Origin of the sequence: Telluria sp. B2 (genome assembly GCF_051789535.1) — a bacterium.
Taxonomy (GTDB): Bacteria; Pseudomonadota; Gammaproteobacteria; order Burkholderiales; family Burkholderiaceae_D; genus Telluria.
On record NZ_CP196525.1, the window covers coordinates 2547227 to 2604897 of the forward strand.

49 protein-coding genes and 1 pseudogene (2 of these 50 running past the window's edge) are annotated in these 57671 nt (G+C 62.3%); 29 read left to right on the plus strand and 21 right to left on the minus strand.

Translation table 11 applies throughout. The features are described from left to right. The 3 genes from dsbD to ACSUZJ_RS11405 form a co-directional block, all read left to right on the plus strand. Positions 1 to 208, plus strand: the end of a protein-coding gene (dsbD, locus tag ACSUZJ_RS11395; RefSeq protein ID WP_499416153.1) for a protein-disulfide reductase DsbD. Its footprint begins 1616 nt before the window's first position; the window shows 208 of its 1824 coding nt (coding positions 1617-1824); its start codon lies beyond the left edge, outside the window; it ends in the stop codon at positions 206 to 208. Beyond that, positions 205 to 1062, plus strand: a complete 858-nt coding sequence (gene dsbG / locus ACSUZJ_RS11400; protein WP_499416155.1) for a thiol:disulfide interchange protein DsbG — start codon at positions 205 to 207, stop codon at positions 1060 to 1062. The genes dsbD and dsbG overlap by 4 nt, the downstream gene beginning before the upstream one ends. Positions 1063 to 1361: 299 nt before the next feature. Continuing rightward, on the plus strand, positions 1362 to 2975 hold the full coding sequence (locus ACSUZJ_RS11405) for a methyl-accepting chemotaxis protein (RefSeq protein ID WP_499416157.1): 1614 nt from the start codon (positions 1362 to 1364) through the stop codon (positions 2973 to 2975). 30 nt (positions 2976 to 3005) lie between these two features. Here the strand turns inward: ACSUZJ_RS11405 and ACSUZJ_RS11410 are convergent, their stop codons facing one another. Further along, a complete protein-coding gene (locus tag ACSUZJ_RS11410) occupies positions 3006 to 3815 on the minus strand; it encodes a TlpA family protein disulfide reductase (RefSeq protein ID WP_499416159.1) in 810 nt (269 codons plus the stop codon). Between the two features lie 221 nt (positions 3816 to 4036). Here ACSUZJ_RS11410 and ACSUZJ_RS11415 point away from each other — a divergent pair, with 221 nt between their 5' ends. Then, positions 4037 to 4786, plus strand: coding sequence for an MBL fold metallo-hydrolase (locus tag ACSUZJ_RS11415; protein WP_499416161.1), 750 nt, complete (start codon positions 4037 to 4039; stop codon positions 4784 to 4786). Positions 4787 to 5071: 285 nt separating this feature from the next. Here the strand turns inward: ACSUZJ_RS11415 and ACSUZJ_RS11420 are convergent, their stop codons facing one another. The 8 genes from ACSUZJ_RS11420 to gmtZ (ACSUZJ_RS11455) all read right to left on the minus strand — a co-directional run bounded on the left by ACSUZJ_RS11420 (position 5072) and on the right by gmtZ (ACSUZJ_RS11455) (position 19285). Continuing rightward, complete coding sequence (locus ACSUZJ_RS11420) at positions 5072 to 5596, minus strand: Mov34/MPN/PAD-1 family protein (protein ID WP_499416163.1); 525 nt, start codon at positions 5594 to 5596, stop codon at positions 5072 to 5074. Next, positions 5577 to 7361, minus strand: a complete 1785-nt coding sequence (locus ACSUZJ_RS11425) for a ThiF family adenylyltransferase (protein ID WP_499416165.1) — start codon at positions 7359 to 7361, stop codon at positions 5577 to 5579. Before ACSUZJ_RS11425 ends, ACSUZJ_RS11420 begins: the two co-directional genes overlap by 20 nt. A gap of 6 nt (positions 7362 to 7367) precedes the next feature. Continuing rightward, positions 7368 to 8573 (minus strand): nucleotidyltransferase domain-containing protein, encoded by a 1206-nt coding sequence (locus tag ACSUZJ_RS11430; protein WP_499416167.1) that lies wholly within the window; start codon positions 8571 to 8573, stop codon positions 7368 to 7370. An 8-nt stretch (positions 8574 to 8581) separates the two neighbouring features. Beyond that, positions 8582 to 10213, minus strand: coding sequence for an HNH endonuclease (locus tag ACSUZJ_RS11435; RefSeq protein ID WP_499416169.1), 1632 nt, complete (start codon positions 10211 to 10213; stop codon positions 8582 to 8584). Positions 10214 to 10680: 467 nt separating this feature from the next. Beyond that, complete coding sequence (gene gmtX / locus ACSUZJ_RS11440) at positions 10681 to 11403, minus strand: gamma-mobile-trio protein GmtX (protein WP_499416171.1); 723 nt, start codon at positions 11401 to 11403, stop codon at positions 10681 to 10683. Positions 11404 to 11458: 55 nt separating this feature from the next. Then, positions 11459 to 14647, minus strand: a complete 3189-nt coding sequence (gene gmtZ, locus ACSUZJ_RS11445) for a gamma-mobile-trio integrase GmtZ (protein ID WP_499416173.1) — start codon at positions 14645 to 14647, stop codon at positions 11459 to 11461. A 1-nt stretch (position 14648) separates the two neighbouring features. Then, positions 14649 to 16103, minus strand: coding sequence for a gamma-mobile-trio recombinase GmtY (gmtY, locus tag ACSUZJ_RS11450; protein WP_499416175.1), 1455 nt, complete (start codon positions 16101 to 16103; stop codon positions 14649 to 14651). A gap of 26 nt (positions 16104 to 16129) precedes the next feature. Further along, positions 16130 to 19285 (minus strand): gamma-mobile-trio integrase GmtZ, encoded by a 3156-nt coding sequence (gmtZ, locus tag ACSUZJ_RS11455; protein ID WP_499416177.1) that lies wholly within the window; start codon positions 19283 to 19285, stop codon positions 16130 to 16132. Positions 19286 to 19582: 297 nt separating this feature from the next. Between gmtZ (ACSUZJ_RS11455) and ACSUZJ_RS11460 the strand changes: the two are divergent. From ACSUZJ_RS11460 to ACSUZJ_RS11470, 3 genes and pseudogenes are all read left to right on the plus strand, one after another. Further along, positions 19583 to 19975, plus strand: a pseudogene (locus ACSUZJ_RS11460) (SPFH domain-containing protein); the annotation flags it as partial. Continuing rightward, entirely contained in the window at positions 19972 to 20781 is an 810-nt protein-coding gene (locus tag ACSUZJ_RS11465) for an SDR family oxidoreductase (RefSeq protein ID WP_499416179.1), read from the plus strand. The pseudogene ACSUZJ_RS11460 and the gene ACSUZJ_RS11465, both read left to right, overlap by 4 nt. 150 nt (positions 20782 to 20931) lie before the next feature. Continuing rightward, on the plus strand, positions 20932 to 21372 hold the full coding sequence (locus tag ACSUZJ_RS11470; RefSeq protein ID WP_499416181.1) for a hypothetical protein: 441 nt from the start codon (positions 20932 to 20934) through the stop codon (positions 21370 to 21372). A gap of 188 nt (positions 21373 to 21560) precedes the next feature. Here the strand turns inward: ACSUZJ_RS11470 and ACSUZJ_RS11475 are convergent, their stop codons facing one another. After that, complete coding sequence (locus tag ACSUZJ_RS11475) at positions 21561 to 23771, minus strand: TonB-dependent receptor (protein WP_499416183.1); 2211 nt, start codon at positions 23769 to 23771, stop codon at positions 21561 to 21563. Positions 23772 to 23884: 113 nt separating this feature from the next. Here ACSUZJ_RS11475 and ACSUZJ_RS11480 point away from each other — a divergent pair, with 113 nt between their 5' ends. After that, a complete protein-coding gene (locus ACSUZJ_RS11480; RefSeq protein WP_499416185.1) occupies positions 23885 to 25075 on the plus strand; it encodes a PepSY-associated TM helix domain-containing protein in 1191 nt (396 codons plus the stop codon). Beyond that, on the plus strand, positions 25072 to 25251 hold the full coding sequence (locus tag ACSUZJ_RS11485; protein WP_499416187.1) for a hypothetical protein: 180 nt from the start codon (positions 25072 to 25074) through the stop codon (positions 25249 to 25251). Before ACSUZJ_RS11480 ends, ACSUZJ_RS11485 begins: the two co-directional genes overlap by 4 nt. 39 nt (positions 25252 to 25290) lie before the next feature. On the opposite strand, the gene ACSUZJ_RS11490 is transcribed toward ACSUZJ_RS11485, so the two are convergent. Beyond that, positions 25291 to 26019, minus strand: coding sequence for a pilin (locus ACSUZJ_RS11490; protein ID WP_499416189.1), 729 nt, complete (start codon positions 26017 to 26019; stop codon positions 25291 to 25293). Between the two features lie 179 nt (positions 26020 to 26198). Here ACSUZJ_RS11490 and ACSUZJ_RS11495 point away from each other — a divergent pair, with 179 nt between their 5' ends. From ACSUZJ_RS11495 to lepB, 4 genes are all read left to right on the plus strand, one after another. Continuing rightward, positions 26199 to 27074, plus strand: a complete 876-nt coding sequence (locus ACSUZJ_RS11495) for a quinoprotein dehydrogenase-associated SoxYZ-like carrier (protein WP_499416191.1) — start codon at positions 26199 to 26201, stop codon at positions 27072 to 27074. Positions 27075 to 27089: 15 nt separating this feature from the next. After that, entirely contained in the window at positions 27090 to 28040 is a 951-nt protein-coding gene (locus ACSUZJ_RS11500) for a quinoprotein relay system zinc metallohydrolase 2 (protein WP_499416193.1), read from the plus strand. A 16-nt stretch (positions 28041 to 28056) separates the two neighbouring features. Continuing rightward, positions 28057 to 29322 carry an FCSD flavin-binding domain-containing protein gene (locus ACSUZJ_RS11505; protein ID WP_499416195.1) on the plus strand — a complete coding sequence of 422 codons (1266 nt, stop codon included), beginning with the start codon at positions 28057 to 28059 and terminating at the stop codon, positions 29320 to 29322. An 86-nt stretch (positions 29323 to 29408) separates the two neighbouring features. Beyond that, entirely contained in the window at positions 29409 to 30080 is a 672-nt protein-coding gene (gene lepB, locus ACSUZJ_RS11510) for a signal peptidase I (protein WP_499416197.1), read from the plus strand. 20 nt (positions 30081 to 30100) lie between these two features. Here lepB and ACSUZJ_RS11515 read toward each other — a convergent pair whose 3' ends face one another. Beyond that, positions 30101 to 31345, minus strand: a complete 1245-nt coding sequence (locus ACSUZJ_RS11515) for a glycoside hydrolase family 1 protein (protein ID WP_499416199.1) — start codon at positions 31343 to 31345, stop codon at positions 30101 to 30103. A gap of 187 nt (positions 31346 to 31532) precedes the next feature. Here ACSUZJ_RS11515 and ACSUZJ_RS11520 point away from each other — a divergent pair, with 187 nt between their 5' ends. After that, positions 31533 to 32699: a multidrug effflux MFS transporter gene (locus tag ACSUZJ_RS11520; protein WP_499416201.1), complete on the plus strand. Its 1167-nt coding sequence runs from the start codon at positions 31533 to 31535 to the stop codon at positions 32697 to 32699. Positions 32700 to 32902: 203 nt separating this feature from the next. Here ACSUZJ_RS11520 and smpB read toward each other — a convergent pair whose 3' ends face one another. Beyond that, positions 32903 to 33352 carry an SsrA-binding protein SmpB gene (gene smpB, locus ACSUZJ_RS11525; RefSeq protein ID WP_499416203.1) on the minus strand — a complete coding sequence of 150 codons (450 nt, stop codon included), beginning with the start codon at positions 33350 to 33352 and terminating at the stop codon, positions 32903 to 32905. Positions 33353 to 33459: 107 nt separating this feature from the next. Between smpB and ACSUZJ_RS11530 the strand changes: the two genes are divergently transcribed. From ACSUZJ_RS11530 to ACSUZJ_RS11540, 3 genes are all read left to right on the plus strand, one after another. Then, entirely contained in the window at positions 33460 to 33891 is a 432-nt protein-coding gene (locus ACSUZJ_RS11530) for a type II toxin-antitoxin system RatA family toxin (RefSeq protein WP_499416205.1), read from the plus strand. Then, the gene (locus tag ACSUZJ_RS11535) at positions 33884 to 34225 is read left to right on the plus strand and encodes an RnfH family protein (protein WP_499416207.1); all 342 of its coding nucleotides are present in this window, start codon (positions 33884 to 33886) and stop codon (positions 34223 to 34225) included. The genes ACSUZJ_RS11530 and ACSUZJ_RS11535 overlap by 8 nt, the downstream gene beginning before the upstream one ends. 265 nt (positions 34226 to 34490) lie before the next feature. Continuing rightward, on the plus strand, positions 34491 to 35657 hold the full coding sequence (locus tag ACSUZJ_RS11540) for a GGDEF domain-containing protein (protein WP_499416209.1): 1167 nt from the start codon (positions 34491 to 34493) through the stop codon (positions 35655 to 35657). 56 nt (positions 35658 to 35713) lie between these two features. Here the strand turns inward: ACSUZJ_RS11540 and ACSUZJ_RS11545 are convergent, their stop codons facing one another. Then, positions 35714 to 36271, minus strand: coding sequence for a DUF4124 domain-containing protein (locus ACSUZJ_RS11545; protein ID WP_499416211.1), 558 nt, complete (start codon positions 36269 to 36271; stop codon positions 35714 to 35716). 150 nt (positions 36272 to 36421) lie between these two features. Here ACSUZJ_RS11545 and guaB point away from each other — a divergent pair, with 150 nt between their 5' ends. The 4 genes from guaB (at position 36422) to ACSUZJ_RS11565 (ending at position 41600) form a co-directional block, all read left to right on the plus strand. Beyond that, positions 36422 to 37882, plus strand: coding sequence for an IMP dehydrogenase (gene guaB, locus ACSUZJ_RS11550; protein WP_499416213.1), 1461 nt, complete (start codon positions 36422 to 36424; stop codon positions 37880 to 37882). A gap of 158 nt (positions 37883 to 38040) precedes the next feature. After that, entirely contained in the window at positions 38041 to 39651 is a 1611-nt protein-coding gene (gene guaA / locus ACSUZJ_RS11555; RefSeq protein ID WP_499416215.1) for a glutamine-hydrolyzing GMP synthase, read from the plus strand. 241 nt (positions 39652 to 39892) lie between these two features. Continuing rightward, the gene (locus tag ACSUZJ_RS11560; RefSeq protein ID WP_499416217.1) at positions 39893 to 40093 is read left to right on the plus strand and encodes a hypothetical protein; all 201 of its coding nucleotides are present in this window, start codon (positions 39893 to 39895) and stop codon (positions 40091 to 40093) included. A 148-nt stretch (positions 40094 to 40241) separates the two neighbouring features. Next, a complete protein-coding gene (locus tag ACSUZJ_RS11565; protein ID WP_499416219.1) occupies positions 40242 to 41600 on the plus strand; it encodes an MFS transporter in 1359 nt (452 codons plus the stop codon). 188 nt (positions 41601 to 41788) lie between these two features. On the opposite strand, the gene ftsZ is transcribed toward ACSUZJ_RS11565, so the two are convergent. Next, positions 41789 to 42916: a cell division protein FtsZ gene (gene ftsZ / locus ACSUZJ_RS11570; protein ID WP_499416221.1), complete on the minus strand. Its 1128-nt coding sequence runs from the start codon at positions 42914 to 42916 to the stop codon at positions 41789 to 41791. A 297-nt stretch (positions 42917 to 43213) separates the two neighbouring features. On the opposite strand from ftsZ, the gene ACSUZJ_RS11575 reads away from it, so the two are divergent. Further along, complete coding sequence (locus ACSUZJ_RS11575) at positions 43214 to 45430, plus strand: molybdopterin-dependent oxidoreductase (RefSeq protein ID WP_499416223.1); 2217 nt, start codon at positions 43214 to 43216, stop codon at positions 45428 to 45430. A 285-nt stretch (positions 45431 to 45715) separates the two neighbouring features. Here the strand turns inward: ACSUZJ_RS11575 and ACSUZJ_RS11580 are convergent, their stop codons facing one another. From ACSUZJ_RS11580 to ACSUZJ_RS11595, 4 genes are all read right to left on the minus strand, one after another. Beyond that, positions 45716 to 46597 carry a bile acid:sodium symporter family protein gene (locus ACSUZJ_RS11580; protein ID WP_499416225.1) on the minus strand — a complete coding sequence of 294 codons (882 nt, stop codon included), beginning with the start codon at positions 46595 to 46597 and terminating at the stop codon, positions 45716 to 45718. Between the two features lie 148 nt (positions 46598 to 46745). Next, a complete protein-coding gene (locus tag ACSUZJ_RS11585) occupies positions 46746 to 47504 on the minus strand; it encodes a class II aldolase/adducin family protein (protein WP_499416227.1) in 759 nt (252 codons plus the stop codon). 26 nt (positions 47505 to 47530) lie between these two features. Continuing rightward, positions 47531 to 48121 carry an HD domain-containing protein gene (locus ACSUZJ_RS11590; protein ID WP_499416229.1) on the minus strand — a complete coding sequence of 197 codons (591 nt, stop codon included), beginning with the start codon at positions 48119 to 48121 and terminating at the stop codon, positions 47531 to 47533. Positions 48122 to 48273: 152 nt separating this feature from the next. Next, positions 48274 to 49254, minus strand: coding sequence for a helix-turn-helix domain-containing protein (locus tag ACSUZJ_RS11595; RefSeq protein WP_499416231.1), 981 nt, complete (start codon positions 49252 to 49254; stop codon positions 48274 to 48276). Positions 49255 to 49452: 198 nt separating this feature from the next. Between ACSUZJ_RS11595 and ACSUZJ_RS11600 the strand changes: the two genes are divergently transcribed. Continuing rightward, positions 49453 to 49986, plus strand: a complete 534-nt coding sequence (locus ACSUZJ_RS11600; RefSeq protein ID WP_499416233.1) for a 2,4'-dihydroxyacetophenone dioxygenase family protein — start codon at positions 49453 to 49455, stop codon at positions 49984 to 49986. Between the two features lie 50 nt (positions 49987 to 50036). Here ACSUZJ_RS11600 and ACSUZJ_RS11605 read toward each other — a convergent pair whose 3' ends face one another. Continuing rightward, a complete protein-coding gene (locus ACSUZJ_RS11605) occupies positions 50037 to 50411 on the minus strand; it encodes a group III truncated hemoglobin (RefSeq protein ID WP_499416235.1) in 375 nt (124 codons plus the stop codon). A 272-nt stretch (positions 50412 to 50683) separates the two neighbouring features. Here ACSUZJ_RS11605 and lhpI point away from each other — a divergent pair, with 272 nt between their 5' ends. The 6 genes from lhpI (at position 50684) to ACSUZJ_RS11635 (ending at position 57493) form a co-directional block, all read left to right on the plus strand. Next, positions 50684 to 51604 carry a bifunctional Delta(1)-pyrroline-2-carboxylate/Delta(1)-piperideine-2-carboxylate reductase gene (lhpI, locus tag ACSUZJ_RS11610; RefSeq protein WP_499416516.1) on the plus strand — a complete coding sequence of 307 codons (921 nt, stop codon included), beginning with the start codon at positions 50684 to 50686 and terminating at the stop codon, positions 51602 to 51604. 89 nt (positions 51605 to 51693) lie between these two features. Beyond that, positions 51694 to 53049 (plus strand): MFS transporter, encoded by a 1356-nt coding sequence (locus tag ACSUZJ_RS11615; RefSeq protein WP_499416236.1) that lies wholly within the window; start codon positions 51694 to 51696, stop codon positions 53047 to 53049. A 63-nt stretch (positions 53050 to 53112) separates the two neighbouring features. After that, positions 53113 to 53778 (plus strand): 3-oxoacid CoA-transferase subunit A, encoded by a 666-nt coding sequence (locus tag ACSUZJ_RS11620; protein ID WP_499416238.1) that lies wholly within the window; start codon positions 53113 to 53115, stop codon positions 53776 to 53778. Further along, entirely contained in the window at positions 53775 to 54419 is a 645-nt protein-coding gene (locus ACSUZJ_RS11625; RefSeq protein WP_499416240.1) for a CoA transferase subunit B, read from the plus strand. Before ACSUZJ_RS11620 ends, ACSUZJ_RS11625 begins: the two co-directional genes overlap by 4 nt. Positions 54420 to 54544: 125 nt before the next feature. Further along, positions 54545 to 55180: a flavin reductase family protein gene (locus ACSUZJ_RS11630; protein WP_499416242.1), complete on the plus strand. Its 636-nt coding sequence runs from the start codon at positions 54545 to 54547 to the stop codon at positions 55178 to 55180. Between the two features lie 114 nt (positions 55181 to 55294). Further along, a complete protein-coding gene (locus tag ACSUZJ_RS11635) occupies positions 55295 to 57493 on the plus strand; it encodes an OsmC domain/YcaO domain-containing protein (RefSeq protein ID WP_499416244.1) in 2199 nt (732 codons plus the stop codon). Between the two features lie 109 nt (positions 57494 to 57602). Here the strand turns inward: ACSUZJ_RS11635 and ACSUZJ_RS11640 are convergent, their stop codons facing one another. Then, on the minus strand, positions 57603 to 57671 hold the 3' portion of the coding sequence (locus tag ACSUZJ_RS11640; RefSeq protein ID WP_499416246.1) for an MBL fold metallo-hydrolase. 633 nt of this gene lie beyond the right edge of the window; 69 of the gene's 702 nt are visible here — the last part of the coding sequence; the start codon falls outside the window, past its right edge; it ends in the stop codon at positions 57603 to 57605.

Consider the following 57671-nt stretch of genomic DNA (forward strand, 5'->3'; position numbering starts at 1 on the left):
CCTCCTCCAGGCCGACGTGACCGCCAACAATGCGGCCGACCAGGCCCTGCTCAAGCGATTCGGCCTGTTCGGGCCACCAGGAATCATCTTCTTCAGCCCTGACGGCCGCGAACTCGGCGGCACCCGGGTGATCGGCTACGAAGATGCCGATGCCTTCCTCGCTTCGCTGCGCAAGGCCGAGACCGCGCAAACGGGCGCCCAACCTTGAATAACACCTTCCCCATTGGAGACAACATGCAGGCTTACAAACTCGCGCTTCCAGCCATGGTCATCGCCGCGCTCGCAGCAGCACTCATCAACACGGGGGCGCTTGCCGCCCAGCAGACCCCGCCGGCGCTCGCGCGCGCCGTCGACGCCGGCGTCAAGGTGGTGAAGCAGTTCCCGGCGGCCTCCGGGCTCACGGGCTGGGTGCTGTCCCAGGGAGCACGCCATTCCCTGGTGTATACCACGGCGGACGGGAAGACCTTGGTAGCGGGAGCGCTGATCGACGAGCGCGGACAGAACCTGTCGGCCCAGTACGAAGATATGTACATCCCCCAGCCGGATTTCGCAGCCGCTTACGCGCAGCTGGAGAAATCGGCTTTCATCGCCGAAGGCAGCATCAAGAATCCAAAGAGCGTCATCTACGCCTTTGTCGACCCGAATTGCCCATATTGCCACTTCATGTGGCGCGCAGTGCAGCCATACGAAGCGGCAGGGCTGCAGGTGCGCTGGATTCCGGTCGCGACGCTTGGCCCGACCAGCATGCCGAAAGCGATCGAAGTACTGGCAGCGCCCGACAAAACCGCAGCGTTCCGGCGCATGGAGGAAAACCACGGCAAGCCGTGGAAGCCGGACGCTGGCAAGACCGAGCAGTCGCACCCGTCGGTGGCGGCGTCGATCCGCCGTAACGGAGAGCTGATGGATGCCTTCGGCATAGCTGGCACCCCTGGCGTGGTCTGGCGTGACAAGCAGGGCAAGGTCCAGGTGAAGAGCGGGATGCCGCGTCTGTCGGAGCTTCCGTCCATCACGGGCTTGCCCGAACAACGGGTGACCGACCCGGCACTGGCCAAATTCAAGTGATGGGGCAAGGTTTGAAAAGGCATCCGTTCCCAATGAACGCAGGGCTTTAAATGGGTTAGAGGATCCTGCGCCTCGTGCGCTGCACTTGATGCCTCATCGGTCAATTCAGCCTGTTTCTTCTACCGAAGACGCAGGCTGAGCGCGTTCGTCCATTGCTTGCAAAGGGATGTTGCGCAGCCGCATCACTTCCCGATCCGCAGCCCACGTTAGCAATAATTTCCTTCTGGAACTTTCAGTTTCCTCGGATAATTTTCCTAACTGCTGTGCATACAGTCGATCAGAAATCAAATGAGGAACGGATGAAACTTCGGAACAAGATGGCCCTGTGCATGGCCATTGTCTTTGTGTTGTTCGCGATCGCGTTGGCCGTCGCGATCTCGGGAATGCGCGATGCGACAGCGCGATTCGGCAACTTTGTGGACCAGGACCAGGCTTTCCTGGCCGAGGCGAACACGATGTACGCGCAAGGACTGCAGATGGGGCAGGCGCTCCGCAATGTTGTCCTCGCACCGGATAACGAAACCGGCTACAAGAACCTGGCGGCTGCGCGCAAGGACTTCGACAGCGCCCTGAAATCCGCCCGTGCAGTTGCGGGTAAGGATGCCGCTGCAGATACGGCGCTCACCAGGTTGGAAACCCTGCAACAGCAGCGCGCAGAAGTGCAGGACCGCATCCTTGGACTCGTGAAAACCGATGCCGCTTCCGGCGTCGTCATCCTGAATGGCGAGGAAACCCCGGTGTGGCGTGAAATGCGTGGCGAACTGCTGAAGATCCTGAAGGAAAAGAACGCGGCGGCAGAACAGGTCAAGACCGAACTGGTGACGCGTACCCAGACCATGTTCGCGGCCAGCCTGGCGCTCGCCGCCTTCGCCATCGTCGCCGGCGGCGCCGTCGCATTCTGGCTCACCCGCAGCATTACCCGCCAGCTTGGCGGCGAGCCGGACTATGCGGCGAGCATCGCGGGTTCGATCGCGGCCGGCGACCTGACCGTGCAAATCGCCCTCGATGACGAGCGCAACCAGACGAGCCTGATGTTCGCGATGCGCCAGATGCAGCACAGCCTGGCGACCCTGGTGCAGAAGGTTCGCGACGGTACCGACACGATCACGACCGCGTCAGGTGAGATCGCGGCGGGCAACCTGGACCTGTCGGCGCGCACCGAAGAGCAGGCCAGTTCGCTCGAGGAGACGGCGGCCTCGATGGAGGAACTCACCAGCACCGTGCAGCAGAATTCGGAGAGCGTCCGACATGCCAACGAACTGGCCACGACGGCGTCGGAAGTCGCGCTGAAGGGCGGTCAGGTTGTCGAGGAGGTAGTCGGCACGATGGGCGCGATCAACGAGGCCGCCAAGCGCATCGCCGACATCATCGGCGTCATCGACGGGATCGCATTCCAGACCAATATCCTGGCGCTGAATGCGGCAGTGGAAGCGGCACGCGCGGGCGAGCAGGGACGCGGTTTCGCGGTCGTCGCATCCGAGGTCCGTAACCTGGCGCAGCGCAGCGCCGCGGCGGCCAAGGAAATCAAGGCGCTGATTGGCGATTCGGTGGGCAAGGTCGATGCGGGTAGCAAGCTCGTCAATGTCGCGGGCGATACCATGACCGAGGTCGTCGCCAGCGTGAAGCGCGTCACCGACATCATGGCCGAGATCACGCTCGCCGGACAGGAACAGAGTGCCGGGATCGCGCAGGTCAACCAGGCCATCGCACAAATGGACCAGGTCACGCAGCAGAATGCGGCGCTCGTCGAAGAAGCCGCCGCGGCGGCCGACTCGATGCAGGCGCAGGCGCAGGAGCTGCTGGCGGTCGTCAGCACCTTCAAGCTCGCCCCGGCGCAGGCCGGACATCCGCTGCGCCTGGACGGTGGGGCTTCGCATACGTCCCGTCTGGCACTGCCAGCGATGGCGGGCTAGTCGGTTGCTGCGGATTGAGCCGGCCACCGGTCAGCGCTTGGCCCTCGTGCCAGGCGCTGCGAGCATCTCCAGGCGGCTGTCGAGGCCCTCACGGTCGAGCTCACCCATGTGACGCAGGAACAGGCGGCCATCCTTGCCGTAGAAGAGCGTCGTCGGCATGGCAAACGATCCGGTACGGCGGCCCAGCTCCCGGGCGCGATCGGTCAGTACGTTGTCGAGATCCAGCTTCTGCTGCGCCAGGAACGCCCTGATCGTCGCCGCGTCCTCGCCTTCGTTGACGAAGACGAAGGTGATGCCGGGGTGGCGCTTCTGGGCATCCTGCAGCGCAGGCATCTCGCGCCGGCACGGCGGGCACCAGGTTGCCCACAGGTTGACCACCATCGGCTTGTCCGTCAGAGTCCGTAGTTGCACCGGTGTGCCGTCGAGCCGGCGCAGCTCGACCAGGGGCACCGGCGTGCTGGGCGGTCCGAAATCGAGCATGGCGATGGCGCCGCCGATCCAGACCACGCCCGCGCTCAGGACCGCGGCGAAGACCGGCCGGCGCGGCGTGTTCGTCCTGGCCGTCAGGTGCGCGCCGAGCATGAATGCCACCAGCACGCCGGCCGTGTCCGAGAACCCGCCGTCGCTGACAGCCAGGATCGAGAGCGGCTCGGCGGCGTACTCCGGTGCGTTCTGGAGCACGAACGTGATCCGGGCGGCGACCAGGCCACCCAGGATCGTCTTCCACACCACCGGCCAGCTGTGCCAGCCGCGCCTGCGCCGGTACCACCAGCTCACTGCAGCGCTGGCCACGATGGCCAGCGCCGGTATTGCCCACCTGCCTACGTCGAATTCGTCCACCACTCCTCCTGAAAGGACAGTCTGGCATGACCGTCGTACAGCGGCCGCGTCATGCGCTTCGGGACCGCTTACCAGGGAATGCTAAAGTGCGTGGATTAATGCAGCATTAGCAATCGAACGCGGCTGTATCGTGGCGGCAGCGCGCGCCGAAAACCTCATCGGTCTTCTATACTGCGGGCACCGAGGGCACGTGCGCCCTTGTCTTCAGAAGGAGAAGCCGCATGATCTTCCGACAGCTTTTTGAGCCCTTGTCTAGCACCTACACCTATCTGATCGGCTGTCCGGAGACCGGGCAAGCAGTATTGATCGATCCTGTGATTGTGACCATCGATCGTGACCTAGAGGAGCTTCGGCGCCTGGGGCTGACACTTGCATACAGCATCGATACCCATGTCCACGCCGACCACATCACGGCGGCGCTGGAGCTGAAGAACAAGGTGGGGAGCCGAATTGCAGCGCCAGCAGCGGAACGCGTTGACTGTGCGGATGTTCAGCTGGAAGAGGGGACCCCTTTCAAGGTAGGCTCCATGGAATTCCAGCCCCTGCACACGCCGGGCCATACGTCGGGGCATTTCGCCTACGTGCTCGGGGACCGCGTCTTCACGGGCGACGCCCTGTTGATCGAAGCTTGCGGACGAACCGACTTCCAGCAGGGCGATTCGGATGCGCTCTACCACAGCGTGCGTGGCAAGCTGTTTGCGCTGCCCGACGAAACGCTCGTCTATCCGGCGCATGATTATCAAAAAAGGTGGGTGTCTTCCGTCATGCAGGAAAAGGAACGCAATCCTCGCCTTGGTGCAGACCGCTCGATCGAGGAGTTCCGGCAGATCATGGCGGGGCTCAACCTGCCATACCCGAAGTTTATCGACTATGCGGTCCCCGGCAATAAGCAATGCGGTGTATGTCCGTCTGATCTGCCGGAGAATCTCAGCAAGTACTGCCAGCAGATGACCGAGAGTCCGCAAGGATAGTCAGTCGATATAGGGTCGGGCGACCGATGTATGGCATTGGAAAACACCGACGAATGACGTGGCAGCCTGGCGACGAGAAGCAGATTCACTCCCGGTGTTCGTGGGGCTTCACGAATGGTGCTCGCACATTCGTTTCAACATCAGTGCCAGGTCGCGGAACGTTCGGAAAAGGAGCGTAGCCCCAGGCGACGGAACCAGTAGTGAACCGTTTGATAGGGCGGAAAATCATTCGGTAGCAAGCGCCATTCGCAGACCGAACGGAAGCGAATGGTCGAGGTGCACAGTTTAGTAGCCGCTCTTGTCACCAATGCTTAGGTGTACACAGGTAGCCTTCGCGATATGTAGCTCTTCCCCGTTGTCCACCCAGACTTTAAACGCATTCGGCAATGGCTGAGTGCCTACGATTACGAAAACAATTCCTGATAACGCCGGCTTAGCTGCGATGGCGTAGTCGCGCGCGAGGCGCCTGTCCTCTCCTGAAGGAGAGGGGTGAGGCTCGGGATGCGTGTGCCAAATGCCAACGCAGTGCAGGCCCTGCTTGAAGAGCTCAGCACGTTCGGCGTATGCCGACTTCGGGTCGAACTGAACTCGACCTCGACTTGCACGTCGCGGTTCTAACAGGGTCGCGTGTTCAACGACGACCGATGAGCTAGTCAGGTCACGAGTGTAGAGCTGGCCAACGGCTTCGCAAGACGCAAATTTCGTCTGGGCGTTTGCGCACATGATAGAGGCCGCTGCTGGAGCAAACTCGAGACTCCAATGTGCGCCTTCAAGTTGGAATTCCATGCGCTCATGCATTTTGGAGCACATCCGTAAGCATGCGCGTCAGCATTATTCCGTCGCGAGGGCCTCCTTGGACAGGGACGATAGCTCTGGTCGAAATTGGAACGCCGAGCGAATCAAAGAACGCTTGAGAACGAATTGAACTCCACACCGTCGATGTGACCAGGCCGTTGTCCAGAATGTCTAGGATGCGCTCTGCGGAGAAGCCGGCAGCCTGCAAGACATCTGCACTTCCATAAGGGTGGAAACCTTCACTACAAGCGGGGAGATTCACACGCATCTGCGCCGCGGAGTAGTCCGCGGCATTGACTCGAGTGCTGGCAGGGTCACTTGCCGGCCAAGGCTCACGCGCAACTGTCGCAACAACATGCGTCGCTGCACAGTGGGGTTCGACCCATGCGTGAACGACGGGAGTATCCCCAAGCAGCGCAGCACGTACATGAGCTAGGAAGATGCGTACAGACGACTCCGCGGTCAGGTCTATGACGAGGTCATATTTGCCCGGCTTGCAGTTCTCTGCACACCAAGTGCGCGCGTCTCCAGGGTAACCGCGCACCTCTACGTCTGGGATCTCTTTTCTGATGCGGGCAGCCATCTCCGACGCTTTACCCTTAAGGATGGATGACATCCCAAGTAGGTGGCGCGACACGTTCTCAGGGCCGAACACTTGCGCGTCAACGATGTCGATGGCGCCGACGCCTGCGCGCGCGAGGACATCGATAATTGGACTTCCAAGAGAGCCTGTGCCTAGCGCAAGGACATGTTTCCCCTGACGCCGGCTGAAAGCCGATGTGGAATAGTCCCGTGTCAGTGACCAGGTCGGGTCAACCCGGACGATTTTGATGGGGGCCGCGTGCGGGAGCGTTACTAGCGACACTATCGACTGCGAAATCTGGTAGCCGTACAGTTCCCTGCCATGACAGAACACGACCAGTAAAGGCTTCGTGCCAATTCCAATCTTGTCGCTCTTCGATGGTTTTACCGCCTCTTCCGAGGTATCGACCCATCCTTTGTCTGAAAGCCATTCCGCAATCGAATGGTGCGACTGTGTGATAGAGCGAACCAGCTTTTCAAGCTCATGGAAGTTCTGCGGCCACGTGAGCGGACTCCATCGGAACTCTTCCGGAAGCCGCACGAACACGGCGCTACCTTTAACAAGAGTTCCCGAGCTGAATCCATGCCGGTTCGCTAGTTCAACGGGATCTGTTTCACCAAGGGTGACAACTTGAGTCTGGATGCGCCGGCTACGGCTCCCCTTTGGAGCAAACGCCGCGATTTCGCCTTCGGTCCATTCGTCGACATCGACCATATTTACCAAGGTCGTGCGCGGCCGAGGGCGTCCTTGAGGAGACTTCTGTCGCTGGTTGCAAAACCGGTTCCAGTACGACAAGCGCTCAGCATGCAGTTCTTTTTCTCGCCACTCGGCGTTTGATGAGCGCTGTAGTAGCTCGGTCTTGAACCGCGTGATTGCCCTAATGACCGCTGCAATCGGTCGGTCGAAGTCTGACGGCTGACATACCTCATCGAGACAAACCCGGCCATCTTCCTCCACATGCGGCAACTGCAAACACAGTTCAGCTGCCACATAAAGTTCGCAAGGTACTGCGGGGAAAAGTGCACCAAGCCGGATGCGGGCGCTTTCGATTGGGTACCCCTCTTCGCGCAGGTCCAGTTCCCACTCAAGAGTCGTCGAAGCACTGCTGCGCTTGAGTTTGGTCGCAAACGAACTTCCGACACCGTCGAGCCACGACTCGACGGTGCGTACTGCATCAGGGAAACGAAACACTGGCACCCGGATTTATCCCAAGGTGTCGGCCGAGCCAGGTTTGATAGGCGCAGTCGGATTCGACAGTGGGCCCGCGCTGGCGAGCAAGCCGTCCATGATGTTAGCCTTCGGCCGACTCGCTTTCCATGCTTCGACACCCACGCCGCCGAAGACTTCGCGAATGTCTGCTTCAGGCGCGGTCTTGACGCCGTTATGAAGCAGCTTATCGAGGTCGGCTTCGAGACGGGTGTGCCAGCGCTTGAATTCAGTAGCTCGAGCACCTGCGTCGGTATTCCAGCGGTCGGCAAAATTTTCGAGCGGGAGCTTCGGGTTAGGTATCTGGTATCGGATACCGTTGTGCCCAATGTAGTTGGGCATCATCTCGACAAGCTTGAGAACTACTTCCAGCGGTGAACGGAAGCTTGCCCGCTGGGTGCGGATGAGCTCTTCGTAGGCTCGCGTTACCAGGGTGACGATGATGATGGAAATGGGTTGAGCCGCCTTGCGCTTTTCGTCCGCGAACCAGTACATATTGTCGCGGTGGAGCTTCATCAACTGGACCGTACGGCGCAGGATGTCGTCGAGGCCGACGGGTTCATCTGGTAGAGGTTCGACGTTTGAGCGTGCGACCAGCCCTTCGCTTTTCAGGAACGGCGTCGCGAAGATGAATCGTTGTTCTGCATGCTTGCAGAACCACTCAGCAAACTCGCCTGGATTTGTAGGTGCCCAATCCGTTTCCGGGTCGCGAACGCGCAAGCTGCCGCCTGCATAGCTGGCACCTCGCACAGCGGGCGTCACATCAAAGTAGAAGGGCTTCCCAGGATAACCCAGACGCCAGCAGCGACGCTTTTCTTCACGCTTTCCCGTAACCTCTTCGTTACCGTCCAGCGCCTCACCAAAACGCTGAAACATCGTCTCTGGCGGAAGCGCATCGTATCCAGGGCCAGCCAGCTCGACGAAGATATCGATGTCGAATTTTACGGGGTGACGCGGGCTGATGGTGGTTTGCGTACGCATGGACCCTTGCGGCGAGACGATAACGTCATGACGCGGCAAGCGCAGCTTTTCAGCAATCGAGTCACCAAGAATTTCGTATTCATCCTCAGCCTCGGCTCTATCTGTTGCGTTGAGCTCGAGGCGTCGCAATAGTGAGCTGATGAGCTGCTCCCACTGCTGCTCTTCCTGGCGTACGATGAGCGAATCAACGATGCGTTTCGACAAAGTTAGCGATGTTGTCATGTTAGGTCTCAGGTCTGAAGGGACACCGTCAAGTCGTGGCCGACTGTCCGGATTTGTTGTGACGAGATTTCGATAGTTGGAGCGAAGGCGCCGTTATCAGGCAAAGACTCGTAGCAAACAAACGTTGCATGGTGGCGAGCTTGCATCTTCTGGCCAATCAGCAGTACCGCGCCAGCTGGTGCGCCAACGTAGAGATGTACTTTCTTAACGTTCCATACGTCTTGGAGGTGCTTTAAGGCTTCGTCTACCGCAGCACCGAACAATGTCAGGTCCGAGGGGTGGCGAATTGTCGAGTGGCCGAAATTCTCGACCGAGATTTCAATAGTAGGCAAGGTCAAGTTGCCATTGTCCGCCGAGACCGGCGCGAGCCTGGCGGTAGCGACAGGGAAGGTAAGCGATACGATGAGGTTGGCTGCCTCTTCGGTACCGGTGTGGTCCTTCAACGTTTTGACTTTGAATTTTCCTTGGGTTGGCACTACAGCATCAGTTGGCCAGGCCCATCGTGTGCCCCAGGTTTCACCGATCTTGTTTCGATGTGGCTGGAACACGTGTATGCCCGCCATATCGCCGAGGAGGCGGCCGGCAAGAAGCAATATCGACGTGCCATGAAACGGGAATACGGCCAAGCGAGGCCGCGGCCCGCCTCCAGTGCGCACCCCATTGAGATTAGCCTGCAGGTTAAGCAAGTCGAACTTCAAGGTGGCGAATACTGCGCTCCAGTAACTCGGCTCATGCGGCGCATGATGCTGCCCGCCGAACGCAAAATATGACACCGCATTCTTGCTCGAGCGGCGTAGGCCGCTAGCCCAGAGCGCTTCGTCCATATCACGTTCACTGATGTGCGGAACCTGGCCAGTTACGTTACCCAACAGGTACATAACGTCGGCTTCTGGGTAGCGAAGTGTTCCCAGCAGGCGCTTGACCTCATGGATGGAATCAGCGCGCATCTTGCGTAAAACCTCGGTCTTATAGGTGTCCGGGTCAACCTTATCGATGAGCCGATGGCACTCGTCACATAGGAGCAGGAAATTCGATGGCTCATCAACAAGCAGTGGAGACTCTATCGGGTCCCCACGAGGGCCGTCTGCGGAGGCTGCGACGATATGGGCGAAGTAGCTGAACACGCCTTTCCCGCCAGTTGCAGCGTGCTCGCCGAGGTCTCTTCCGCAACCCGGAAACTGGCAACGGTATGCTGCAAGGTACGCGACTTCTCTCTTGACCTCAGGGGATACGTGGCCCAGCCGGCCAGTAACCTGGTCCGCAGTCCTGACCCAGCTTGTGATGAGAGCCTTTTTTACGAGAACAGGCGTCACAGTAGCTAAGTCGACGGAGTGTGGGTCAGCCAGACTCGTCGCGTCCCAGAAGACGCGCTTTGTCCGCAGGCTTGCGCTCACGGCTGCGATGCAATCGTTACCAAACTCGCCGCGGGCAATTGCCTTCCAGAGAGAAGTAGCTGCCAACTTTTCAAACAAAGCAACTTTGAACTTGTTCGCGATGAACAACACCTCGCTACCGCTTGCGAGCGCCTTGCGAAAGCTAGCAGCGAGTTCGTCGTCAGATAGTGCGGGAACAGTAACGCACACCGCAGTCCCGGCGGAGAGTGGTACTACAGTAGCTGGGGAGGGCTGTAAAATTCCCATTGTTGTCCTTGGTTACCAATTGCTAAGTCGTCGGCATCTTGGTGACACTCTTGTAGGACAATATCCTACAGCAATACGGATTTCCATGCAGCTACAACCACAAGGAAATTTTTGCGGAGTGCGAAAGCGACAAGCGGTATCAAGAGTTGCTACACGTTACTCTGCGCCACCTGAGGCAAAGAAGCGGATGAATAACCGAGGGTAAATGTGGTCGAGCCGAAGTGGCAGGAGACGCCTCAGCAGTGGGTGCCGTATCCAACTCTGTCGGATTTCAAGTTCCTTTAGCTTGGCGGGACGAGGGAGGAGGATAAGATTCTGGCTCGGCGATGTGCCATGCAGTGTTCAAAGCCCGGGCTCGACCAAAAGCAGCGAGAGCATACGACCATACTTGGCCTCGGCAGGATAAGTGCTGCCCTTGGTCCTCAACGTGACCACTGGAACGATGTGCTCGTTGGATCAGCACCTCTTCAGTTTTCTTCCTCGTCAAAATAGTCGATAACTTCCTGAAGTTGCGTAGAGAATCCAGGAAGCGTAATTGCCTTATCATCATGGTAAACGGTTCCGTCAGCATCACATCTAATCCCAGATGCGGCTAGCCAATCAGGTTCAAGAAATTGCTTCAAGGGCTGTGTCCACGGTCTTCGCTTTGCGTTTTCTGTAGGGCGCAACGAAGTGACCGCGGATGAAGTAGAAGCCAAAGGGGCGGCCTGTCCCCGAAGTTCAGGAGAGGGAATATTTTTTAACAGTGCGCGCAGTTGCTGATTTTCTACTCGTAGCTTCGCCTCTTCTCGGACAATGATGTGCAGTCTGGATTGTGCGTCCATGTCTGGCAGCAAGTTGATCACTTGATCAAGCGGCGTTTCTGAGGTTGCTCGAAAGTGATGGGTGCGGCCTCCGACCTCGTGAGCGAAGGCTTCCGTTATATCTCGATAATCTTTCCCCGTGGAGTTTCGATATGATTGAGAATTTTGGATGCCGCGGGCCTGCAGCTCTCGACCAATCTTCGCGACACTGAAGTCCATATCTGCGTTCCGGTATAAACTAACCAGTAAATTCCATAGCGCTTCAATTTTGAGTTGTTTGTCCGTTCTCGCGGACTGCTTAAGCCGCTCTTTTAATTCAAAAGCGCGGCCCTGTTCGAAATTATTTGTCGAGCCTGATTTATTTCTTGGATTTTCTGCAAAGTTCATTTTTATGCATTCGGTGTTATAATGGACCTAATCGTCCACGAGCCTGGACCTCGGATTAAATACTGATCTCGTCAGGGGCATGGTGCGAGGGGTTCGAGTCCCGCATTGATTTCTTTGTTGAGGCAAGAGCTAAGGACTTCGCATTGAGCGGCAGAGACGAAAAAACATCTGCAATGATGCCCAGTTCTACTAGTTTTTCTCGCCCTTCTAGAATATTTAGCGCACGTTCGCGTCCGAGGCGCATATACAGCAATTTGCTGAGCTCATTTCCAGTTCTTAGGGCTGTGTCTTCGTCCATGGTTAGAAACGCAGGTGATAATCCATGCGTCGACAACAGTCTGTCGTAATACACATTACGTTTCAAATTCGCCTTTTCCACTGTAGTTCCCTTCGTGGAAGTGAAAAAGATACTTGAGCGACAGACATTATCGAGTACCTCGAATTCTGGACTTTTCTCAAACTGTTGCTTGATAGTGTCAAGGTCTCTGACATATAAAGATAGCTTCTCATTCAACGTTGCTCCGGATTCAAGCATATTGTTATGAATCGTGACGCAGCGCGAAAGAAGGGCGGCTGCGGAACCCATCTCGCTCATTAGTTGATTGAACTCTGAGGTAATACTGTCAAGGCTTTCTGTTGTTTTTACAAGCTCTGCCCAGTCCTCAGGCGCAAGCGGTTCTCCAGATTTCTGGGATTCCCGGCGCCTATGTTCGATTTGAGACTTCTTTTGTTCCATAGCGGTTCGGCGTTTAGCAACATCCACTGCGGCGAGGCTCTTCACGTTCACGGTGGCGGTAAGCCCTGACAGGAACGGCGGTCCGCTAATAAGGAAACGACACTCGGCACAATTTCGCCTCCCACCCGGAACGGGAGTGACCTGTGGCTTCTTGTTTGGAACGGTTACCAACTTCCCTTCATGACAACGGCTGCACCCAGCAGTGCATATGCCAACATCCATGAAAACAAAGCCCTGTGCGTCGCTTAAAAATGCGCCTATGGCGGAAGGATCATTAAATGCGAGAAGGCTTGAGGTTCGTTTTTCCTCCAGCTCTCTCATGCCGTCTGCCCATTCCTTCTGTCGTGCGATCTCAATTCTTGCCTCAACGGCGCTGACAATTTCCCGGAGCTCGGTCATGCCAAACTTGAAATAATACAAGTTCATCCGAACTGTCGAGTGGCCCGCAATATCCATCGTAACCTTTAATGGAACGCCGGCTTTATGCATGGCAGACAGTTGCGTCACGCGCAGCGAGTGCAGGTCATAAAGTACCCGAGTGGGCCTGCCCTTGGAACGCGCAATTACCAAGGGCGGAAGGGCGTTCCCTAATGAGTCTCGATATCCTTCTAAGGATAATCTTTTTTCGACTTCGTCACATAAGTCGTTCCAAAGCGCCGTAACTTTACGGTCGCTAATAGGATGAGACGGATGTCTGGCCGTAGGATCTCGGAACAAGAAGCAGCCTTCAAGCTCCGTGAGCGCATTTTCCCCTTTTTTTTGCTTTAGCTCGGGTACCTCTTTCCACTGAGTCAAGGTTGTTACCGGATTGTGGAGTTCTTGCCAGTTCTGTAGCTGCAGCAAGACGTCGACCACATCATCAGGCGCCCATGGACAGTCATAACCTGTACTCCAGGCATCGCTCGCGCGATTGGCTGACTTGTTAGTGCTGATTCGGAAGTACGGTTGCAGTTTCCCGGTTGATTCGTCGGGGAAAGTTTGCAGTACGCCCCTGCGGATTGGTCTTTTTGGTGAAGTACTCGCTAGCTGATGAGGGTTTTTTACCCTGCGGTATACACGTTCAACCCGACCGTCGAAATGTATATGCTCGACCTCAACGCGTTCACAGTCACCTTCCCCTGAGTCCAAATGCCGAACCTGGAACGTCCGGAATACAGCTTGCAGCTTGACATAGAGGCACATTGCCCGTACGGGTGACCACACTCTTTTGAAGCTAGCCGTGACCGCATCATATTCTTTATACCAGTCTCCAGCTATATTCCCGCCAGGTTCAGGGACGCTGGCTTTATTCTTGGCCCACTTCCAATCGTCGGCTGTCAAGATTTCGAACGCTTTCTGGACAAGCAACAATGGCATTGGATTTCGAGCGGTCTGAAGTTGAGAAGGCTTCTGAGGGGCCGTGACGAACGGATTCCGCAGCCCAACACGGCGCACTTTTTCGCCAGATACGGCATCGTGGTCTGCGAGCGGACCGTCCAGGGCCCATTCAATAAAATCTCGGTGTTTGTTTGGAATCGCACTTGTACCTTTGAACAAGGGCTCAGGTTTAAAATCAACACCAAGAAATTTTAAGGGGTCGCGAGGCAAGTGCGGGTTCGTGATTAGGTAATCCAAAAACATGTTTAGCAGCGACTGCGTGAGCGGGCGCGAGACTTCCTGTTCCGCAAGAAACGCTTCCGCCAGTGACCGCCAACGTTCTAGCTGCCTATCACGGATGAGGCACCACGCAAAGTCATGGCCGCCGCTGCCACGAGATGTATCGCGAGGCCTCACATCAAAATAGTCCCCGGCCGCATACGTAAGCGATTTGCCGCCATTCGCCTTTTGAAATGCGACTAATGGTACTGAAATTTGCTTCAGCTTCCGCAGTATTCCGTCCGTCCTAGTCTGGTGTGCTAGGACGAGGGCCGGATTTAATAGGCGCGGCGTTAGGTCAGCTACAGAGGATAAACCGTAGAAACAAAGTTGCAGCTTAGCGAGCCACTGTTGATTATCAGGTAGTGTTGTAATCGCTTTCGTTCCTGCCCAATATTGCTCAGGTACGAGTTCCTTAATGTGGTCGTCTACGAATTTCGTCGTTGGAAAACGATCGAGGAGCGGGAAGACAAGCACTTCTGACAGCCAACACAGCCGCAAGAACCGAAGAAGTGCGGTTTTGTCAACAAGGGTCCATCCTTTCTTTGCGGTTTTGGAGCCCCATGTTTCTTCTCGAATTTCAAAAATATTGTCGAGCCATATTCCGAATTCAGGCGCACTGCTGATCGTAGTGACAGCCTCAATGCGGTTTTTCATGTTAAGCGAGAATCGGGCGCTCCCATGCTTTTCTTCAATTTGACGTATGACTTGGAGTGCGCGAGATGCGGCCGAGCGTAATTTATCGTTGGAAAAGTTTTCGGGGATATAAAAGCGTTTTAGATCAGTGTTAAGAATAATAACGTGCCCATCTATTCTGCTACTTTCGCGGATAATCCGCTCCTGATCATTGTGCCAGTGGATATTTTTTCTCACGCTAGTTCTGTCCAATGCTCAGGAGATCGGTCTCGGCTTCTACGCATGCCTTACGGACCTCTTGGGATACTTCAAACATGGTCATGTTACCGTAAGCTTCTTGACTTTCAATCGATCGATGGTGGGTTGCGACTTGAATCACCTTTTTACTGAGCCCGGCTTTTCGCAGATCATATACATATGAGTGACGATGTGCATGTGGCGTCGTTCCAAACTCTTTGCCGGGCTTTAAGCCAATCCTTCGGATTGCGGCTGCATGGACTTTTGAAAAGGCTCTGTCAGTCATGGGTTTACCTTTTGGGGTTACGAAAAGGAAAGGGTGGTTATCGGGACGGGGCCGTATTCGAAGATACTCATCCCGCAGTTGGGCGAACGCGCGCGCATACTTTGCGCTTTTCCAAAACACGAGTGTATAGTTTTCTTTTGAATTTTGATAAAGATTTCCCTTCGCACCTACGCGTCGATGTCCTGGCTGAAGGGACAGAGGCAACATGTCATATTTCATCCGGAGAAACGCTGCCCTTGTTGTCATTACCTCGCGTCCAGTCAGAGGGTCGAGATACGAGATCGAGCCCTCATGTGGCTCGTACAAACGGACAACTGCTTCTCCCGGGAGTTGCGGGTCGTCATACATTACGTCAGGTATCCAGAGCGACAATGCATCACTGATGCGCAAGCCGCCGCCGTGAAGTAGCAGTGAAATCATTTGGTCCCTGACGACCGACCATCGAAGTTCGCCACGACGCTTGAAGCCTTCGTTGAGGAGGGGCTTGAAGTATTCGTCTTTAAAACGTATTGGCTCCTGATCAGTTTTCGGAGCAGGCCAAAGTGCTGCTGGTGTACTTGATTGCGCCGATGGACCCTGACTGGCTTGAGCTGTCATCAAGTGGCCAAGAAGGCTTTTGCGTTTAAGAGTATTCCATCGGGCCCAAAACTTAAGCTGTTCCCCGGTCGTCGAGTTTCTTTTTGGAACGATCGATGGTATATCAGATTTATCTGCTATCCAATCCAGGAATGTTGTTAAACGGTCACTAATCGCCTCGACGTCCCGAACACGTCGAGGCGTCCACCATAGATCGAATGGACAAGAGCCTTTCTGTATTGTGCCAAGTGACAATGAAGTAAAAAACGCTAGAAATAGTTCAGTATATTTCGTGGCGCCGCCATAGTAGAATTCCCCACCGCGTGCAGCCACAAAGTCAATGAGTAAGCCAACGGCACGACTGTAAGTGCGCTGACAGCCAATTTTTAGGCCTTGTTCTCGCGAAAACTCTAACCACGGAACGAAGTCGGATCCATGTGTAAGCAGCCTTACCCGCGGCAGTCGGTTCGGATCAAGATCCTCGAACCTGATATGAGCAAGAGGGCTAATCGTAATCTGCTTGTTTATATTGCACCTCTCGATATTTGATACTGATGATCTCTGCCTTTTACAGGAAGCTGCTAGCGCGGCCATCAATCATTGGGCGAGCTACGACGAAATCAGTTATTGCGACGAATATCCAAATCCAGGTGTTTTACCTCAAGTTCTAACGATGCGAGCGTGTCCGTTAAAATTCCGAGATTCTCAAGTGTCTGCCGACCCTCTAACACATCGATCGCCTTGCTTTCTCCCAGGCGTAGATACATCAATCGAGAGAGTTCGTTTCCGGCCTTTAGAGCTGTATGTTCATCAAGCGTGAGGAATGCTGGCTCAAGCCCATGTCTAATCAGCACTTGGTCATAATATCGATTACGTTTGAGGCTGGCTTTATCCGCTGTTTCCCCTCGAATAGATTCAAAGAAAACGGAGCTTTCGCAAACTCGGTCCAACATCTCGAACTCGCTGCATTGCTCGAATTGTTGCTCAAGTGTTCCTTTGTCACGAGTTAGCAAGACAAGCTTGCCGTCAGCAGGAATCTCGCCACTCGCCACTTTATTGTGAATCTCCGCACAGTCGACTGCTAGGCTTGCTGCGGCTGACATCTCAAGCATGATTTGATCAAATTCTGCGGTTAAGCGGTCGAAATCTTCCATTGATCTGACTAACTCGTCAGTGTCAATCAAGCCGAACATTGATGGATTGTCTTTGGCCTCGTGCCGCTTGCCTTTGAGGCGGTTAATTTCCCGCTGAGCGTTCGTTCGACGTCGCGCAATATCGACGCCAGCCAGGCTTTTCACATTGACGGTCGCCACGAGGCCTGTCAAAAATGGTGGTCCACTGAGCAGGTAGCGACATTCTGCACAGTTTCTTCGTCTTCCTGGAACAGGCCCGTACGACGTTTTTTTTCCATCGGTACGGATTTTCCCTTCATGGCAGCCGGCACAGCTCGCAGTGCAAACCCCGACATCCATCAGGACTAGCTCATGGTCTGAACGTTCAAACCGGTGGACAGCTTCCATGTCGCTGTAGGCAAACAGGCTAGTCATCCGCTCGAAGTCGAGATCCTTCGCTGAATTAATCCATTCCTTTTGCCAAGCATTGAGATCGCCTGCTGTATCAAGCGTCGTCAGTAGCCTCCTGGTTTCCGACATGCTGTATTTTGTATAGTAGACTTTCATGGAGATACTGGCATGACCAGCGATCAGCATAACCATGTGTGCAGGGACTCCCACCTTATCTAGCGCTGTGATATTGGTGACCCGTAGGGAATGAAGATCGTACTTCACCTCGGTCGGGTGCCCTGCGTCATTCCGCTGAACCACTAGTTTATAGGGGGTTGTTCCAGTTGGATCGGTAACTGCGTCGGCGGCCAGCCGATTTTCGATTTCGTCGCAGAGAGCTAGCCATAGCTGGTAGACTGCCCCTTTGGAAATGGGATGCTCATTGGCCGGGCTAGTTGGGTCGCGAAAGAGGAAACAGTTTTCCATATCTTTTAGCACGATTTCCCCTTTCGCATGCAGCAAGCTTGGCACCTCCGTCCACGACGTGACACGCGAAATTGGGTTGTTCTCCTCTTGCCACTTACGAAGCCACATTAGCACCTTGACTACGTCATCAGGAGCCCAAGGAGAGTCGTACCCTTTTTTCGAAGCATCCTTTTTGCGATCCTGCCCTTTGTTCGTGCTAACCCGCAGAATCACCGCCACTTGGCCAGTTTGCCTGTCTGCAATGGTTTGAAGTACTCCTTTGGCTCGATCGGTTCTTTCTAGCTTTGCAGCGAGTACGTGCTCATTCCGGATCATGGAATATTGCGACGGTGCATCTTGTGATGCTGAGCCGACGGCAAGTCGGAGGTAATCAGCCTCACCCGAATCAAGATGAATAACTTGGTATAGACGAAGTACAGTACGAAGCTTCATGTACAGGGCGACGGCACGTACAGGCGACCAAATCCTTTTGAAACTTTTGGTTTCAGCGTCATAGTGCCTGAACCAGTCGCCGGAGATCTGTTCCCCCCACAAGCCGGTACCGCTTACTTTCCTGGCCCATTCCCATTCGTTACTGGTAAGAATCTCTAGCGCTTTCTCGACCAAGAAAGGCGGCATCGGGTCTCGTTGAGTGTCGGCACGGCTTCGCTCATGTTTCTTCCGTATAAACGGATTCTTCAGAAACTGAGAGCGCAGAGGACTACCGTCATCGGCGGCAACTCCGGCTAATCCCCATTCGATGACCCAGTCGATGAAATCTACGTGGCTGTTGAGATTTCCACCACGGCCTTCGTAAAGCGGCCTTGGGACTGCTCGCTTGTCGAGGAAAACGTGGGGATCCCGAGGGAGGTGCGGATGCGACACCAGATGGTCAAGGAAGGTATTTAATACTGTTTGAACTCCCGGCAAATTTGATGTTAATGTGCGGTAGTAACGCGCTGCCAGTTCGCGCCATTCATTGAGACCCGGATCCTTTGTGAGCACCCAAGCAAAGTCAGTTCCTGCTTTTCCTCGGGTAGCGTCTCGCATGCGGAGAGGTACGTAGTGAGCAGCAGTGTGGCGAAGCGCCTTCTTATGGTGCGCTACCTGGTACGCGACTAGCGGCTTTGGTATTTTCGCTAAATTTTGGAGCGCGGATTTCTTTCCGGCCTTTTTGGCATAAAGGAAGAACGGATTGACGACCTCTGGCAGCAAATCCGAAACTGATTCGATTCCAAAACATTTAAGACGCAGGTTAGCTAACCATTTTGCGTTCAGCGCAACAGGGGCAATAACATCAATCTCGTCTGAATAGGTTTTTGGAATGAGTTCTTGGCCCCAATTGTCTACGTTCTCGCCGGATCCAATTTTCAGAAAAGGGAACAGGTGTGCCTGAGGGAATAGTAACAAGCCGGCGATCCGACAGCGGCAAATAAAATAAAATATCGCTGCCTTGTCGTGTTTTGAAAGACGCTTCGTTCCGGCCTCAGTTGTTAGAGAAACCGATGCATATATGGGTGCCAGGATCGAATCGAGTGCACGTCCGAACTCGTGAAGGTCGGCAGATTGTGCAGCGAGTTCCAGTTCTGTTTTTGTCGACCGTGATACGCGGAACTTGTTTGTTGCCCGTTCATTGGCAGCAATTCTTTCGCTGCAACGATGGCCTAGTGCGGCCAGTTTTTTTGGATCAAATTCATTGGGTATATAAAAGCGGGTACCATCGACGTTTGCTAAGATTGTACGCCCGGTAAGATAACTGTCTACGCTGAGCGTCTGAGAGGTATTGCAATGCCAAAAACGGCCGTCCATGTTTAGTTGGGTATGATTTGAGCTGAAAAAATTTATAGGCCGGGCACTGGTCCCGTACACAGGTCATAGGTCAAGCTGTACGTCACACGTCCACTGAACGGGGCGTAGTTGGGTTGCTCGGACGACGTGGAAGGGGCAAATGCACCACTGTATTCTTGAACAAAAGTTTGTCTTGAGAGACATTATCGGTGGAAAGTTTCTGAACACCAAGGTCAGTTGCGAGACGCAGGATCGTACTGTTGTGAACACGTCAATGGATAGACAATGAAATTAGTACAAGCAACTCAGGGGGGATTTCAGCGCCAGATCACCGCCGAGCGCGAGAAACGGGCATTGATTGCGGCTTCCGAAGGCCGGCGCCAGGAGCAGATCAACATCGCCAGCGGCGAGCGCGAAGCGGCGATTGCCCGCTCCGAGGGCGAACGCCAGGCCGCGATCAACCGCGCCCAGGGCGAGGCCAGCGCCATCGTCGCCCTGGCCGAGGCCAGCGCGTCGGCCCTGCGCCAGGTCGGCGCCGCCATCCGCGAGCCGGGCGGGGAGGACGCGATGAACCTGCGCGTGGCCGAGCACTACGTCGACGCCTTCGGCAACCTGGCCAAGACCAACAATTCCATCATCGTGCCGGCCAACCTGGGCGAGATGAGCGGCCTGATCGCCAGCGCGATGCAGATCGTGAAGGCGCAAAAATGACGCGCGTGGTGGTGATCACTGGCGCCTCGGACGGCATCGGCGCCGAGATGGCGCGGCAGCTGGCTGCGCGCGAGGGGGCCGGCCTGGCGCTGGTGCTGGCGGCGCGCAATGCGGCGCAACTGGAGCGCGTCGCGACCGAATGCACCGCTTCCGGTGCGCAGGTGCTGGTGGTGCCGACCGACGTGTCGGTGCGCATCCAGTGCCGGCGGCTGGTCATCACGGCGGTGGAGCGCTTCGGACGCATCGATGTGCTGGTGAATAACGCAGGGCGCTCGGCGCATGCCCTGTTCGAGGAAGTCGAAGACCTGGACTGGTACGAGGACCTGATGCGCGTGAACCTGTGGGGTGCAATCTGGTGCACCCAGGCTGCGCTGCCGCACCTGAAGGCGGCGCGCGGCAGCATCGTCGCGGTCTCGTCGCTGGCCGGACTGGTCGGGGTGCCCGGACGCACGGCCTACAGCGCCACCAAGTTCGCCATGACCGGCTTCTTCGAGGCGCTGCAGGCGGAACTGAAAGGCGCCGGCGTCAGCGTGACGACGGCCTATCCCGGCGTGGTCGCGACCCGGATCCGCTATCGCGGCTTCAACGCGCAGGGCGGGGAAGCCGGGGTGAGCGGGCTCAAGGAAGAGGGCGCGATGAGCGTCGAGGAATGCGCGCGCCTGATCATCGCGGGCATGAACGCGCGCAAGCGGGAAGTGGTCATGACGGCCAAGGGCAAGCTTGGCCGCTTCCTCAAGCTGCTGGCGCCCGGCGTGGTCGAAAAGATGGCGCTGGCGGCCCTGGCGGACGAGCGCAAGCCGCACTGAGCGCCTTGAGCGCATTCACTGAACCGATTGCGACTGGCGAAACATGCACATTGACTTGCCGACCGTGGATGTCCATTGCGAACCGGAGCGCACGGGGACGACTGGAAGGCTGCTGGCTGCCGGCGCGATGCGCCTCGTCGAGGCGCCGAGGTGATGGAGGAGGGCGCTTCCCTCGACGATACCGGCCCGGAGGCGGTGGCGGCGTTCGTGCCCGCCTACGCGCCGGTCCTGAGTCCGCGCGGCGCCGCCATCGCCCTGCTGGCGCTGATGTTCCTGTCGGCCCTGATCGGAGCGGCGGCGGACACGCGCGAACGCGAGGAGCCGCTGGTGTGGACGTTCGTGTCCGGTTTCCTGTCGAGCTTCCTGAGCTTCTACTGGTTCCGCCTGGGCCGCGAACAGCGCGGCTGGCCGCGCTCGCGCTGGCTGAGCACGGCCATTGTCTTCCTCACGCCGCTTGCCGTTCCCTGGTACATCGCGCGCAGCCGGCCGCGGGGGCGCAAGCTGCGCGGCGTGCTGCGCTTCTTCGGGTATGTGCTGCTGATGCTGGTGGTGTCGATGGCGGGCGGGTTGCTGGCGCTGCTGGTGTCGTAGGGTGGGGGTCATCAAGGCCAGTGGCCTTGATGACCCCCACCATAACGATGAGCAAACGCGGCCACACGGCTGCGTCAACGCGGCGCATGCTTCAGGTGGGCACGGGGCGCCCACCCTACGGTCCGATCATTCTCGGGCCAGCAAAAAAGGGCGGCAACGCCGCCCTTCGTTCCCGGTCAGCGAGAACTTCAGAAATCGATCGACCCCGACACCACCAGGGTGCGCGGCGCGCCGGCCACCAGGTAGCCATAGTTCGGGTAACCGCCGCTCGATGCCCAGTAATTGCGGTCGGTGACGTTGTCGATACGCGCGCGCAGGGTCACGTCGCGGTCCATCAGGCGCGTGTTCCAGGTGGCGCCGATGTCCAGGCGGGCCCATGACGGCACCTTCTGGGTGTTGGCGACGTCCGCGTACTGGGTCGAGGTGTAGACCGCGCGCGCGTTCAGCGACAGGCCCGGCACGTTCGGCACGTCCCAGTCGGCGCCGAGGTTCACCTGGATTTCCGGCACGCCGATCGCCTCGAAGCCCTCGGTGGCGCCGGTCAAGGTATCGCGTTGCTCGGTGTCGAGCAGGGTGGCCCCGCCCAGCAGGCGCAGGCCCTTGGCCGGCATGCCGAACACCGACAGCTCGACACCGCGGTTGCGCTGTTCGCCGAAGGTGCCGAAGGTGTTGTTCAGGATGTAGGCCTGGGGCTGGCCGGTGGTGAACAGGGCGATGCTGCCGCCCAGCTTGCCGCCGTCGACCTTGACGCCGATTTCCTTCTGGCGCGAGACGTAAGGCGCGAGCGGCACGCCTTCGTTGCTCAGCGGCGGGCCGAAGCCGCCGCTCGAGGCCGAGCCGCCCTGCTGCAGGGCCTCGATATAGTTCGCGTACAGCGACACCCCTTTCGCCGGCTTGTAGACCAGGCCCGCCACCGGCGTGTTCGCGCTCTTCTCATAGCGCGTGCTCTCGGCACCCGTCACGTAGTCGTAGCCGTAGTCCTTCAGGCGCTGGTGGCGCAGGCCCACCGTCAGCAGCACGGTATCGTCGGCAAACGACAGGGTGTCGGCGATCGCCGCGCTCGACAGGATGCTCTTGCGGGTCAAGAGCGGGTCGAACATGTTCCCGCCCGGCCAGAAGCCGGTCGGCGGCGCCGCCACGTTGACCGGGCGGTAGATGTTGGTCGACCAGCCCGCGAAGTCGCCCATCGCATAGGCGTTCTTCGACTCCGAGTGGAAGCCCGAGACGGTGGCCGACAGCCCATGCTTGACCGGTCTGGTGCGCAGTTCGGTGCGCGCGCCGATCTCGCCGGTCTTCACCTCGTCCTCGCGCACGTTGTCGAAGCGGGTCATGGTGGCGCTGCCGTCGAGGGCCGTGACAGTGGCCGAGGCAAGGATATTGGACTCGTCGCCCTTGCGCATGCCCAGCGCGGCCCAGGCCACGCTGTCCGCGCCCAGGTCGACCTCGGCGCGCAGGGTGCCGAAGACGTCGCGCTCCTTCGATTCGGTCCAGGGCTGGGCCCAGTTGGTATCGGCATCCGGCGCGGCCACGATCGGCAGGCCGGCGGCCACGGTCACGCTGGGGCGCGCGTTGTCCAGCTTGTGGTTCTGGTAGCCGACGTCGGCCGAAACGCGGTAGCCGTCGCCGCGCCAGTCGGCGCCGACCGAGAACACGCTCAGCTCGCGCTCCTCGCGGTCGATCGCCGTCTCGCCGTCGCGGCGCACGGCGTTCACGCGGATGCCGCCGCGGTTGTCGGGACCGAAGCGGCGCGCGATGTCGGCCGCCGCATAGCCCTGGCCGCCGGCTTCGACACCGAGCGTGAGCTGGTTCAGCGGCGCGTTCGGCGCGCGCTTGGGCAGCAGGTTGATCATGCCGCCGATGCCGCCGCCGCCCGGCGCCGCGCCGTTCACGAAGCTGTTCGCGCCGCGGAAGACCTCCACGCGTTCCAGCAGTTCGGAGGCGACGAACTGGCGCGGCAGCAGGCCGTACAGGCCGTTGTAGGCCAGGTCGTCCGAGTTCACGGCGAAGCCGCGGATCACGTAGAGCTCCTGGTAGTTGCCGAAGCCGCGGGCGACGCGCACCGAGGGGTCGTTCTGCACCACGTCGGCCACGCTGCGCGCCTGCTGGTCCTGGATCAGCGCGTGGGTGTAGTTGGTGGTGTTGAAGGGCGCGTCCATGATGTCGACGTTGCCCAGCAGGCCAAGGCGGCCGCCGCGGGCGACCTGGCCGCCGGCGTAGTCTTTCGGCAGGCCCTGGCTTGATGCGTCGGCCGAGGCGGTCACGACTACGGTCTGGATGGGCTGGTCGTTCGCAGCCGCTTCAACGGGCGCCTGGGCCTGGGTTTGTGCATGTGCATGGCCGGCAAGGAGGAGGGCGGCGCCGAAGGCGAGGGGAGTGAGGCGGAAAGTCGGCTGTTTCATGTGCGGCGGTCTTGTTGTTAAATGAGAACTGTTCTCATTATTATGCGCGCAAAGCTTGCGGCTGTAAATGAGAACTATTATTATCTACGGCTCTCTGTCCGTCCCGAACCACAATGTCCAATCAATTCCTGCGCCGCTGGAGCTGGATCCACAAGTGGAGCAGCCTGGTCTGCACCGTCTTCATGCTCCTGCTGTGCCTCACCGGCCTGCCCCTGATCTACCACCACGAGATCGGCCACCTGCTGGGCAACGACGTCGAGGCGCCGGCCCTGGCGCCCGAGCTCGCAGCCAATCCGCCGCGCGCGAATCTGGACGACGTGATCGCCGCCGGCAAGGCCCTGTACCCGGGCAAGATCATGATGTACATGTCGCAGGAAATCGACGAGCCGGCGATCTGGAACGTGACCCTGGGCGACCACCCGAACGACGAACACTACAAGCCGATCGCGGTCGACGCGCGTACCGCGAAAGTCATCACCGAGCCGGCCTTCGAGGGCGGCGCCTTCATGTCGACCATGCTGCGCCTGCACGTCGACCTGTTCGCCGGCCTGCCGGGCATGCTCTTCCTCGGCTGCATGGGCCTGCTGCTGATCGTGGCCATCGTCAGCGGCGTGGTGCTGTACGCGCCCTTCATGCGCAAGCTCGAGTTCGGCACGGTGCGCGAGGGCCGCACCAAACGGCTGAAATGGCTGGACCTGCACAACCTGCTCGGCATCGTGACCCTGGTGTGGGCGCTGGTGGTGGGCGCGACCGGCGTGGTCAATACCCTGGCCGACGTCCTGTTGAAGTACTGGCAGGCCACCGAGATCGCCGCCATGCTCGAGCCCTACAGGAACGCGAAACCGCCTGTGCACATGGCGTCGATGGACGCCGCCGTGAAAACGGCGATGGCCGCGGAACCGGGCATGCAGGTCGCCTTCATCGCCTTCCCCGGCACGCCCTTCGCCAGCCCGCACCACTACGGCGTGTTCATGCGCGGCGACCAGGCCTTCTCTTCGCGCCTGTACAAGCCGGTGCTGATCGACGCCGAGACCGGCGTCATCACCGACCACCGCGACCTGCCCTGGTACCTGACTGCGCTGCTGGTCTCGCAGCCGCTGCACTTCGGCGACTATGGCGGCGCCTGGATGAAGTTCCTGTGGGCCATGCTCGACCTGGCGACCATCGTGGTCCTCGGCAGCGGCCTCTACCTGTGGGCGAAGCGCGGCCGCAGCGCGAAAGCGGGCGCCAAGCCCACCCAGGACCTGACCCCCGCCGCCCAGCCCGCCCAACCCGCGCTCGCGCGCACTGGAGAATCCCGATGAACGGACGTTTCATGGCGGTGTGGGGCATGCCCATCCTGCTCGGCATCCTCACCACGATCGGCCTGGTCAGCGCCTTGTTCGGCGACGGCGTCTGGGACGCGGTATCGGCCCTGACGCTGGGCGCGCCGGTGGCGGTGGGCGCCTGGTACAGCCTGCGGCGCAAGAAGCACGGCTGAGGGGCTGCAGGCTCGACGGGGGCCGCCGGCGCCGCTGCCTCAGAGCTCCAGTTCGCCGGTGGGGTTGTCGCCGCACTGCTTCGGCAACAGGCGTGCGGGAACCTCGCCATGCCGGCAGCGCCAGCTCACCTTGCCGTCGGCCCCGGTCGTGGGCCTTAAATAGAAGCCCTTGCCACGCAGGGAAGCGGCGCTCACCATCACCTTCAGTTGCCCGCTGCCAGGATCGATGGCCAGGTGCTCGATGCTGGCCGGGAGCGGCTCGCTGAACCCGGCTTCGCCCAGGCTGCGGGGCAGGGACCCGTTCGATTCGATATGGCGCCCGATAGCCTGCGCGGCCTTGTTGGCATGCGCGAGCGCGGTTTCCAGTTCCTGCCTGAGCTGCCTGTCCTGGTGGATCGGAAGCGCGACCGCCGCCACGAGACCGGCCAGGGCCAGGCCCACGACTGTGCCCGCCACGCTCCATCGCCGCTGCACCCGGTTGAAGTGCGCCACGCTGTCCCAGCGCCTGTTCCGCCACGCCCATCGCCTGCCGTTCATGCCGAGCACGACACGCACGACCAGGCCGACGCCCGGGATCAGGCCGAGCAGGCCCCACCAGGTCCGGTTTCCGATTGCCCAGATCCAGCTGAGAAGGAACGCGCCCCAGGACCAGCCGGCGACGCCTTCGGGCAGCGGATGCCGCTTGCCCTGGCCGGAAGTGTTGGTCCCGGCATCGGGCGACGCCTCGGGTGTGGGTGCTGCGCTTGGCAGGTCGAGATTGTCTGGCATGGCTTACTGTTGCTATTTTGAGAAGTTTTGTAAAAGGGCATGAAATCCTGCTCATGCGGGCGGTTTCCTGCGTTATAGTCATCGTGTCGGCGAATCGCATGTCTGCCCGCGGCTGCAGCGCACCGTGCTCGACGATGCGGTTCCATATGTGCCCCTCTTTGCCTGCCCTGGTGTCAAGCATGAAATCAGCGCTCCACGCATGGATACAGCCCGGCTCGATAAGGACGCGCCCACGGACGGCGCGGGGTGCAGGCTGTTTCTTCAGTCTCGCGATCCTGGCATTGTCGGCCTGCCCGCCATCGGCGCAGGCGCAAGCCCAAGCGCAGGCCCAGGCCGCAGACGCGAACTGGGCAGCATTGCAGCAGACTTACTTTCCCGGCAAACAATTGGAGTCCGCCGCTTTCGTGCGCCTGACCGCACCGGCGCGCGCGCCCAGCGGCGAACAGGTGCCATTCGCCTTCAGCATCGATCATCCGATGACTGACAAGCAGTACATCAAGTCGGTGACCCTGATCGTCGACGAGAACCCGGTGCCGCTGACGGCGGTCTTCCACTTTACCCCCGAAAGCGGCAAGGCGGAGATCGCGACCAGGATCCGCTTTGAAATCGATTCCCCCGTGCATGTCGTGGCCGAAGCGAGCGACGGCAGATTCTACGTGAATTCGACTGTCGTGCGGGCAGCCGGCGGTTGCGGCGGTCCGGCGACAGGCGACAACGCGGCGGCAATGGCGGCGGCCGGGAAAATGAAGATGGCGCTCGACGGGCCATTCAGGCCTGGCAGCGTCAACAAGGCCAGGCTCCTGATCAAGCACCCGATGTACACCGGCCTGCAGCGCGACCTGGCAACGAATGGATTCCGGCCGGCCTTTTTCATCAACAAGATAGAGGTCAGCTACAACGGCAAGCCGGTGATGAAGGCCGACACCTATATCGGCATCAGCGAAGACCCGTCCATCCAGTTCAGCTTCCTCGCCCGCCAACCCGGCGCCCTGCAGGTCTCCATCCGCGACAACGAAGGCGGGAGCTTCCGCCATGCGCTGGACATCGGAGAATAGATGCGTGGAAAATAGATGCGTGGAGGCTGGATGCGGCGCCTGATCCTTGCGGCCTGCTTGCTGGCATGCGCCTGCGCGCACCTGGGCGCGGCGCCGCTGCAGGTAAGCCAGGTCGCGCCGGGCGTCTACGTGCACATCGGGCAGCACAAGGATTTCGGGGAGGGCTACGACGGCGACATCGCCAACATCGGCTTCGTGGTCGGCCTTGATGCTGTCGCGGTCATCGACACCGGCGGCTCGTATGCCGTCGGCAAAGCCTTGCGCGAAGCGGTACGGCAAGTGACCCGGCTGCCGATCCGCTATGTGATCAATACCCATGTGCATCCGGATCACGTGTTCGGCAACGCCGCCTTCGTCGATGCCGATGCGACCGGATCCGGGCCGGCGCCGCGCCTCGTCGGCCACGCCAGGCTGCCCCAGGCAATGCGCGCGCGCAGCGACACCTATTTGCGCAACCTGAACAGGGAACTGGGCGAGCAGGCCGGGAAAAGCAGGCTGGTCGCCCCGGACGAGACCGTGAAACAGCGCCTGATCCTCGACCTGGGTGGGCGCAAGCTGGAATTGACCGCCTGGCCGGACGCGCACACGAACAACGACCTGACCGTCTTCGACGTCAGGAGCGGCACGCTGTGGACCGGCGATCTGCTCTTCATCGAGCGCACGCCTTCCATCGATGGGGACCTCGCGGGCTGGCTGCGCGCCACGGAGGCATTGGCCGGGCAGGCCGCCGTCAACACGATTCCCGGCCACGGTCCTGTCGTCCGCGACAAGAACCGCGCCCTGGCCCGGCAGCGCGACTACCTGAGTGCCTTGCTGCGGGATGTCAGGGCGAGCATCCGCGGCGGCGGCGGCATGCAGGAGGCGATGGACACGGCGGCGGCTTCCGAGCGGGCGCACTGGCAGCTCTTCGATGCCGTCAACCGGCGCAACGTCAGCCTGATCTACCCGGCCCTGGAGTGGGAGTAGGTGATGGGAGTTGGTGATGAGGAGGCGTGATTTCCTTGGGCTGGCGCTGGCCGGGCAGGCAGGTTCCTCCATGGCCGCGGCTCTCGGCAAGGCCGGCCGTGCGCCGTCGGCCAGGATCGGGCGCGTCGTTGTCGTCGGCGCCGGCTTTGGCGGTGCGACCGCGGCCAAGTATGTGCGCATCCTGAGCGGCGGGCGCATCGACGTCACCCTGGTCGACCAGCACCCCGCGCTAGTTTCCTGCCCGGTCAGCAACCGCGTGCTGGCCGGCCAGAAAACGCTGGAGCAGCTTACCTTCGGCTACGACGCGCTCCGGCACGCCCATGGCGTCCGGTTCGTGCAGGGCCGCGTGACGGCGATCGACGCCGACAGGCGCCGCATCGTCGTGGCAGGACACAAGCTGCCGTACGACCGGCTGATCGTCGCTCCCGGCATCGATTTCATGTTCGATGCTTTCCCGCTGCTGGCCCGCGCACAGCAGCAGATTCCCCACGCCTGGAAAGCGGGGCCGCAAACGCGCAACCTGCGCCGGCAGCTCCTGGACATGCCCAACGGCGGCGTCTTCACGATTGCGATTCCGCCGCAGCCTTATCGTTGTCCGCCCGCGCCCTACGAGCGTGCCTGCCAGGTGGCGTTCTACCTGAAGACGCACAAGCCCCGCTCCAAGGTAGTGGTGCTCGACGCCAACCCCGTGATCACCTCGAAACGCATCCTGTTCGAGCGGGCCTGGCGCGAGCTGTATCCGGACATGATCGAGTACGTGCCGGGCAGCGAAGTGCAGCAGGTCGAGGTGGCGACGAAGACCGTCAGGACCGTGTTCGATACGGTCAGGTCCGATGTGCTGAACTTCATTCCGCCGCAGCGGGCAGGGCGGATCGCGCTCGATTGCGGCCTGGCCACCGCCGAAGGGCGCTGGTGCGAAGTCGACTTCCTCAGCTACGCATCGAAGCGCCTGCCCCGCGTGCACGTCATCGGCGATGCGATCGACGCCGGCCTGCCCAAGTCGGCGCACATGGCCAATGCCCAGGCGAAGATTTGCGCCCAGGCCGTGGTGGCCTTGATGCTGGGCGAAGCGCCGGACCCGGCGCCGGCCTTCGACAATACCTGCTACAGCTTCATCGACGACAGGCAGGCGATGCGCATCTCGACGCTGTACCGCTACGATCCGGTGAAGACGAGCATGGAGCCCGTGGCCGCGGGCATCCTGTCGGACCATCCGTCGGCGCAGGAAGGCGAGGATGCCGATGCCTGGGCACGGAGAATCTGGACCGACGCGCTTGCTTAGTGTTGTCGAAGGCTTAAACATCCTTAAAGAAACTCCCGGTATAAAGTCGACATCGACCACCCCGATCCACCTGCCTGGAGACTTGCATGAAGGACCTCATCCGCGCCAACAAGGGTTTCATCCTGTTCCTTTGCCTGTTCGGCGTGTTCCGCACGGCGGTCGCCGACTGGAACCCGATTCCGTCCTCGTCCATGCGGCCGAACCTGCTCGAGGGCGACGTGGTGTTCGTGAACCGCCTGGCCTATGACCTGAAGGTGCCGCTGACGAACAGCATCCTGGCGCACACGGGCGAGCCGCAGCGCGGCGACGTGGTCACCTTCGATTCCCCGCAGGACGGCACCCGCCTGATCAAGCGCCTGGTCGCGGTTCCCGGCGACGTGGTCGAGCTGCGCAACGAACGCCTCGTCATCAACGGCCAGGAGGCCCAGTGGGGACCGGTCGAGACCGTGGTCGAAGCGATCGGCGAGGCCCGGGTGCCGGCGCTGCGCGTGCGCGAGCAGATCGATGGCAAGACGCGCCAGGTCCAGTTCGTCCCGCAGATCCGGACCCCGATGCGCAACTTCGGGCCGGTGACGGTGCCCGCCGGCCAGTACCTGATGCTGGGCGATAACCGCGACAACAGCGCCGACTCGCGCTACATCGGCTTCGTTCCGCGCGACCACCTGATCGGCCGCGCCGAGCGCGTGCTGGTCTCGGCCGACACGCTCGGTAACTGGATGCCGCGCTTCGATCGCTTTGGGATGTCGCTGCGCGACTGAGCAGTCGCCGCGCGCAAGCGTCAGTGCCAGTCCTTGTCCGGCCGCATGTCCAGCCGGTAGGCGGCATCGATCACGTCCTGCAGTTCCACCGGGTCGCTGGTCGGGTCCTCGTCCACCCGGGTGACCCGGTTCAGTTCGTTTTGCCAGCGCCGCAATTCGTCGACATAGCTCTGGTGCGGCACCCGCGCCAGGTCGCCGTCCGCTTCGACCAGGTCGCAGATGCCGTTGTGGAGCCAGTCGCCGGTATGCCAGTCCGGCATGTCGACCGCCGGAAACAGGCAGATGCCCTGCAGGTCCATGCCGCGCCGTACCGCCGCCAGCGATTCGCCCATCACGTCGCGCAGCCAGCTGGCGCGGCCGTGGCCGAGCCCGCTTGTTTCGCCGATGATCATCGGCCGGCGGTAGCGTTCCCAGACCGTCGCGAGCATCTCGCACAGCGGTGCGATGCGCTCGTCGCCGGGCGGCAGCGCCGCATGCGGGCCATGCTCGCGGTATTCCATCTGCCCGAAGGAATAATTGTTCGCGCCGACGATGTCCAGGATCTCGGGCGATCCGCCGAGCTCGGGATGCGCCCGCCCGCCGATGATGTCCCAGGCAAGGAAGGTATCTTCCTCGGTTTCGTGGCGCGCGGCTTCGGCCTGGTCGGGACGGTCGCGCGGCGCCACCACGCGCACCAGCGGATCGATGTGCACCATGCGCGCCTGCGGATCGACTTCGCGGATCGCCTTCACGCCGGCGATCGCCGCCCGGCACAGCGCCACCCGCAGGCGCATCCTGTCCTCCCGGCTGCAACGGTAGGGCGCGGCCCAGCCCCATTCGCCGGCGCAGAACGAAAAGAAGGTGATCTCGTTGATCGGCGTGAAGAAATGCGGGCCGCGGACCTTCGGCAGCACGTACCCGGCGGCGGCGCGGCAGTAGGCGGCGAAGCGCCCCGCGAAGGCCTCCGAGAACGGATCGAGATCCTCGGGATAGCCGTAGTGGCAGAGATCCCAGATCGGGGTGATCCGCGACGCGTTCATGGCCTCGATGAAAGGGAGGATGGGGGCGAAGTCGTATTCTCCGCCCCGGTCCACGAGCGGCCACGGGATGCCCTCGCGCGCAACGGCAATACCCAGCTCGTTCAGGATCCGGTAGTCCTCGGCGGCGTGCCGGTCGTGTGCGGTTTCCGCGATCAGGTTGCGCCGCGCGCGGTCCTTCCACAGGAAGCTGGAGCATTCGAAACCCGACAGGAAGAAGGTCGGGAAGATACCGGGACGCTGCACCATGCGATTCTCCTCTGTCCAAGGGGGGGCTCGGGCTTGCCATGGCAGGATGATGCCGCACTCCCGGCATGGCGCGGCGCGAGCCTGGCGCCGGCCGAGGCGGCCCCCGATGTGTTGACGGAAATATCTGTACAATCGCGGGCCGTGCGCCGCCTGTCGCGGTGCACCACGTTTCCAGAAAGCCCCCCCGATGTACCGACTATTGACCGTCATCCTGGCCTGCCTCGGCATGGTCGGGGCGCTCGCGATCGACACCTACCTGCCGTCCATGCCCGCCATCGGGCGCGAGTTCGGCGTCGGCGCGGTCGCCGTCCAGCAGACGCTGAGCGTCTTCCTGTTCACCTTCGCCTTCATGATGCTGTTCTACGGCACGCTGTCCGATTCCTTCGGACGCCGCCGTGTGATCCTGGCCGCGCTCGTGCTCTACACCATCGCCTCGATCGGCGCGGCCTTTGCCCCGACCTTCGGCATGCTGCTGGCCTGCCGCGCGCTGCAGGGCCTGTCCGCCGGCGCCGGCTCGGTGATCGGCCAGGCCATCGTGCAGGACCGCCTCAAGGGCGCCGAAGCGCAGAAGATGATGTCGAACATCATGATGGTCTTCGGCCTGGCGCCGGCGATCGCGCCCATCCTGGGCGGCTGGCTGCATGTGCACTTCGGCTGGCGCGCGACCTTCGTCTTCCTGGCCGTGTTCGGCGCCTCGCTGATCCTGCTGTGCCTGAAAATGCTGCCCGAGAGCCTGCCTGTCGAGAAGCGCCAGCCCTTCCATCCGGGCACGATCGCGCGCAACTACGGCAAGGTGCTGCGCCATCCGCAATTCCTGCTGCTGTCGCTGTCGGTGGGCCTGGCCTTCGGCGGCCTCTCGCTCTACATCGGCTCGGCGGCCAACTTCGTGATGGAGATCCTCGGCCTGCCGGAGACGGCCTTCGCCTGGATGTTCATTCCCCTGATCGGCGGCATGGTGCTGGGCTCCGCCTGGGGCGGCAAGCGTGCTGCGAAGATCGCGCCGCTCAAGCTGAAATGGATCGGCTTCGGCACCATGGCGCTGGCGGTGGTGCTCAACATCGGCTACAACGCCGTGTTCCCGGCGGCGGTGCCCTGGGCCGTGATCCCGCTGGCGATCTATACCTTCGGCCTGGCGGTGGCGATGCCGGCGATCCAGATGACGGCGCTGTCGCTGTTCCCGGACAACCGCGGCCTGGCCTCGTCGATGCTGGGCTTCATCCAGATGATGTCGTTCGCGCTGGTGTCGGGGCTGGTGGCGCCGCTGCTGTTCGAGAGCGCCTTCCTGCTGGCTTGCGGGGTGGGGGTGGGGCTGGTGCTCAGTTTCCTGGCGTGGCGGGCGAGCAAGCTCGCCTGAGGCGATTTATTGCGGCTGATTTCAGGCCGCTTGAACGCGTGGACGGCAGAGCCGTCCACCCTACGTCCTGCTGCTTGCGTTACGGGGATGACCGCCGCTGACCCGTAGGGTGGACGGGTTCCCCGTCCACGCGTCGATAGGTGAAATGCGATCGGTCGCGACGATCGATCCTGCTGTGACCACGCCGGCCGCGGCACAACACATCAACGCCGATGCTGCTTCATCGCCGCATCCACCTCGCGCTTGGCGTCGCGGTCCTTCTCGGTGGCGCGCTTGTCGTGCTGCTTCTTACCCTTGGCAAGACCGATTTCGCACTTCACGCGGCCGCCCTTGAAATGCAGGTTCAGCGGCACGAGCGTATAGCCCGAGCGCTCGACCTTGCCGACCAGTTTGTCGATCTCGGCGCGGTGCAGCATCAGCTTGCGCGTGCGCAGGGCTTCCGGGTGGCTGAAGGCCGAGGCGGTGGTCAGGGCGCTGATGTGGGCGCCGAACAGGAACAGCTCGTTGCCGCGCACGACGACATAGGCTTCCTTGATCTGGACCCGGCCTTCGCGGATCGCCTTGACTTCCCAGCCTTCCAGCACGATGCCGGCCTCGTAGCGGTCCTCGATGAAGTAATCGAAAAATGCTTTCTTATTGTCAACAATGCTCATGAAATAGCGAAAATTCGCGGGTCGGTTAAACTACTGCTGTCGCGCTTGCAAAATGTAAAACGCGAGCGAAATGCAACTTATCCAACATCATAACAAACGGTTGACCAATGGCAGTAGTGCACAAATCAGTTTTCTTAGGCTATAGCGCCGAGCAGATGTTCGATCTGGTCGCGAAGGTGGAAGATTATCCGAAGTTCCTCCCGTGGTGCGGCGGCGTCAAGCTCATCGAGCGTACCGAGGACAAGCTGGTCGCGAGCCTGGCCATCAACTTCCACGGCGTGAAGCAGAGCTTCACCACCTCCAACCACAACCAGCGTCCGACGCAGATGAAGATGCACCTGGTCGACGGCCCCTTCAAGATGCTGGAGGGCACCTGGAACTTCAAGGCCCTGCGCGCCGACGCCTGCAAGATCGACTTCGACCTGCATTACGAGTTTTCCAGCGTGCTGCTGGCGCAGCTGGTGGGCCCGGTGTTCGGCATGATCGCCAACAGCATGGTCGATTCCTTCTGCAAGCGCGCCGAGGCGGTCTATGGGTGAGATGCGGGCCGAGTTGCAAGCTCAGGTGGGGGGCGAGATGCTCCAGGTCTACGTCTGCTATGCGACGCCGCAGCGCGAGTTCCTGCGCCCGATGCGCGTCGAGCCCGGCACGACCATCGGCCAGGCGATCGAGCAGAGCGGGGTGCTGGTCGAGTTTCCCGAGATCAGCCTGGTGACCCAGCCGGTCGGCATCTACGCGAAGAAGAAAACCCTCGACACCGTGCTGCGCGAGCGCGACCGCATCGAGATCTACCGGCCGCTGATCGCCGATCCCAAGGACTCGCGCCGCAAGCGCGCGGCGAAGAAGGAAGCGGCCGGCTCACGACCCGCCTGAGCCGCCCAGGACTTCCGCGCCCATGCCGGCTGCATAGCATGAGTATCACCCGATCTGGTGATATTTAGTTACAACTGTGCAACCAAGTGGCGACCAATAGGTTGTTTCTTGCTATCATGACGAACTTCCCCTGGGTCGAACACGGGCGTGCCTGACCGCTTTCCCGCGGCAGGGCCAGCATCGGATCGGGGGCCGGACTTCGCGCGGCCTTGCCGCTTTCCTTCCGCCGCTTGCCTGCCAGATGCTGAGTGCCCTGAGTCTCCTGTTGGTTACCACCGCCTTTTCGGTGGTCATGTTGCTGGTCCTGACTTCGCTCGCCGGCGGCAAGGTGGACGGAGTGCGCGAGTGGGAGCAGGCCAACGGGCTGGCGGTCCTTGCGCTGCTGCTGTTCGCTGCGCGCGGCGTGGTGCCGGATTTCCTCTCGATCGAAGCGGCCAACGGCATCTATCTGGTCACCGTGTCCCTGATGTACGCCGGCTTTCGCCGCCATCTCGGCCTGCCGGTGCCCCGCGGGCGCCTCGTGGCCGGCGGCCTGGCCGCGTTTACCGGCGTCGTCGTGTTTCACTCCCTGGTCGAGTCGCTGGCGATGCGCGTCGTGTCGGTGTCGATCTACCATGCGGCCGTCTGTTTCGCGATCTTCGCGACCGTGCCGGTATCGCAGGACGCGCGGCTGCGCTACCCCTTCGCCTTCACGCGCGGCGCTGCGCTGGTGCTCGGCCTCATCCACGCCGCGCGCGGCCTGTTCTATGCGGTAGACGCCTATGCGGCGGTGTCGCTGCTGGAACCGGCCGTGTACAACCTGATCTTCTTCGCCCTCGGCACGCTGGCGCTGCCGGCCCTGACGCTGGGGGCGGTGATGATGGCCAATGCCCGCGTGCTCTCCGAGACCGCCTACGCCGCCGACCACGACCACCTGACCGGCGCGCCCTCGCGCCGCGCCTTCTTTGCCTTCGCCGAACGCGAGCTCGCGCGCGCCCGGCGCCACGGCAGCGGCCTGGGCCTGCTGCTGTTCGACGTCGACCACTTCAAGCGCATCAACGACACCTACGGGCACGGGGTGGGCGACCAGGTGCTGCGCGACCTGGTCAGGCACACCCAGGACGTGGTGCGCAAGATCGATTACTGCGCCCGGATCGGCGGCGAGGAGTTTGCCGTGCTGCTGCCGGATGCCAGCCTCGATACGGCCCAGGCCGTGGCCGAACGCCTGCGCGCGACGCTCGACCGTGCCGTGCAGGTGGCGCCGTCGACGGTCGGCGTCGCCTACACCGTCAGTATCGGCGTGGCGATGCTGGAAGAGGGGGAGGGCTTCGCCAGCCTGATGGCGCGCGCCGACCAGGCCCTGTATGCCGCCAAGACGGGCGGCCGCAACCGGGTGGTGTGCACGCCGACGCTGCCGGCGGCGATACGCGCGTGCAGCGCCAGCGAGGCCTGAAGCGGCCTGAACGGACTGCGGGACCCGAGCCGGCCCGGCGGGTTACCGCCGGCGTCTCAGCGGCACTCGGCAGCCATTGCGCCGGCGCGGGCGCTGCGCTGGGCGCGCTCGGCGTCCGTCAGGTAGCGTTTTTGGCCATCCGGCCCGACTTCGGCCATCCGGATTCCCGAGTCGTACATCTGCCTGGCCTTGCGCACCTCCGCGCAGTGCTCGGCCTTGGCCGCCTCCAGGCGCGCCTGTTCCTGCGCCTTCAGCTCGGCTTCCTGGCTCTCCTTCTGGCGCTTGCGGAAATCCGCTTCGCGCTCGGCCAGCGTCGGCGGCCCTTTCGGTTTCGCGGCAGGCTGGTCCGCGGCCGGCGCCGGGGCAGCGCCCGCTGCCGGCAGCGCCGGTTTCGGGGCAGGGGTGGTGGCCGCCTGCAGCGAGATGGCCGGCAGGCCCGGCGCCTTGATGATGCGCGCCAGTGGCGTGCCTGGCGGTGGCGGCTGGTCCGAATAATGACGCGTCCCGTTCGGCGCGACCCAGACGAATTGCGCCTGGGCCAGGCCGGCAGTGAAGATCAGCGCCAGCGCGAGGGTGCGGCGCAAGGCAGGGGCGAGCAGGGTAGGCGTCTTCAAAGTATTTCCTTACGTAACTATTCTAGATTTCGCCATGATTCGCCGGCAGTGTCAATCGACGACGCTGAGGCCGGGACCATTTTTTCGGCGACGCGCGACGCAAACCACAGGTTTCTGTATAATTCGCTTTTGCGCCTATAGGAAAATGCTATGCGTCTACTCCAAAAAGCACTCACGTTCGATGATGTGCTGCTCGTCCCGGCCTACTCCAATATTCTTCCGGCCGACACTTCCCTCCGCACCAAGCTGACCCGGAATATCTCGCTGAATATCCCGCTGCTGTCCGCCGCGATGGATACCGTCACCGAAGCGCGCCTGGCGATTGCGATGGCCCAGGAAGGCGGCATCGGCATTGTCCACAAGAATTTGCGCCCGGCCGACCAGGCTAGAGAAGTAGCGCGTGTGAAGCGTTTCGAAGCCGGCGTGCTGCGCGACCCGATTACCGTCCCGCCGACGATGAAGATCCGCGACGTCATCGCCCTCCAGCACCAGCACGGCTTCTCGGGCTTCCCTGTCGTCGAGGGCAAGCAGGTGGTCGGCATCATCACCAACCGCGACCTGCGTTTCGAGGAAGACCTCGAGGCCGAGACCCGCACCAAGATGACCCCGCGCGAGAAGCTGGTCTACGTCAACGAGGAAGCGAACACCGAGGAAGCCAAGCGCCTGATGAACAAGCACCGCCTCGAGCGCGTGCTGGTGGTCAACGAAGCCTTCGAACTGCGCGGCCTGATCACCGTGAAGGACATCCTGAAGTCGCACGAGCACCCGTTCGCATCGAAAGACGCGCAGGGCAAGCTGATCGTCGGCGCGGCCGTCGGCGTGGGCGAGAAGGACAAGGAACGCGTGGAATTGCTGGTCAAGGCCGGCGTGGACGTGCTGGTGGTCGACACCGCCCACGGCCATTCGCAAGGCATCCTGGACCGCGTGAAATGGATCAAGGATAACTACCCGCACGTTGACGTCATCGGCGGCAACATCGCCACCGCCGCCGCAGCCAAGGCGCTGGTCGAGGCCGGCGCGGACGCGGTCAAGGTCGGCATCGGCCCGGGCTCGATCTGCACCACCCGTATCGTCGCCGGCGTCGGCGTGCCGCAGATCACCGCGATCTCGAACGTGGCCGAAGCCCTGGCCGGCACCGGCGTGCCCTGCATCGCCGACGGCGGCATCCGCTTCTCGGGCGACATCTCCAAGGCCCTCGCGGCAGGCGCATCGACCGTCATGATGGGTTCGATGTTCGCCGGCACCGAGGAAGCGCCGGGCGAAGTCATCCTCTACCAGGGCCGCAGCTACAAGTCCTACCGCGGCATGGGCTCCCTGGGCGCGATGGCCGAAGGCTCGGCCGACCGCTACTTCCAGGACGTCACCGCCAAGGCCGACAAGTTCGTGCCGGAAGGTATCGAAGGCCGCGTCGCCTACAAGGGCAGCGTGCTGGCGATCATCTACCAACTGGTCGGCGGCGTACGCCAGTCGATGGGCTACTGCGGCTGCGCGACGATCGACGAACTGCGCGAAAAAGCGGAATTCGTCGAGATCACCTCCGCGGGCATGCGCGAGTCGCACGTCCACGACGTCCAGATCACCAAGGAAGCGCCGAACTACCGTTCGGAATAAGCAGGCGGCCGGAAACGGCCGCTTTTGGTATTGGCTGCCGCGTAGCGCGGCACCCGCTTTTGTAGGGTGGGCACCTGTGCCCACGCGGTCTCACGATATGATCGACCGCGACGCCGCAGGTAACCACCCGCCCGGATTACTTCTTTATATCGCACTCAATGCACAGCAAAATCCTCATCCTCGATTTCGGCTCCCAGGTCACCCAACTGATCGCCCGCCGCGTCCGCGACGCCGGCGTCTTCTCCGAAGTCTTCCCCTACGACATCGGCGACGACTTCGTGCGCAACTACGGCGCATCCGGCGTCATCCTGTCCGGCAGCCACAATTCCACCCTGGAAGGCGACTCCCCGCGCGCCCCGCAAGCCGTGTTCGAACTCGGCGTGCCGGTGCTGGGCATCTGCTACGGCATGCAGACCATGGCCGCCCAGCTCGGCGGCAAGGTCGAGAACGGTAAAGTCCGCGAATTCGGCTACGCCGAAGTGCGCGCCCGCGGCCATACGAAACTGCTGAACGGCATCAACGACTTCGTGACAAGCGAAGGCCACGGCATGCTGAAGGTCTGGATGAGCCACGGCGACAAGGTCCTGGAAATGCCGGAAGGCTTCAAGCTGATGGGCTCGACCGACTCCTGCCCGGTCGCCGCCATGGCCGACGAGGAACGCCGCTTCTATGCGCTGCAGTTCCACCCGGAAGTAACCCACACGACCCAGGGCGAAGCCATCATCGGCCGCTTCGTGCACGAGATCTGCGGCTGCAAGAGCGACTGGAACATGCCGGACTACATCGGCGAAGCCGTCGAGAAGATCCGCCAGCAGGTCGGCACCGATGAAGTCATCCTCGGCCTGTCCGGCGGCGTCGACTCGAGCGTGGCCGCAGCCCTGATCCACCGCGCCATCGGCGACCAACTGACCTGCGTGTTCGTCGACCACGGCCTGCTGCGCAAGGACGAGGGCAAGATGGTCATGGACATGTTCTCGAAGAACCTGGGCGTGAAAGTCATCCGCATCGACGCCGAAGCCCAGTTCCTCGGCCACCTGGCCGGCGTGACCGACCCCGAGCAGAAGCGCAAGATCATCGGCCGCGAATTCGTCGAAGTCTTCCAGCGGGAAGCCGGCAAGCTGACCAACGCGAAATGGCTGGCGCAGGGCACGATCTACCCGGACGTGATCGAATCGGCCGGCAAGGGCAAGAAGGGCCAGACCATCAAGAGCCACCACAACGTGGGCGGCCTGCCGGAAACCCTGAACCTGAAACTGCTCGAGCCGCTGCGCGAACTGTTCAAGGACGAAGTGCGCAAGCTCGGCGTCGCCCTCGGCCTGCCGCACAACATGGTCTACCGCCACCCGTTCCCGGGCCCTGGCCTGGGCGTGCGCATCCTCGGCGAAGTGAAGAAGGAATACGCCGACCTGCTGCGCGAAGCGGACGCCATCTTCATCGAAGAACTGCGCAACACCCCGTTCGAACTGCCGGCCGTGGCCGGGATCGATCCGGGCAAGGCGCCGGTGAACTGGTACGAGGCGACCAGCCAGGCGTTTGCCGTGTTCCTGCCGGTGAAATCGGTGGGCGTGATGGGCGACGGCCGTACCTACGAGTACGTCGTTGCGCTGCGCGCGGTGCAGACGCTGGACTTCATGACGGCGCAGTGGGCGCATTTGCCGCATTCGCTGCTGGGCAAGGTGTCGAACCGGATCATCAACGAGGTGCGTGGGTTGAACCGCGTTGTTTATGATATTTCGGGGAAGCCGCCGGCGACGATTGAGTGGGAGTAAATCCGGCCTGAGTAGCTCGTGATCCTCAAATTAATCCAAAAAAAGCCCCTCTTGCACAGGGGCTTTTTTTATACTTTCCCGATCCACAAGCGATCTGTAACGATAGCGAGATCGCCATTCGCTACGGCTGGCGAAAATCGACACTGGCTTATAAGCGAGCTAGCGGTTGCAGGATATCTGCAGCACATTTCCCGCGCTGCCGGCCGGCCAGCACACCGTCATGATAATGCCGGCGCACCCGATGCCGATCGTGATCGGGAATGAGCTGGCGATCTTCGGCGTGCGCCTGCTGTCGCGTGTACTGACCGAAGTCTACAAGAATGGCAGTGAGACCTGCCATTATCGCCGATCATTTTTGTGTATCTCCACAGGCTTGCCGGGAACGTCGCCGAAGCCCGCGGCCAGCGCCAGGAACGAGCGCGTTCGGAATCCGACTCAGTGACGAACTTGCAAATTGTGTTCGCCTACCGCACAAATGATTGACTATCGAACGTCGCATCGCTAAGCTGGCCCCAATCGAACGGCGATCAACAGCCGTGAATCCTCACATCCATTTGGCACACGCCACTGTGCGCATAGCGGAGACATGCATGCCTAAGCAAGAGCTCGACATCCACGGTTTCATCAACCGTCACCCCTTTTCCTCATTTCAATGGCGCGTCTTCACCCTCTGTTTTATCGTCGTCCTGCTCGATGGATTCGATACGGCGGCGATTGGCTTCATTGCTCCCTCCCTGATCAAGGAGTGGGGCGTGGACAAGCCATCCTTGGCGCCCGTGCTGAGCGCCGCCTTGTTCGGCCTGGCAGCGGGCGCCCTCATTGCGGGCCCGCTGGCCGACCGCTTGGGGCGCCGTCTGGTGCTGCTCGGTTCGGTGCTGATTTTCGGTACGGCCTGCGGTGCTTCCGCTTTTGCCTATTCGCTTGAGCAGTTGACGATACTGCGGTTCATCACCGGCATCGGCCTGGGAGCCGCCATGCCGAATGCGGTCACGCTCATGAGCGAATACTGTCCGGACGTACGCCGTTCGACCATTACCAATGCGATGTTCTGCGGATTCCCGCTGGGAGCTGCATTCGGTGGCTTCCTCGCGGCCTGGATGATTCCCGTGTGGGGTTGGCGCAGCGTCCTCATCCTGGGCGGCGTGGCGCCACTGGTCTTGCTCGTCTGCATGGCCTTCCTGCTGCCCGAATCGGTACGTCACATGGTGGCCAAGAAGATGTCGACGGCGCGCATCCGTGCGGTCCTGCAGCGTATCCATGCCTCGGCCGCGGAGGCAGGCAGCTTTGTCATGGGTGAACAAGGCGCCAAGTCGAGCGCCGGCGGCATCGGCATCCTGTTTTCCAAACCCTATCTGATGGGGACCCTGATGCTGTGGCTGGCCTACTTCATGGGCCTGGTCATCTTCTATGCGCTCATCAACTGGATGCCCGTGCTGTTCAAGGAAGCCGGACTGCCGGCGCAGACCGGCACCCTGATTTCCGCGCTGTTCCCGCTTGGTGGGGTTGGAGCCATCCTGCTCGGCTGGCTGATGGACCGGTACAACGCCAATCGCGTCATCGCGATCGGATTCGTACTCACGGCCTGCGCAGTGTTCGCCATCGGCCAGGTCGTCGGCAGCCTGGGATTGCTGACGGTAACCGTGTTCGTCGCGGGAGCCCTGATGAACACGGCGCAGTCTTCACTGCCCGCCTTGGCGGCCGCCTTCTATCCCACGCATGGCCGCGCAACCGGCGTCGCCTGGATGCTGGGCGTGGGGCGCTTCGGCGGCATTGCGGGCTCCCTGCTGGTCGCAGAACTGTCGCGTCGTGAGCTCGAATTCAGCCAGGTATTCATGGTATTGGCGGTAGCGGCCCTGGTGTCGGCAGCTGCGTTGCTGGTAAAACTCTTCGGCGAAGGGGGCAAGCCCTCGGCTGGGCTGGCACTTCGGTCGCAGGTGAGCGTCCACTGACAGCGCCAGGCTGATCGGATCCGGACGTTCGCCGTCGAGCGCGCTCGTCCGTTTCCGATCGGTGAGGCGAGCAGGCCGCTGCGGCCGACCATGCGAAACTGTTCGTCCTTGCAGCCCTTAATCAGGGACTACGCATTGGACCTCGTCGAACATCATGCCGTAGGGGCTGGGCACGCTCGCCTTCAGCTTTACTCAGCATTCCCTCCATCCGGCGAAGTCGACTGGCGCGACAAGGATCCACCCCGCATTTCCTGCTGAACCGACACCGACCGGACTGCCGCATGCGATACGCCCTGGCGCAGCACCGGCTGTGCCTGCCCGCCTACGCGCGAAATCGACGACCGTTTCGTCCCAAGCGCAAAGTCGCTGGGCCGGTTCAGCCCCGTGGCCACCACGGTCACCCGCATGGCGTCGCCCAGCGTCTCGTCGAAGACCGCGCCGAACTTGATGACGGCGTCTTCATTGGTCTGTGCGCAAATCGTGTTCATCACGAGCTTGGTTTCGCGCAGCTTCAGCGTTTCCTCGGATGCGGCGATGTTGACCAGCACCCCGCGAGCGGCGCGCAGGTTCGCGCCATCGAGCAGCGGACATGCGATGGCCTCCTCGGCCGCCTTGGCGGCGCGGTCGTCGCCGGCATGCTGGGCAGTGCCCATCATCGCCATGCCGGTCTGGCGCATGACCGTGCGGACGTCCTCGAAGTCGACGTTGATCATCCCCGGCACGGCGATGATGTCCGCGATGCCGGTCACCGCCTTGCTGAGCACCTCGTCGGCGGCGGCGAACGCCTTTTTCTGCGTGACATCGTCGCCCAGGACTTCCTCGAGGCGGCTGTTGAGGACAATGATGAGCGAGTCGACGCAGCGTGCCAGCGCGGCGATGCCTTCTTCGGCCACGCGCATGCGGCGCGGACCTTCGAATTCGAAGGGTTTCGACACGACACCGACGGTCAGGATCCCCAGCTCGCGCGCTACTTCGGCGACCACAGGGGCGGCGCCGGTGCCGGTGCCGCCGCCCATGCCGGCGGTGATGAACACCATGTCGGCGCCCTTGAGCGCGTCTGCGATGAGGGTGCGTTCACGGGTGGCGCTTTCGCGTCCGACCACCGGATCGCTGCCGGCGCCCAGGCCGCTCTCGCCAAGCTGGATGCGTTTTTCGGTATGCGTATTCGACAGGGCTTGCGCGTCCGTATTCGCGCAAATGAATTCGAAGGTCGACAGGCCGATCGATGCCATATGGTTGACGGCATTGCCGCCGGCACCGCCGACACCGATGATTTTGACGACCGTTTCCGGATGAGGAACTTTTGTTTCGGACAAGGAAAACTCCGTTTGTAGAAATAGCGGGCACCGCCCGCGCACTTGCCGCATCTGCCGTGAGCAGTGCTGGCAAATGCCGAGCCCGTTAGACTACTTGCTGAGGCGCGCACGATAAAGCGTGTAAACGTTTCAATCGAAACCATTTGTAAAAGCCGGTGCAATCGCCGCCAAGGGCTGGCAGGGCAAACGTTCGCGCCGACGCCGGCAACCAGGCTGCCTCCGCCAGCCGCTTGACATTTTTGCCACCCCTGACCCACAATCGGACGACCGTTCGCTTTTCCCTTCCAAAGGATCGCCATGACCAGTCCGACCGCAGTTGCCCACCGTATCTGCCCCTTCTGCGAAGCCAGTTGCGGTCTTGAACTGGACCTGGAGGAGGGCCGCGTCGTCCGCATCCGCGGCGACCAGCACGACGTCTTTTCCAAGGGCTTCCTGTGCCCGAAGGCCATCGGCCTGAAGGACCTGCACGACGACCCCGACCGCTTGCGCGCTCCCCTCATCAAGCGCGACGGCAGGTTCGTCGAAGCCAGCTGGGATGAAGCCTATGCCGAGATCGAGCGGCGCCTGCCGCCCATCATCGCGGCCGGCGGGCCGGATGCGGTGGCCACCGTGCTGGGCAACCCGGTCTCGCACAAGATGAGCCTGATGCTCTACTTCCCGCGCCTGGCCAGGGCGCTGGGCACCCGCAACATGTTCTCGGCTTCGAGCGTGGACCAGGTGCCGAAGATGCTCTCTTGCGGCCTGATGTTCGGCACCTGGCTGTCGGTTCCCGTCCCCGATATCGAACGCTGCGACTTCCTGCTGGTCCTCGGCGCCAACCCGATGGTGTCGAACGGCAGCCTGTGGACCGTGCCTGACTTCCGTGGCAAGGCCAGGGCCTTGCGCGCACGCGGCGGCAGGATGGTCGTGGTGGACCCACGCCGCACCGAGACCGCGGAGGTGGCCGATGCCCACCATTTCATTCGTCCCGGCGCCGATGTCTTCTTCCTGCTCGGCATGGTGCAGGCGCTGTTCGACCAAGGCCTGGTGCGGCCGGGCCGGCTGGCCGCGCACTGCAAGGGGCTGGAGGAGCTTGCCGCGGCGGTGGTGGACTACTCGCCCGAACGTGTGTCCGCGCGCTGCGGCATCGATGCCGCCACCATCCGCGGCCTGGCCCGTACGCTCGCCGCCACACCGCGCGCCGCCATCTACGGCCGCATCGGCACCTGCACCCAGCAGTTCGGCACCCTGTGCTCCTGGCTGATCGACGTGATCAATGTTTTAACCGGCCACCTGGACGAGGAGGGCGGCGCCATGTTCCCCAAGGCGGCGGCTTTCGGCGCCAACACACGCGGCAAGCCGGGCGTCGGCCGCGGGGTCGTCAGCGGCCGCCATCGTTCGCGCGTGTCTGGCGCCGTCGAGGTGGCGGGCGAGCTGCCGATCACCTGCCTGGCCGAGGAAATCGAGACGCCCGGCCCGGGACAGGTCAAGGCGCTGATCGCGATCGCCGGCAATCCGGTGCTCTCAAGCCCCAACGGCCCGCGCCTGGCCGCCGCGCTGGACCGGTTGGAGTTCATGGTCAGCCTCGACATCTACCTCAACGAAACCTCGCGCCACGCCGACGTGATCCTGCCCGGGCCGTCACCGCTGGAGGACGACCATTACGACGTCACCTTCACCCAGTTCTCGCACCGCAATCACGCGCGCTACAGCCCGCCGGTGCTGGCGCGCCAGCCCGGCCAGCCCGATGAATGGGAGAGCCTGCTGCGCATCGCCGCGATCGCGCAGGGGCAGGGCGCCGGGGCCGACATCGAGGCGTTCGACGACGCCTTGCTGGAGCAGGAACTGGACAAGGCCTTCGGTCCGGCCGCCGCGCAGGTGATGGCGGCGCTGGCCCCGCAGCGCGGTCCGCAACGCCTGCTCGACCTGGCCTTGCGTACCGGCCCTTACGGCGACGGGTTCGGCCGGGTACCCGGCGGCCTCACGCTGGAGAAGATCGGGGAAGCCCCGTCCGGCATCGACCTGGGACCGATGACCCGGCGGATTCCGGAAGCCTTGCGCACGCCGTCCGGCAAGATCGAACTGGCGCCGCCCATGCTGCTGGATGACCTCGCGCGCGTGGCAGCGGATCTCGCCGCGCCCGCGCCGGATCTCGTCATCATCGGCAGGCGCCAGCTACGCTCGAACAACAGCTGGATGCACAACCTGCCGGTGCTGGCCAAGGGTGCTTATCGCTGCACGGCGCTGGTGCATCCGCTGGACGCCACCCGGCTCGGCCTGCTCGATGGCGGCATGGCGCAGCTGCGCAATGGCGCGCGCCGCATCGACGTCCAGGTGGAAGTGAGCGACGAGATGATGCCCGGGGTGGTCAGCCTGCCCCATGGCTGGGGCCACGACCTGGCCGGCACCCGTCTTGGCGTAGCGGCCGAGCGACCCGGTGTCAACCTGAACGCGCTGCTCGACGAGAAACTGCGCGATCCCTTGTCGGGTAACGCAGTCCTGTCCGGCGTGGCGGTCGAGATGGCGCCGCTTTGAGGCGCCCTGTCGGATCGAAATAAAAGACCTCACCGGGCGCCACGGAGAGCCCGAGGGGGTCTCTCGTTGCCGAAAAATGTAACTAACCGACAGTGAGCTTCGGGCCGGCTAATGGACTCGAGGCCAGCGACAACACGGGCGACGGGGATCTTCGACCCAGGCGTCCAGGGGGGAGAGGCCTGGTGCACTGGACGTAACCTTGGGCCGGTAGACTCCCTGGGCGGGAAGCACCACCGGCCGCGTGAAGCAGGGCGCCGGTGAATGGCGCCCTCTCCTGGACCGACCTCAGGCCCTTACCGCAGCCGCCGCCGGCTGCCTTCCAAGCACAAGAAAACCGAAGGCCGTCGCCAGCACGTACATGCTGGCGGAGTAGACGGCCGCCGGCACCATCAGCTGGAAGTCGCCCAGCACCGACACCGCGACAAAGATCGCCAGCGTCGAGTTATGGATGCCGATTTCGTAGCCGATCGCGATCGCATTCGGCTTGTCCATCCCCATGATGCGCGGCACGTAGTAGCCCAGTCCCAGGCTGAGTGCATTGAAGGCGATGACGGCCAGCCCGATCGAGGCGAAGGAGGCGGTCAGCGAGCTCCACTCTTTCGCCATGGCGATCAGCGCCAGCGCGGCCAGCACCACCATCGAAAAGACCTTCATGGGTTTCTCCGAGCGGGCGGCAAAGCGTGGCGCCCGGCTTTTCACGAACATGCCGATCAGCACCGGCACCAGCACGATCACGATCACCTCGACCACTTTCCCGGTCTGCATGGGTACGACCTGGCCGGTCTTGGCGAAGGTGTTGATCGCGAAGTTGCCGATCAGGGGCAGGCTGACGATCGACAGTACCGTGTTGATGGCCGTGAGCGAAATATTCATCGCCACGTTGCCGCCGAAGAGATGGCTGTACAAATTGGCCGATACGCCGCCCGGCGAGGCGGCCAGCAGCATCAGGCCGACGGCGTAGGCCGGCTGCACGTCCAGCGCCACGATCAGGCCGTAGCAGACCGCCGGCAGCACCAGTGCCTGCAGCACGAGCGCCAGCAGCACCGGCTTGGGATGCCCGAGCAGCCGGCGAAAGTCGCCAACGGTGAGCGAGAGGCCGAGCCCGAACATGATCAGGGCGAGGGCGCCGATCAGCAGGGTCGGCAACAGCGTGATGAAATCGTTCATTGATGTCTCCTTGTTGTTTTCTTATTTCTTATGTTTGGAGCGCCGAACAAAACCGCCATGGCTGCGTTGCAGCACCTCGTCGTACTTTCGTACTGTCTTCGGCGCTGCGCCTTGCCCTGACGGTTTTTTTCGGCGCTCCCGGGACGGCTTACGTCAGGTAGCTGTCGTCGACGCGGTTCAGCTTGCGCAGCAGCGCCGGCCAGGCGAAGGCGCCACCCAGTCCCGAGGTCTGGACCTTCATCGATTCGGCGGTGCCGCTCAGGATTTCCGGTGCAACCATGCGCAGTTCGCCGCCGCCCGACTGTGCGGCCAGCTGGATCTGGCAGGCGCTCTCGAAGATGTACATCGACAGGAAGGCATCGGGGATGCTGGCGCCGACGGTCAGCAGGCCGTGGTTGTGCAGCATGAGGAAATTGGCCGTGCCCAGGTCGTCCTGCAGCCGCGGCTTTTCGGCGTCGTGCAGCGCCACGCCTTCGTAGTCGTGGTAGGCCAGCGAGGCGAGCACGAAGGTCGATTGCTGGGAGATCGGCAGCACGCCATCGCGCTGGGCGCTGACCGCCACCCCGGCGCGGGTGTGGGTGTGGATCACGCATTGCGCGTCCTCGCGCACGGCGTGGATGGCGCTGTGGATGACGAAACCGGCGCGGTTCACCGGCAAGGGCGACTCGGACAGCTTGTTACCATCCTGGTCGACCTTGATCAGGGACGAGGCGGTGATCTCGTCGAACATCATGCCGTAGGGGTTGATCAGGAAGTGGTGCTCGGGGCCGGGGACGCGGGCGCTGATGTGCGTGAAGATCAGGTCGGTCCAGCCGTACATCGCAACGAGCCGGTAGCAAGCGGCCAGGTCGCAACGCAGTTTCCATTCGTCGGCGCTGACCTGGTCTTTCATGGAGGGGATATGCATGACAGTTTCCTTGGTTGATGGAGGGTTCACGCCGTTTGTTTGGCAGGCATGGCGGCGCTATAGATACTGCGGCGCGGCTTCTCGAATACGCGGCGCAGCATCGGCTCGAATTCGGTGAGCGGCAGTGTTTCCGCGTGCCTGTCGAATGCCGGCGCGTCGTACAGGTCGCAGAATTCGGCGGTGTAGTCATAGAAAGCATGGCCGGCGAACTGCTCGCGCATGTCGCGGTCCATGCCCAGGTGGTGGAAAAAATAATAGCCCTGGAATATGCCGTGGTTCTGCACCATCCAGTGATTGGCTTCGCTCACAAAAGGCTTCACGATCGCCGCCGCGATATCGGGGTGGTTGAAGCTGCCCAGCGTGTCGCCGATATCGTGCAGCAGGGCGCAGACGACGTATTCCTCGTCCCGCCCATCCTTCAACGCCCGGGTCGCGGTTTGCAGCGAATGCGTATAGCGGTCGACCGGAAAGCCGCCGTAATCCCCCTCCAGGATTTTCAGGTGCGCCATGATGCGGTCGGGCAGGGCTTTGGTATAGGGCCCGAATTCCCGGCCGATCAGCTGCCAGTCTTCGCGGGTACTGTCCTTCATGTTGCTGAAATTTGCGCGCGAGTTCATGTTGTCGTCTCCTGGTTTTTGTTATGGCAGGAACCGCCGTGGTTCTCTGCCGATGGTATGACAGGCGAAAGCTTCGGACTGTCAATTTTCTGACACTGAAAGCGCATATCGCCGGGCGCGGGTAGAGGCGCCCGCTGCCCCGGCTTGCCGGCTCAGCCCAGCGCCTTCCTGCGCAGCGCCGAGGGCGGTGCTCCATAGGTCGCCGCGATCGTCCGGGAAAAGTGCGCCGGGCTCGAAAACCCCCAGCGAAACGCGATCTCGCCGACGGCCGCCGGCTTCGATCCCGGGTGCACCAGTTCGCGGTGGGCCATTGCCGTGCGTTGCGCCCAGATGTGCTCCGCCAGCGAGGTGCCTTCCCGCGCGAACAGGCGGTTCAGGTGGCGTACCGACAGTCCCGTGGCCCTGGCCACGTCCTGCGGACAGAGATCGGGGTCGTGCAGGTGCCGGGCCACGTGCATCCTGGCGGCGAGGATGTGCAGCAGAGACTGGGGCAGGGCGCCGGGGCCGCGCAAGCCCGACTGCGCCATCGTCCGCAGGACGGTATGGGTGCACGCGGGCAGGGCGCTGCTGCCCTCGGGCGTCGGGGCCTGCAGGTAGCCGCGCACGGTGCGCCGCAACTGCGCGCCGAGGGCGGCCCCGACGCCACCAAGCGGGGCGATCTTCAAGGGCAGGTCGTCCACGCGCACGCCCCAACAGGCGTCCAGCTCGGCGACCGGGATCTCGACCAGGAACTGCTGCATGTCCGAGAGGAAGGCGAGGGTGTAGGGGCGGCGCGTGTCGTAGACGATGGTGTCGCCGGCGGCCAGCGTGAGCTGCTCGCCGCCCTGGATGAAGAGCGCGGTACCCTTCACCAGATGGCAGGCGAAGACCGCGTCCTTCGGGTACATGCCGACCAGGCGCGCGTTGCGCTCGACCGCGTGCGCGTTGCCCGCGATGTCGGCCAGGCCCATGGTGGGCAGCGCGACGTTGGTCTGGCGCGCGACCAGGCCGTCGGGGGACTGCGAGGTGGTGCGCAGGCCGACCAGCGCGTCAATGCTGTAGCGGTCCCAGTAGGACAGCCGGTCGCCAGGCACCACCGGCGCGGTGCAGGCATGGGTGATGCGGGGGGAATCACAAGGGAAATGCGTGAGCATCGTGTTGTCTCCGTCGGTCGCTGCCGCTTCTGTGGCGGTTTCGCATCGTGCTCCCGCAAACATAGCACGACCGGACGGTTTTGCGGGAGGGCCGTGGCCGCCGCCGCCCGAATCATGTCCCGCTCAGTCAATCGCCGGAGCGCGTCAAGCGCTATATTGGACCCACCTTCATCCATTCTTACAAGACAGGAGACTGCCATGGTAGACAAGGCCACCAACGAATTCTGGCGCGACCTGAAGCCGATCGCCAATGCCTTCAAGCCGCACGCGCTGCCCGAGGCATTCATTGCCAATGCCGCGTCCGAGGACGAACGGCTGTATGTTCCCTTTACCGAAACCGTGTCGTCGCGCCCGCTGTGGATCTCGCCGTCGGCGAACAAGTGGTGCGACATCCTGATGGCGAAGAAGGCCGGGCTGGTGAACCGCCACTATCACCCGCACGAAGTGTTCGCCTACACGATTTCCGGCAAATGGGGCTACCTGGAGCACGACTGGACCGCTACCAAGGGCGACTTCGTGTACGAAACGCCGGGCGAGGGCCATACCCTCGTCGCCTTCGAGCACGAGGAACCGATGCGCGTGTTCTTCATCGTCAGCGGACCGCTGATCTGGCTCGACGAGAACGGCAATTCGGCGGGCCATTTCGATGTCCACGACTACATCGCCATGTGCGAGGCGCACTACGAGAAAATGGGTTTCGGCGCGGACGTGATCAAGGGCCTGATGCGCTGATTTTACGCAGACGTCTGGAAGCCGGCGGCGGTGCTTCGCATGCGGCCCGGTCAGACCGCTTCGGCGCGGCCAAAATAACCGTACTGCAAACTCGCGGCAATCCGTCGCGCCGCCGCCAGGAAGCCTTCCGCCACTTCCGGTGCGAACAGCCGGCGCACATGGCCGTCGAACAGGCCCAGCCAGCGCCGGAAATGTTCCATTTCGATGCCCTGCAGTTGCATGTGCTTGCCGAACACGTTGCCTTTGAATTCGGCGCTGGAGAGCATGACAGAACACCAGAAATCGACCATGCGCTCGAGATGCGGTGCCCAGTCACTGCCGATGGCGCCGTCGAAAACCGGCTGCAGCACGCTGTCGCGCCGGATGTCGGCATAGAAATCGTTGACGAGGGTGGTGATCGATGCGCGGTTCAGTTCGTGGTGCATGCTGGGCTGGTTACTTCAAGCAGGAATTCGGACTGCCTCATGCGGCAGGAGGGGAGACGGCGGCCGCGGCGGCTGGCAGGAAGATCCAGGGCCTGGCTTCAGGCATATTGTGGCAGATACCGGTACAAGCCGAAAGCCTGGGCGTGTCGAAGCAGCCTGCATGAACGCATTCGACGCGGGCCGCCACCATTCCGGTTGTTGCAGAGTGTTCAACAATCGGCCATCATGAAGCCGTGCCCGACTTCCGATGAAAACGCCCATGGACGAACGCCATCCGGCCGCCCCCCCGCAGCGGCATCGCCGTCCACGACCGCGAGCAGACCGCCGCCCTGCTCGATTTCGCCGAGCTGGTCGACGCGGTCGCCGTGGCCGCAGAGGAGCTCGAGGCCGGCGCCATCCGCAGTCCCGAGCGGCTGGTGCTTCCATTGGGGGCAGGGGCGGTCATGCTCAGCATGCCTGCCGCCGCGCAGGATATCGCCATTCACAAGCTGGTCAACGTCCACCCTGCGAACCCCGGCATCGGTTTGCCGGCCATTCACGGTGCCGTGACGGTGTGCGATACGGCCAGCGGCCAGGTCCGGTGCGTGCTCGACGGCCCGGAAGTCACGGGCCGCCGCACCGCCGCCGTCACGCTGCTGGCGATCCGCCGCCTGCTGCCGCAGGCGCCAGGCCACATCCTGATCGTCGGCGCCGGAACCCAGGCCCGCTACCACGTGCAGGCCCTGCACGCGTTGTACCCGCAGGCGCAGGTCTGGGTGCAGGCGCGCACGCAGGAAGCGGCCGCGCGCTTTTGCAACGCGCACCGGGAATTGCACGGCCGCCTGCTGCCGCGTGCAGCCGATGCCCCGGCGATGGACGTGGTGGTGACGCTCACCACCAGCCGCGACCCGGTGTACGACGAAGCGCCGCGGCCCGGTTGCCTGGTGATCGGCGTCGGCGCCTTCAGGCCGGAGATGGCCGAGCTGGGCGCAGTGACGCTGCGCGGCAGCGACCTCTACGCGGACGATCCGCTCGGCGCGCGCCATGAAGCTGGCGACCTTCTGCGCGCCGGCATCGACTGGTCGCGCGTGGGTTCGCTCGGCGCCCTGCTGCGCGGCCCGGTCGACACGGCGCGGCCTGCGGTATTCAAGAGCGTCGGCACCGCCGCCTGGGACCTGGCGGCCGCGCGCCTGGCGTTGCGTCGGGGCGCATAGCGCCAGCCTTGCCAAGCAGCGCAAATAGGAAACCCGGCAGCAGGCAGGTTCGCAGTTCAAACGACATCAACGATAACGGAGACAGGATCATGCGACACATCGACATACACAAGATCGCCGACGCGGCGACATTCAACGGCTTCCACGCCAAACTATTGCTGTGGTGCGCCGTCATCATCATCTGCGACGGCTACGACCTGGCCGTGGCCGGGATCGCGGTGCCGGCTATCATGCAGGACATGGGGGTGACGGCCCAGAACGCCGGCTTCATGGTCAGTTCGGCCCTGTTCGGCATGATGTTCGGCGCCATCTTCCTGGGCACGCTGGCCGACCGCATCGGCCGGCGCTGGGCCATCGTCATCTGCCTGGCGCTGTTCAGCGTGTTCACGGCCGCGGCCGGCCTCACCCATGATCCCTACGTCTTCAGCGTGATGCGCTTCCTGGCGGGCCTGGGCATCGGCGGGGGCATGCCGAACGTGGTCGCGCAGATGACGGAATACTCGCCACGCAGGATCCGGGCGACGATGGTGACCCTGATGTTCAGCGGATACGCCGTCGGCGGCATGCTCGCCGCCATCCTCGGCAAGGGGCTGATCGAGCAGTACGGCTGGCAGTCGGTGTTCCTGGCCGCGGGCCTGCCGGTGCTCCTGATCCCGTTTGTCCTGAAATCGATGCCGGAGTCGATGCCTTTCCTGGTCAAGCAGGGCAGGTTTGACGAACTGAAGGCCGTCCTGCTGCGCCTGGATCCCGGCTACCGCGCCCAGCCCGGCGACAGCTTCGACCTGCCGCCCGTGGACCGCGCCTCGGGCGCGCCGGTCGGCAAGCTGTTCCAGGACGGCCGCGCGTTCAGCACCCTGATGTTCTGGGTCGCCTTCTTCATGTGCCTGTTCATGGTGTATGCGCTGAGCTCCTGGCTGACCAAGCTGATGGCCGGTGCCGGCTACAGCCTGGGCTCGGCGCTGACCTTCGTGCTGGTGCTGAACTTCGGCGCCGTGATCGGCGCGGTAGGCGGCGGCTGGCTGGCCGACCGCTTCCACATCAAGTACGTACTCATCGCCATATATGCGCTGGCCGCCGTGTCGATCACCCTGCTCGGCTATCCGGTGCCGACCCCGGTCCTGTTCCTGCTGGTGGGCCTGGCGGGCGCGTCGACGATCGGCACCCAGATCGTCACCTACGCCTATGCCGGCCAGTTCTATCCGAGCGCGATCCGTTCGACCGGCATCGGCTGGGCCTCGGGTGTGGGCCGCAGCGGCCCGATCCTGGCGCCAATCGTGATCGGCACCCTGGTCGGCATGGCGCTGCCGCTGCAGCAGAACTTCCTCGCCATTGCGATTCCCGCTGTCGTGGCCACGATCGCGGTCTCGCTGATCCGTCACGAACGCTCCGCCGCGGCGGCGGCGCCACTGGCCAGTCCGGCGAGGCCAACCAGTAAGGCCGCCTGAGCGCCTTTCTTTCCATCCGCGCGGCGCGGCCAGGCGGCCCGCTGCGCGTTTTCAAACATCACCATGATCGACAAAACCTGTGAATCGCTGGAACGTGCCGTCGCCGACGTGCACGACGGCGCGACCGTCATGATCGGGGGCTTCGGCAATGCCGGCATGCCATCAAAACTGATCGATGCCCTCATCGCGCAAGGCGCGCGGGACCTCACCATCGTCAACAACAACGCCGGCAACGGCGACACCGGCCTGGCCGCCTTGCTGGCGGCCAAGCGCGTGCGCAAGATCATCTGCTCCTTCCCGCGCCAGGCCGATTCCCACCATTTCGACGCGCTCTACCGCGCCGGCGAAATCGAACTCGAACTGACCCCGCAGGGCAACCTGGCCGAGCGCATCCGCGCCGCCGGCGCCGGCATTGGCGGCTTCTTCACCCCGACCGGCTACGGCACCCTGCTGGCCGAGGGCAAGGAAACCCGCCTCATCAACGGCCGCCACTACGTGCTGGAGGCGCCGATCCACGCCGACTTTGCCCTCATCAAGGCGCACAAGGGCGACCGCTGGGGCAACCTCGTGTACCGCAAGACCGCGCGCAACTTCGGCCCGATCATGGCGATGGCCGCCAAGGTCACCATTGCCCAGGTAGCCGAGATTGTTCCTCTGGGCGAACTCGACCCCGAGGTGATCGTCACCCCGGGCATTTTTGTGCAGCGCGTCGTGAAGGAGGCAGTATGAGCATCGAACAGCGCTTTACCCGTGACCAGATCGCCGCGCGCGTGGCCCAGGACATCCACGAGGGCGCCTACGTCAACCTCGGCATCGGCCTGCCGACCAAGGTGGCGAATTACCTGCCTGCCGACCGCGAAGTCTTCCTGCACAGCGAGAACGGCCTGCTCGGCATGGGTCCCGCGCCCGCGCCCGGCGAGGAAGACGAGGACCTGATCAACGCCGGCAAGCAGCCGGTGACCCTGCTGACCGGGGGCAGCTACTTCCACCATGGCGATTCCTTCGCCATGATGCGCGGCGGCCACCTCGACATCTGCGTGCTGGGCGCCTTCCAGGTGTCGGAAAAGGGCGACCTGGCCAACTGGCACACGGGCGCGCCGGACGCGATTCCCGCAGTCGGCGGCGCGATGGATCTGGCCATCGGCGCGAAACAGGTGTTCGTGATGATGGACCACCAGACCAAGACCGGCGAAAGCAAGCTCGTGCGCGAGTGCAGCTATCCGCTCACCGGCGTGGCCTGCGTCAACCGCATCTACACCGACCTGGCGGTGATCGATGTCACCCAGGATGGCCTGCGCGTGATCGAGATGGCGCCGGGTCTCACTTTCGAAGCACTGCAGGCGGTCACGGGCGCGCCCTTGCTGAGGTAAGGTCCGGCGCAAGCCTGCGTGGGTAGGGATTTTTTGGCACAATGGACAGCCTGTCAACAGGCTGCCATGGCGGCGGCCCGGCGGTCGCCGCATCCTGTGGCGACTGCACTTTACCTACACCCCACGTGAACCACGACTACCACTTCTACGAACCGGCGCACGGACACGGCCTGCCGCACGATCCCTTCAACGCCATCGTCGGTCCCCGCCCGATCGGCTGGATATCCAGCCGCAGCGCGGACGGGATCCTGAACCTGGCGCCCTACAGCTTCTTCAACGCCTTTAATTACGTTCCCCCGATCATCGGTTTCTCCAGCCAGGGCCGCAAGGATACGCTCAACAACATCGAGGCGACCGGCGAGTTCGTGTGGAATCTTGCCACCCGCCCGCTGGCCGAGGCGATGAATGTGAGTTGCGCACCGGCGCCGGCCGAGGTCGACGAGTTCGTGCTCGCCGGCCTGACCCCGGCGCCCGCGCGCGTTGTCAGGACGCCGCGCGTCGCCGAGTCGCCGGTGGCGTTCGAGTGCCGGGTGACCCAGGTGATTTCGCTGCAGACGACGAGCGGCGCCGCGACCGGCAACTGGCTGGTGCTGGGTGAGGTGGTGGGCGTGCATATCGCGCGGCACCTGTTGAAGGAAGGCATCTACGACACCGCCGGCGCGCGTCCCATCCTGCGCGGCGGCGGGCCGGCCGACTATTTCGAGATCACGCCCGAGCAGCTGTTCCGCATGCACCGTCCCGGGTACCCACTCGAGCGCTGATTCCCGAATAAGATACATCCCTGTTTTTACAGGGATTTTTTATTCCCGTCTTACGCCCGCGGCCGAAACAACGGATAATGCGCGCATCTTTTTGCGTCCCAATCTGGAATTCCCATGGAAATCAAAGTCAACTTCCTCGACAAGCTGCGTCTCGAAGCCAAGTTCGACGACTTCACCGTCATTGCCGACCAGCCCATCCGCTACAAGGGCGACGGCTCGGCCCCCGGCCCCTTCGACTACTTCCTGGCCTCGTCGGCCCTGTGCGCGGCCTACTTCGTGAAGCTGTACTGCGACACCCGCAACATCCCGACCGAGAACATCCGCCTCTCGCAGAACAACATCGTCGACCCGGAGAACCGCTACAAGCAGATCTTCAAGATCCAGGTCGAACTCCCGGCGGATATCTCCGACAAGGACCGCCAGGGCATCCTGCGCTCGATCGAGCGCTGCACGGTGAAGAAGGTCGTGCAGCAGGGGCCGGAATTCGTGATCGAGGAAGTCGAGAACCTGGACGCCGATGCCCAGGCGCTGCTGACCCTGCAGCCGGACGCCGCTTCCCAGACCTACATTCCGGGCAAGGACCTGCCTCTCGAACAAACCATCGCCAACATGTCGGCCATGCTGGCGTCCTGGGGCATCAAGATCGAGATCGCTTCCTGGCGCAACATCGTGCCCAACGTGTGGTCGCTGCACATCCGCGACGCGCACTCGCCGATGTGCTTTACCAACGGCAAGGGCGCGACCAAGGAGAGCGCCCTGGCCTCGGCCCTGGGCGAGTACATCGAACGCCTCAGCAACAACCACTTCTATGCCGGCGTCTACTGGGGCGAGGACCTCGCCAACGCGGACTTCGTGCACTACCCGGACGAGCGCTGGTTCAAGCCCGGTCCCGACGATGCGCTGCCGCCGGAGATCCTGGACGAATACTGCCTCGCCGTCTACGACCCCGACGGCGAGCTGCGCGGTTCGCACCTGATCGACACCAACTCGGGCAATGCCGGGCGCGGCATCGTGTCGCTGCCCTACGTGCGCCACTCGGATGGCGAAACCGTGTACTTCCCGTCCAACCTGATCGAAAACCTCTACGCCAGCAATGGCATGAGCGCTGGTAACACCCTGGCCGAAGCCCAGGTGCAATGCCTGTCCGAGATCTTCGAGCGTGCGGTGAAGCGCGAGATCCTGGAAGGCGAGCTGGCCCTGCCCGACGTGCCGCAAGAAGTGCTGGCGAAATACCCTGGCATCGTGGCCGGCATCAAGGGCCTGGAAGAGCAGGGCTTCCCGGTGCTGGTCAAGGATGCCTCGCTGGGCGGACAGTATCCGGTGATGTGCGTGACCCTGATGAACCCGAAGACCGGCGGCGTCTTCGCTTCCTTCGGCGCCCATCCGAGCTTCGAGGTGGCGCTGGAACGCAGCCTGACGGAACTGCTGCAGGGCCGCAGCTTCGAGGGCCTGAACGACCTGCCTCAGCCGACCTTCGCCAGCGAAGCCGTGACCGAGCCATATAACTTCGTCGAGCACTTCATCGATTCCAGCGGCGTGGTGTCCTGGCGCTTCTTCAGTGCGAAGTCAAGCTACGATTTCGTCGAGTGGGATTTCTCCGGCCACGGCGAGAACTCGAATGCCCAGGAGGCCGCGACCCTGCTCGGCATCCTGGAAGGGATGGGCAAGGAAGTCTACATGGCCGTGTACGACCAGCTCGGCGCGACCGCCTGCCGCATCCTGGTGCCCGGATATTCGGAAATCTATCCGGTCGAGGACCTGGTCTGGGACAACACGAACAAGGCGCTGCTGTTCCGCGAAGACATCCTGAACCTGCACCGTCTCGACGACGGCAGCCTGGCGGATCTGCTGGACCGCCTGGAAAACAACGAGCTGGACGAGTACTCCGACATCGCCAGCCTGATCGGCATCGAGTTCGACGAGAACACCGACTGGGGCCAGCTGACCGTGCTCGAACTGCGGCTCCTGATCAACCTCGCGCTGAAGCGCTTCGAGGAAGCGCACGAACTGGTCGGCGCCTTCCTGCAGTACAACGACAACACCGTCGAGCGCAGGCTGTTCTACCAGGCGCTGAACGTGGTGCTGGAGGTGGTGCTCGACGAGGAGCTGGAACTCGACGACTACGTCGTGAACTTCCGCCGCATGTACGGGGACAGGCGCATGGACGCGGCGCTGGGCTCGGTGGACGGCAGCGTGCGCTTCTTCGGCCTCGCGCCGACCAGCATGAAGCTCGAGGGGCTGGACCGCCACCACCGCCTGATGGACAGCTACCGGAAACTCCACGCGGCGCGCGCGAAGGCGGCAGCCCGCTAGGATGCTTCAGCGCCGGATCCGGCCGTGCCGTCCGTGGCCGGCCGGTCCACGCCAGGACGCTCGCAAAGGCCCCTGACTCCAGGGGCCTTTTTGCATGCAGCCGCCGCGCTCATGCGCTGTGCGGCAGGCCCAGCTTCTGGTTTGCCGGCACGGCCACGTCGATCAGCTTGGGCTTGGG

Excerpts from the sequence above, each read along its gene's own strand:
- ACSUZJ_RS11465 (WP_499416179.1), top strand. The coding sequence starts at position 19,972 with ATGACGCGCGTGGTGGTGATCACTGGCGCCTCGGACGGCATCGGCGCC.
- ACSUZJ_RS11575 (WP_499416223.1), top strand. The coding sequence starts at position 43,214 with ATGACCAGTCCGACCGCAGTTGCCCACCGTATCTGCCCCTTCTGCGAA.
- ACSUZJ_RS11420 (WP_499416163.1), bottom strand. The coding sequence starts at position 5,596 with ATGTGCTCCAAAATGCATGAGCGCATGGAATTCCAACTTGAAGGCGCA.
- ACSUZJ_RS11505 (WP_499416195.1), top strand. The coding sequence starts at position 28,057 with ATGAGGAGGCGTGATTTCCTTGGGCTGGCGCTGGCCGGGCAGGCAGGT.
- smpB (WP_499416203.1), bottom strand. The coding sequence starts at position 33,352 with ATGAGCATTGTTGACAATAAGAAAGCATTTTTCGATTACTTCATCGAG.
- gmtZ (WP_499416177.1), bottom strand. The coding sequence starts at position 19,285 with ATGGACGGCCGTTTTTGGCATTGCAATACCTCTCAGACGCTCAGCGTA.
- ACSUZJ_RS11405 (WP_499416157.1), top strand. The coding sequence starts at position 1,362 with ATGAAACTTCGGAACAAGATGGCCCTGTGCATGGCCATTGTCTTTGTG.
- ACSUZJ_RS11480 (WP_499416185.1), top strand. The coding sequence starts at position 23,885 with ATGTCCAATCAATTCCTGCGCCGCTGGAGCTGGATCCACAAGTGGAGC.
- ACSUZJ_RS11620 (WP_499416238.1), top strand. The coding sequence starts at position 53,113 with ATGATCGACAAAACCTGTGAATCGCTGGAACGTGCCGTCGCCGACGTG.
- ACSUZJ_RS11500 (WP_499416193.1), top strand. The coding sequence starts at position 27,090 with ATGCGTGGAGGCTGGATGCGGCGCCTGATCCTTGCGGCCTGCTTGCTG.
- ACSUZJ_RS11560 (WP_499416217.1), top strand. The coding sequence starts at position 39,893 with ATGCCGATCGTGATCGGGAATGAGCTGGCGATCTTCGGCGTGCGCCTG.
- guaB (WP_499416213.1), top strand. The coding sequence starts at position 36,422 with ATGCGTCTACTCCAAAAAGCACTCACGTTCGATGATGTGCTGCTCGTC.
- ACSUZJ_RS11605 (WP_499416235.1), bottom strand. The coding sequence starts at position 50,411 with ATGCACCACGAACTGAACCGCGCATCGATCACCACCCTCGTCAACGAT.
- ACSUZJ_RS11435 (WP_499416169.1), bottom strand. The coding sequence starts at position 10,213 with ATGGGAATTTTACAGCCCTCCCCAGCTACTGTAGTACCACTCTCCGCC.
- ACSUZJ_RS11600 (WP_499416233.1), top strand. The coding sequence starts at position 49,453 with ATGGTAGACAAGGCCACCAACGAATTCTGGCGCGACCTGAAGCCGATC.
- ACSUZJ_RS11585 (WP_499416227.1), bottom strand. The coding sequence starts at position 47,504 with ATGCATATCCCCTCCATGAAAGACCAGGTCAGCGCCGACGAATGGAAA.
- ACSUZJ_RS11490 (WP_499416189.1), bottom strand. The coding sequence starts at position 26,019 with ATGCCAGACAATCTCGACCTGCCAAGCGCAGCACCCACACCCGAGGCG.
- ACSUZJ_RS11530 (WP_499416205.1), top strand. The coding sequence starts at position 33,460 with ATGGCAGTAGTGCACAAATCAGTTTTCTTAGGCTATAGCGCCGAGCAG.
- ACSUZJ_RS11590 (WP_499416229.1), bottom strand. The coding sequence starts at position 48,121 with ATGAACTCGCGCGCAAATTTCAGCAACATGAAGGACAGTACCCGCGAA.
- gmtY (WP_499416175.1), bottom strand. The coding sequence starts at position 16,103 with ATGGCCGCGCTAGCAGCTTCCTGTAAAAGGCAGAGATCATCAGTATCA.
- ACSUZJ_RS11485 (WP_499416187.1), top strand. The coding sequence starts at position 25,072 with ATGAACGGACGTTTCATGGCGGTGTGGGGCATGCCCATCCTGCTCGGC.
- ACSUZJ_RS11635 (WP_499416244.1), top strand. The coding sequence starts at position 55,295 with ATGGAAATCAAAGTCAACTTCCTCGACAAGCTGCGTCTCGAAGCCAAG.
- lepB (WP_499416197.1), top strand. The coding sequence starts at position 29,409 with ATGAAGGACCTCATCCGCGCCAACAAGGGTTTCATCCTGTTCCTTTGC.
- ACSUZJ_RS11475 (WP_499416183.1), bottom strand. The coding sequence starts at position 23,771 with ATGAAACAGCCGACTTTCCGCCTCACTCCCCTCGCCTTCGGCGCCGCC.
- ACSUZJ_RS11415 (WP_499416161.1), top strand. The coding sequence starts at position 4,037 with ATGATCTTCCGACAGCTTTTTGAGCCCTTGTCTAGCACCTACACCTAT.
- ACSUZJ_RS11565 (WP_499416219.1), top strand. The coding sequence starts at position 40,242 with ATGCCTAAGCAAGAGCTCGACATCCACGGTTTCATCAACCGTCACCCC.
- gmtX (WP_499416171.1), bottom strand. The coding sequence starts at position 11,403 with ATGAACTTTGCAGAAAATCCAAGAAATAAATCAGGCTCGACAAATAAT.
- ACSUZJ_RS11430 (WP_499416167.1), bottom strand. The coding sequence starts at position 8,573 with ATGACAACATCGCTAACTTTGTCGAAACGCATCGTTGATTCGCTCATC.
- ACSUZJ_RS11595 (WP_499416231.1), bottom strand. The coding sequence starts at position 49,254 with ATGCTCACGCATTTCCCTTGTGATTCCCCCCGCATCACCCATGCCTGC.
- ACSUZJ_RS11495 (WP_499416191.1), top strand. The coding sequence starts at position 26,199 with ATGAAATCAGCGCTCCACGCATGGATACAGCCCGGCTCGATAAGGACG.
- ACSUZJ_RS11520 (WP_499416201.1), top strand. The coding sequence starts at position 31,533 with ATGTACCGACTATTGACCGTCATCCTGGCCTGCCTCGGCATGGTCGGG.
- ACSUZJ_RS11535 (WP_499416207.1), top strand. The coding sequence starts at position 33,884 with ATGGGTGAGATGCGGGCCGAGTTGCAAGCTCAGGTGGGGGGCGAGATG.
- ACSUZJ_RS11580 (WP_499416225.1), bottom strand. The coding sequence starts at position 46,597 with ATGAACGATTTCATCACGCTGTTGCCGACCCTGCTGATCGGCGCCCTC.
- ACSUZJ_RS11515 (WP_499416199.1), bottom strand. The coding sequence starts at position 31,345 with ATGGTGCAGCGTCCCGGTATCTTCCCGACCTTCTTCCTGTCGGGTTTC.
- guaA (WP_499416215.1), top strand. The coding sequence starts at position 38,041 with ATGCACAGCAAAATCCTCATCCTCGATTTCGGCTCCCAGGTCACCCAA.
- ACSUZJ_RS11615 (WP_499416236.1), top strand. The coding sequence starts at position 51,694 with ATGCGACACATCGACATACACAAGATCGCCGACGCGGCGACATTCAAC.
- ACSUZJ_RS11625 (WP_499416240.1), top strand. The coding sequence starts at position 53,775 with ATGAGCATCGAACAGCGCTTTACCCGTGACCAGATCGCCGCGCGCGTG.